The following is a 57,671-nucleotide window of genomic DNA, read 5'->3' as shown; positions in this document are numbered from 1 at the left end:
TCGCAAATTCTCACCAGCAGCCCGGCCAATCCCGAACTTTTTCAGGGCTTGCTGCGTCTGGTACAGCAGCGTGAAGCGCTTTCAGTGCTGCAAATTTCCAGCGATGACATTGAATTTCAGGCGGGCCTGGCAGATGAAGCACAAAGCTGGCAACGCTTGCCGCTGATGCAGGAAGAGCAATTGTTAGGAGAATTGCGCTGGCAAACGCGCCGCGCGCCGCCGGCAGACGAACTGATGCAAAGTCTGGCGAACATGCTGGCACGCGCGTTATGGATTTGGCAGACGCAAAAACAGTACCAGCAGATGCTATTAATAGAAGAGCGCGCCACCATCGCGCGCGAGCTGCACGATTCGCTGGCGCAATCGCTCTCTTTCCTGCGCATTCAGTTGGCGCTGCTGCGGCGCAATGTTGACGATTCGCAGCCGCAAGCGCAGGCGATCATCGCGGATTTTGATCGTGCGCTGGCCGAAGCCTATCAGCAACTGCGCGAGTTGCTTACCACCTTCCGTTTGACCATCGAACAAGCCGATTTGGTGCAAGCGATGCAAGCCATGATTGCGCCGCTGCAAGAGCAATCACAGGCGGCGATTGCATTCGATTACCAGCCTGGCCTGCAAACCTTAGATGCCCAGCAGCAAGTACATGTGTTGCAGATTGCGCGCGAGGCGCTGCTCAACGCGATTCGCCACGCGCAGGCGCAGCGGATTCAGATTCATTATCAGCGTGTCGCTGATGAGGACCATTTGCTGACCATCGAAGATGATGGCTGCGGCATCAGCAGTCTCGAAGAACCACCGGGACATTATGGCCTGACGATTATGGCTGAACGCGCCGCGCGTTTATCCGGCACGCTGTTGATTACCCCACAAGCGCAAGGCACGCGCATCACGTTACGTTTTCCGCCGCGCCCTGCGCATCGGCTGAGTTAAAATTGAACATCAGGTCACCATAAATGGCGACCCTACGAGATGAGAAACAGGAGACATTATGGCAACCCCTTCCCTGACAATTATGATCGTGGACGATCATCCGCTGATGCGCCGTGGTATTCGCCAATTGCTGGCGCTGGAGCCGCGGCTGGAAGTGGTCGCCGAAGCCAATAACGGCACCGAAGCGTTGGCTGAAGCACGTCGCCTGTCGCCCGACGTCATCTTGCTGGATCTGAACATGAAAGGCATGTCTGGCCTTGATACGCTTAAAGCGCTGCGTAATGAAGGCATCGCTTCACGTATTCTGGTGCTAACGGTTTCGGATGCGCGCAATGATATTTACGCGATGGTGGATGCCGGGGCCGATGGCTATTTGTTGAAAGACAGCGAACCTGAATTGCTGCTGGCGCAAGTGATGCGCGGCGCACAGGGTGAAAACGTGTTCAGCGAAGTGGTAGCCGAATATCTTACCACGCGCCAGCCAACCTCGAACCCGTTCAAACAACTGACCGAACGCGAACTGGATGTGTTGCAGGAAGTGGCGCGTGGATTATCGAACAAGGAAATTGCCGCCACCTTGCACATCTCAGAAGAGACGGTAAAAGTGCATATCCGCAATCTGCTGCGCAAACTGGATGTGCGTTCACGCGTTGCCGCCACCGTGTTGTGGCTGGAAAGCCGAAATGTGTAGCACAGCACAGAAAGCCGTCAGCACATTTACACTTTCTCCATAATTTATCCACGATTCTCTAATTTGCGCCGCGTAGAGTAGCAGCAGCAGGAGTTTTCGAGAGAGCAACTTGCACTCCGCCAGCGTGAAGCGTTCTGAGCTTCACGCTCATCATAATAAAAGTAGAAAAATACGCAGCTGAGGAGTGTCGGTTCCATGTCGAATTTTTTTATCGACCGCCCCATTTTTGCCTGGGTTCTGTCTATTTTGCTTTGCCTGTGCGGCACGTTAGCGATCATCTCGTTGCCGATTGAGCAATATCCCGACCTCGCGCCACCGAATGTGCGTATCACCGCGAACTATCCCGGTGCATCCGCAGAAACGCTGGAAAATACCGTCACCCAAGTTATCGAACAGAACATGACCGGCATCGATAATTTGATGTACATGTCCTCTAACAGCAGCAACACCGGTCAGGCACAAATCACCCTCACCTTTACCGCTGGTACCAATCCTGATGAAGCGCGTCAGCAGGTGCAAAACCAGTTGCAAAGTGCGCTGCGCAAACTACCCGCGGCGGTACAGTCACAAGGGGTTACCGTTAATAAAACCGGTGATAGCAATATCTTGATGATTGCGTTTGTCTCTACCGACGGAAGTATGGACAAACAGGATATTTCAGATTATGTCGCCAGTAACATTCAGGATCCGCTGAGCCGCATTGATGGCGTGGGCCAGGTGGATGCTTACGGCTCGCAATATGCGATGCGCATTTGGCTCGATCCCAACAAATTAATTGCTTACGCGCTGACCACAGATGATGTGGTCAAGGCGATTGAATCGCAAAACGCCCAGGTCGCCGTTGGCCAGGTCGGCGGTTTGCCTTCGGTTGATAAGCAAGCGCTCAACGCCACGGTGAATGCGCAGTCGATGCTGCAAACACCGGAGCAGTTTAAAGCGGTAACGCTGAAAACCAATAGCGACGGTTCGGTAGTAACGCTCGGTGATGTCGCTGATGTGGCGATGGGCGCGGAAAAGTATGACTTCCTCAGCCGCTACAACGGCCAGGCAGCATCCGGTCTCGGCATCAAGCTGGCGTCTGGCGCGAACGAGATGAATACCGACAAACTGGTGCGTGCACGCATTGCTGAGCTGTCGCAGTACTTCCCGCACGGGCTGGAAGCAAAAGTCGCCTATGAAACCACGCCGTTCGTCAAAGCCTCGATCAAAGACGTGGTGAAAACCCTGCTGGAAGCCATCCTGCTGGTGTTCCTGGTGATGTATCTGTTCCTGCAAAACTTCCGCGCCACCTTGATTCCGACGATAGCCGTGCCGGTCGTGTTGCTCGGCACTTTTGCGGTGCTCTACGCCTTTGGTTACAGCATCAATACCTTGACGATGTTCGCCATGGTGCTTGCCATCGGGCTATTGGTGGATGACGCCATCGTGGTGGTAGAAAACGTCGAACGTATCATGAGTGAGGAAGGTCTCTCGCCGCGCGCCGCCACCCGTAAATCGATGGGACAAATTCAGGGCGCGTTGGTCGGCATTGCGTTGGTGCTGTCGGCGGTGTTTGTGCCAATGGCGTTCTTTGGCGGCACGGTCGGTGCTATCTATCGTCAGTTCTCGATCACCATCGTTTCGGCGATGGTGCTGTCAGTGTTGGTGGCGATGATTCTGACGCCCGCGCTGTGTTCCACCTTGCTGAAGCCGCTGGAGCAAGGCCAGCATCATGGTCGCAAAGGTTTCTTCGGCTGGTTTAACCGCATGTTCAACGCCAGCGCAGAACGTTATGAGCGCGGCGTGGCAAAGATCTTGCTGAAAGGTGGTCGCTGGCTGCTGCTGTATCTCGGCATTATCGGCGTGATGGCATTCCTATTTATCCGCCTGCCAACCTCGTTCCTGCCACTGGAAGATCGTGGTGTGTTCCTGACGCAGGTGCAGTTACCTGCCGGTTCAACGCTGGAACAAACCTCCAACGTGGTAGCGAAGGTCGAGAATTACTACATGACCGCCGAGAAAGATAACGTGGTGTCGGTGTTCTCCACCATTGGTGCCGGTCCTGGCGGTAACGGTCAGAACGTGGCGCGTTTGTTCGTGCGCCTGAAAGATTGGGAAGAACGTCCGGGCAGCGATCGCACCTCCTTCGCCATCATCGATCGCGCCACCAAAGCCTTCCACAAGATTAAAGAAGGCCGCGTGATTGCCAGCAGTCCGCCTGCGATTACCGGTATGGGCAGTTCATCGGGCTTTGATATGGAGTTGCAGGATCACGCTGGCATCGGCCATACCCAATTAATGGCGATGCGCGACAAATTGCTGGAGCTGGCAGGCAGCAACCCGGCGCTCTCGCGCGTGCGTCACAACGGACTGGATGACAGCCCGCAATTGCAGATCGATGTGGATCAGCGCAAAGCGCAGGCGCTCGGTGTGTCGCTGGATACCATCAATGACACTTTAACCACCGCGTGGGGTTCGACTTATGTTAACGACTTCCTCGATCGCGGACGCGTGAAGAAAGTCTACGTACAGGCCGCGCCAGAGTTCCGCATGCTGCCGGAAGACGTGAATAAATGGTACGTGCGCAACAGCAGCGGCAGCATGGTGCCGTTCTCTGCCTTCGCCACCAGCCATTGGCAAACCGGTTCGCCGCGTCTGGAGCGTTACAACGGTTATTCGTCGCTGGAGATTGTCGGTGAAGCGGCTAATGGCGTGAGTAGCGGTACCGCGATGGATGTGATGGAAAAATTGGTTGGGCAATTACCATTGGGCGTGGGCTTCCAGTGGACCGGCGCATCCTATCAGGAACGTTTGTCCGGTTCACAAGCGCCCGCGCTGTATGCAATTTCGCTATTGGTGGTGTTCTTGTGTCTGGCGGCCTTGTATGAGAGCTGGTCGATTCCATTCTCGGTGATGCTGGTGGTGCCGCTCGGCGTAGTCGGCGCATTGGTGGCGACTTGGATGCGTGGGCTGGAAAATGACGTCTATTTCCAGGTCGGATTGCTCACGGTGATCGGTTTGTCGGCGAAGAACGCCATTTTGATTGTGGAATTCGCTAATGAGATTAACAGTAAAGGCCGCGAACTGCTGGAATCGACGCTGGAAGCATCGCGTCAGCGCTTGCGTCCAATTTTGATGACTTCGCTGGCCTTCATCTTCGGCGTGCTGCCGATGGCGATTAGCAGCGGTGCCGGCTCCGGCAGCCAGCACGCGGTCGGTACCGGCGTGATGGGCGGCATGATTTCAGCCACCATTTTGGCGATTTTCTTCGTGCCGTTGTTCTTCGTGGTGGTGCGCCGCCGCTTCCCGCTGAAGGAAAAGCCGCACGATTGAGTTGGCATTGCGCAATAAATTGCGCCGCTACGATATGTGCGGACATTAGGCTCCGCGCATATCATGCGCACACACTTATAGCGGCGCGATTTATCGCGTTCTTTTGAATAAAAAAAGCCGCCATAACGGATATGGCGGCTTTATTGTTGTGTGTGGTAAGAATCACAGCAAGTTGGGAAGTGCCCTGCTTTTCTCTATGCGTATTACTTATTGCGTAACATCGCTTCGATAAATTCTTTCCAGTTCCCCAGTTCAGTGTCAACCATAATACCCTCTCTTATTGTAGTGCCGATTCTACGTCGTTTTTTTCATCAGGTGAATACGTTTCCACCTGTTATCTCTATCGGCAAAAGCGTACAAAAGCTGCAATTTGTTTAAATTGCGTACTGACGCACATTTCAGCAACTCCATAATGCGACTCAGAAAATGCCTGGCTTAAATGGCGTAGCACAAATTCACCGTTCGGATAATCCTTAGTGCACTGATGATGGCGAAAGCAATTATTCAGCGGGTGAATGAAAGCGTTTTCTGGATCTAAGTAATAAAATTTATGACAGGCTAAACACGATTAAATCAGCTTGCTTTAGTGGTCAGCGCTCACAGCCCTTAGAGCGCTGTGGTAAACTCGCGCATTATTTTTTAACAAGATGGGAATAAGCGATGACGGCGCAGTGGGTGATGTACGGAATTAAAAATTGCGACACGATTAAAAAAGCACGCAACTCGTTAGAGGCTTCCGGCATCGACTATCGTTTTCATGATTATCGCGTGGATGGTATTGATGACGCGCTGCTGCAATCGTTTATTGATCAGCTCGGTTACGAAGTGCTGCTCAACACGCGCGGTACCACGTGGCGCAAACTGCCAGAAGCTGAACGCGAAGCGGTAAACGACGCTGCTAGCGCGAAAGCGGTGATGCTCGCGCAGCCTGCCACCATCAAACGTCCGGTACTGGCCGCGCCAAACGGCGATCTGCTGGTCGGTTTCAAAGATTCCCTTTATCAGGCCTTTATCCAGGAGAAGTCATAACATGTTCTGTCCGGTCATCGAGCTGGCTCAGCAGCTTATCCGTCGCCCGTCTCTTAGCCCGGATGATGCCGGTTGCCAGGCGTTGTTAATTGAACGTTTGCAAGCCATTGGTTTTACCATCGAGCCAATGCACATTGGCGATACGCTGAACTTCTGGGCCACGCGCGGCCAGGGCGAAACCCTGGCGTTTGCCGGTCATACTGATGTGGTGCCGCCAGGCGATGCCAATCGCTGGATTAGCCCACCGTTTGAGCCGAGCATCCGCGACGGCATGCTGTTTGGTCGTGGCGCTGCCGACATGAAAGGTTCGCTGGCGGCGATGGTTGTCGCGGCTGAGCGTTTTGTGGCGGCCAATCCGCAACATAAAGGTCGTCTGGCGTTTCTCATCACCTCAGATGAAGAAGCCAGTGCAGTCAATGGCACGGTCAAAGTAGTTGAGCGCTTGATGGCCCGTAACGAGCGTATGGATTACTGCCTGGTTGGCGAGCCATCGAGCACTGAGATTGTCGGTGACGTGGTGAAAAATGGTCGTCGTGGCTCGATGACCGCCAATCTGACCATTCACGGCGTGCAAGGCCACGTTGCCTACCCGCATCTGGCGGATAATCCGGTGCATCGCGCAATGCCCGCGTTGAATGAATTGGTCGCAACCGTGTGGGATGAAGGTAACGAATTCTTCCCGCCAACCAGCATGCAGATCGCCAACGTGCAAGCTGGCACCGGCAGCAACAACGTGATTCCTGGCGAGTTTTTCGTGCAGTTCAACTTCCGTTTTAGCACTCAGCTCACCGATCAGATGATCAAAGATCGCGTCGCCGAACTGCTGGATCGCCATCAGCTACGTTACACGCTGGAGTGGAATGTTTCCGGCCAGCCGTTCCTGACTTCACGCGGCAAACTGGTTGATGCCGTGGTAAACGCTGTCGCGCACTATAATGAAATTAAGCCGCAGTTGCTGACCACCGGCGGTACCTCCGATGGACGCTTTATCGCGCGCATGGGAGCACAAGTGGTGGAACTGGGTCCGGTGAATGCCACCATTCATAAGATTAATGAGTGCGTAAAAGCGTCAGATTTGCAGATGCTGAGCCGTATGTACCAGCGCATTATGGAACAGTTGATCGCTTAAGCGCGCAATAAGGAGAGTTGGGATGGAATTCTTTAAAGAGTATTGGTGGATCTTAGTGATCCTATTAATGGTCGGTATTTTAATGAACGTTTACAAAGACCTAAAACGTATCGACCACAAAAAATTCATGGATAACAAGCCAACGTTGCCACCGCATCGTGATTTCAACGATAAATGGGACGATGAAGACGACTGGCCGAAGAAGAAATAAGCGCAAAACCGTAGGGTCGCCATTCATGGTGACCTTCTTTTTGGGGCGCAAAAATGCGCCCCCTACGTTTTTTACATCATCATCACCACATCATCATCGCCGGGTTTCGCCCCGCTCAGCGCTTCATCGAAATAACGACGCGGCACGGTATAGCGCAGATGATTCAGCGCCAACTCCATGCTGCGATGGTCAATCGCATGCGGCAAATCCTCAACGATATCCAGCGTGACATCACCGCCTAATAACATCAGTCGCTGCTTCGCTTCTTCCGCATGTTGTAGCGGAATGTGATCGTCATAATCACCGTGAATCAGATGAATGGTATTCCGCGTGCTGGCGCGCTGCGGCAGCGTGGCATAGCGTCCGCTGAACACGATGGCGCGTCCGGCTAAGCCGGGCTGCGCTTTTACCCCTTCCAGCACCATGGTGCCGCCTTGCGAGAACCCCACCAGCGCGGTGGCTTCAGCGCGCACGCCGCTTTGTTGCTGCCAGTGACGCACCGATTCGATGAACTCCGGCATCACCGCATCCACGCCTTGCTGTTCTGAACGATCGTGTGCCGGAATATCGGCATACCACAGGCGACCTTGCGGCACATTGCCGGAAAAAGGGGCACCGACCGAGACCACCAGCGCGTGTGGAAACGCCTTGGCGAACCAACTGCCAATTTGCGCCATCGAATCAGGGTTATCATTGACGCCGTGATACAACAAAAACAGCTGCGCGGCGTTATCGGGTTGCTGAACAATTACGTATTGAAGTGCCATAAGATCCTCCTCAAATCACTATACGCCGCTGCTGGCACAGAGATATCGGGAAAATTTGAACGAGATAATGGATTTATTGCAACAAACGTAGCCGCAGTTGCCACGTATCAGCGGCTGGCGGATTGAGCTGCACAATCGCCGCTGCGACTTCTGCACGCAGCTTAAGCATCAATGCTTTACGCCCGCTCAGTGCGGCCTGCTGAGCAACATCAGCGAACGACTGTTTCTCCAGCAGAATGGCATTCAATAACGGTGAAGGAACGGCGCGAACCAAACGCTGGAGTGCCGCATAACTGGCTTCAAACGGACGCTGTGCCCAGGCAAAACCAGCTAACAGCGGCCAATCATCCGCGTTGAGTTCCTGGCTGGCTGCTGAAGAAAGCGTCAGCGGCAGTTCGATGATGTCGCGCAGCCATGGCCAATCGCGCGCCAGTCGCTGAGCGGCCTGCTGTTGCAAGGTCTTTCCGGCAGGCGTCAGCGCCAACATCGCCATCGCCGCAAAGCATCCGCTGCTGGCTTCACGCTGTGAACCGATGCGCACCAGCGTAAAGCCGCAAGCGCGCCAGAAATGCCACAAGGTTTCGGTGTAGCCAAAACTCACCGACAGATAATCACACTGCGCGTACTGCTGTGCGGTTGCCACTAACGCACGGCCAATGCCACGCTGGCGCTGCGCGGCTTGAACCGCAATGCGGCTAATGCGCTGCGAGCGTAACGTTGCCGCTTCAGCAAAACCACCATGCGCCGCCAGCGATTGCGCCACCAAATTACCGCGCGGTCGGCGATATCCGGCCCACACCGCGTCAGCAAGCGAGGGTTCTAATCCGCCCTCTTCCACCAACCACATCGCGCCAGTGATTTGCTCTGCACTGCCCGCCAGCCAAAATCGCATGCCGGGCGCATCCAGCATGCGCCGCAAATCGAGCGGCGAAGTGCGATAGTGGGCGCTAGCCAGCAAGCGGTAACCGGCTTCAAGGGCAGGCAAATGCCGATCGGGCGAAGCCGGGAAGATGTCGTTGTTTTCGCTGGCGGCACTTTCCGCCGCATCCTCAAATAGCAGCGCCTGGCTTAACCAACCCTCAAGTGGGTCGTTAGGCGACCAGCGCAGCGGTTCATCAAGCTGGAAGTAACGAACATCAGGCAACGTGGCGCAGAAACGCAGCATAAAACCGCGACCGGTGCCTTCGTAGCCCTGCACGGTGGTGGTTAGCAGCACTCGTGGAAAGCGCTGCACCAGTTGTTGCAACAGCGGCGCAGGAATGGCGGCAGCTTCATCGACAATCAACCATTCGGCTTGCGGCGCCTGTTCCAACGCGAGAATCGCGTCTGGCGCCATAAAGCGGAAATGTTCACCGGCAAACGCTGCCAGCACATCGGTGGAGACTTTGGCTGGAGCCGTGACCAAACAGTGCTGATTATGCTGCGCCAACATGCCCGCCAGCGCTGATTTACCGCGACCGCGCGCCGCAGTGATCACCGCGACACCGTTTGGCATCGCCGGCAGTTGTTGCAGGATATGCGCTTGCTGTTGCGGTGCCTGACAATGCCACTCAGCCCAATCAAGCGCAGCGGGGTAGCGTGCAGCCTGATGCTGGCGCAGCAACATCACCTGCGGATCATTTAGCATTAAGGTTTGCAAATGATGGATGAAATGCGGCGTGGCGATGGGTTCTGCAACATCAGCCCAACGTAGACTGTCGGCATCTTGTTGCTGTGGCCACGTTTCCCATTCCGGCGTCAGCAGCAGCAACCAACTGCCAGCACGCAAGGTGCCCGCCAGCGCGGCAAAGGCTTCTGCGTGGAAACCGTCACGCGCATCAAAAATCGCATGCTGGAATTCTCGCCCCAACAAGTTACGCAGCGCGCTGGGTGCCACTGCCTGCGGGAAGTCGTCACTCTCACTCAGCGTCAGCCAATCACCGCTTAACTCTGCTTGCCAACTGGCGGCTTGCTGCGTGGCCCAATCCGCTGCGCCGCTGATCACACACAGGCGGCGAATGCCCGCTCTCTGCATCGCCGCGGTTGCTGCAATTGACGAAATCACTTACTGGCGAAGGTGTTGCATTGGCCCGGATCGCCACTGTCGAAGCCACGTTTCAACCAGGTATAACGCTGCTGCGAAGTACCGTGAGTAAAGCTATCTGGCACCACGCGGCCCTGGCCTTTCTGTTGCAGACGATCGTCACCAATCGCTTCAGCAGCATTGAGCGCTTGCTGCAAATCACCGACTTCCAGCACGTTCTCTTGCTGCATGTAATGGCCCCAAACACCGGCGAAGCAGTCAGCTTGTAGCTCCATCTTCACCGATAACTGATTGGCCTGCACCTGGCTCGCGCCCTGCTGCATCTGACGCACTTTCGGTTCGATGCCCAGCAACTTTTGCACGTGATGACCGACTTCATGCGCGATGACATAACCTTGCGCGAAATCGCCACCGGCACCGAGTTTGGTTTTCATATCATCGTAAAACGATAAATCGATATACACCGTTTGGTCGGCCGGGCAATAAAATGGTCCCATCGCCGATTGTCCGGTGCCGCAATTGGTGCGCGTGGCGCCGCGATACATCACCAATTTTGGCGGCACATATTGCTTGTTCATCTGCTTGAACAATTTGCTCCACGTATCTTCCGTGGTGGCGAGAATGACCGATGTGAACTTGGCATCTTCATTACTTTGTGCCGAATTGACCGGACGCTGCTGCTGTTGCGAGGTCGGCGCCATGCCGCCACCGCCATCAATCAGCGCGGTGAGGTCGTAGCCGTAATAACCGGCCACCGCGACCACCACCAGCAGAATCAAGCCACCTTTGCCGCGTGGAATGCGGATTTGTCGTCCGCCGCCGCTGCCAAATCCAGGGGAATCATTGCGTCGATCTTCTACGTTGTCGCTTTCACGACGCCCTTGCCAGCGCATGGCATGCTCCTGTTAAACCATCATGTTTTGCATGATTTTAGTTGGCGGCAGAGATTATCACCAGCGTTGCGGGCTAAGCGCAGCGAGAATAAGAGAAATGGAATGAAAATCTGTCGGGTCGGCATTGATGCTGACCTGGCTGACGCATATTGCAGGCATAAAAAAAGGTCGTCATAAATGACGACCCTACGAGAAAGGTGTGGAAATTAATCCAGTTTCACGCCCAATCGCTGCGCCACTTCTTCGTACGCTTCAACCAGGCCGCCGAGGCTCTGACGGAAACGGTCTTTATCCATTTTGTCCATGGTGTTTTTGTCCCACAGACGCGCGCCATCTGGCGAGAACTCATCGCCCAGCACCACTTCGCCGTTGAACAGACCGAACTCCAGTTTGAAATCGACCAGAATCAGGCCCGCATCATCAAACAGCTTGCTCAGCACGTCGTTGGCTTTGAAGGTCAGCTCTTGCATACGCGCCAGGTTGGCTTTGCTGACCCAACCGAAGGTTTCGCAATACGATTCGTTGACCATCGGGTCGTGTTTGGCGTCATCTTTCAGGAAGAGATCAAACAGCGGTGGATTGAGCACGATGCCCTCTTCCACGCCCAGACGTTTTACCAGCGATCCTGCCGCACGGTTGCGCACCACGCACTCAACCGGCACCATCTCCAGCTTTTTCACCAGCGCTTCGTTATCCGACAGCAGCGCTTCCATCTGGGTCGGAATGCCCGCTTCCTGCAATTTGGTCATGATGAAATGGTTAAACTTGTTGTTGACCATTCCTTTGCGATCAAACTGCTCGATTCGTGCACCGTCTCCTGCTGACGTATCGTTGCGGAATTCAAGTACCAGCAGATCCGGATTATCGGTGCTGTATACGGTTTTCGCTTTACCGCGATACAACTCAGCTCGCTTTTGCATCTTGTTAACTCCAAACATGAAAGAACCCGTGTTCAGCGGTGTTTCACCGCGCGCCGACTGCGTGACGCAATCGTTTACTTCGCCGGGCGCTATTATGCCAAATCCAAAACAAAAAGGCCGGAGAATCTCCGGCCCTTTGGCAATTTATTTCAGCGCGCCTTGCATCACGCCGACTAACGCATCGTTTTGCGCCTGCGTTAGCACGTGACCTTTCGGATCGATGAACTGCAGACTGCTGCGGTTATCCAGATCGCCAACCTGCAATTTGTAATCGCCGTTAGGTAATTCAGGATCTTTCGCACCAATCGCATCAAACGCGCCGCTGCCCGGCTGTTTGTAAGTGACTTTCAGGCTGCCCTGCGAGCGGTTGTCATCGGTCACTTCCATGCCGATACGCTTCAGTGCAGCTGGCAAACGCTGCCAGGTGACGTTGAACGGTGCACGCAGCACCAGCAACGGTAAACCGGTATCATCCGCGCCGCTCTGGACGTCAATCTGTCCGGTTGCACGGCTCGCCGCCGCATCCTGGCTGGCAGAATCCACTTTATCCAAACCGGTGCTGATGTCGTTCAACATCTGGCCGGTGTAGCGTTGAATCTGCGCCGGTGAAGTGACGGCTTGACCTGACTGTTGCAGTTCAAGCAGACGCACGGTCAACACTTGCTGATAGCTCTGATTCTGAACGCTGATCTGATAACGACCACGATACTGGTTATCTTCGTCAGCACGGTTCCACTGTACCCAATCGGTGGTCAGTTGCTGTGCAGCATCATCACGTTGAGCGATTGGGAACTTGTAGGATTGAATCACGCCAACCACTTGTGACCAGATCGAACCACGGCTGCTTTCTACTGCCAATACGCCGGTGTTGCCGGTGAACTGAGCACGCGTGCCGTTCAGCAGCGCCAGAGGCTGAGCGGGCGGACGAATATCCAGCTCTTTGCCGACTGCGCCTTTCGCCACGTTATGTGGCACATCGTAATCACCGTTTTGCAGCGGCAAAATCATGCCCGCTGGTGCTTTTAAATCATGCAGTTCAGGTGCTTGCAGATAAGATTCATCACCGCTGACCTGGCGCTTATAACGCTGATCGCTAGAACACGCTGTGAGCAGCATCAGGGTGGAAAGGCCCACTACCGTTGCCAGCGTCGAGCGCTTAACTGAATAACTCATTGATTCTCCCTAAATTATCGCAGACCCGCTTTAATCAGCGCTTGCGCCGTTTTCGCCTGACCGGCTTCGGTCAGTGGCGTCATTGGCAAACGCAGCGTGTCATCCGCGATTAATCCTAGCTGTTTTGCTGCCCATTTCACCGGGATTGGATTGGGTTCACAGAAAAGTGTCTGGTGCAGGTGCATCAGACGCTGGTTCAGGCGACGCGCTTCGGCAAATTTGCCTTGCTGCGCTAAGGCACAAAGCTCAACCATTTCGCGGGCGGCAATGTTAGCCGTAACCGAAATGACGCCTTTGCCGCCCAGCTGCATGGAGTCCAGCGCTGTGGCGTCATCGCCGCTAACGATAATGAACTCATCATTAACCAGCTCTTGGATCTGTGAGATGCGTGATAAGTTCCCGGTGGCCTCTTTGATTCCGATAATATTTTTAATTTCGGCCAAACGCGCGACGGTTTCCGGCAGCATGTCGCAACCGGTACGCGAAGGAACGTTATACAGCATCTGTGGCAGATCGGTACTTTCGGCAATGGCTTTAAAGTGCTGGAACAACCCTTCCTGAGTCGGACGGTTGTAATAAGGCGTGACCGTCAAACAACCGACCACACCGCTGCCGGTGAAGCGTTTGGTCAGAGAGATGCCTTCAGCAGTGGCATTGGCGCCGGTGCCCGCGATAACCGGGATACGGCCATCCGCCAGTTCCAGCGTCTGCATTACCACATCACCGTGCTCTTCATGGCTGAGCGTGGCGGATTCGCCGGTGGTGCCAACAGAAACAATCGCCGCGGTGCCGCTGGCAACATGATAATCAATCAGTTTTTTCAAACTTTCGCGGCAGACATTACCTTTTTCATTCAGTGGCGTAATGAGCGCAACAATACTTCCGGTGAACATGGGCTATCCCCTCGACAAACAAGTGCCTCATGTTACGTTTTACATCGAAAGAAAAGCAAGCGAGCCACGCCATTCCTGCCCTTGTCAGCAGTTTTTTTTATGTTTACCTTATGGTTATTAGCGAACGTACAGGAAATGCCATTTTGCCGCAGTCACAGCCCCACCATCTGGTGATCACCGCACTGGGCGTTGATCGTCCGGGAATCGTCAATACCATTACCCGTCACGTGAGTAGCTGCGGCTGCAATATTGAAGACAGCCGTTTGGCGATGTTAGGCGATGAGTTCACCTTTATCATGCTGTTATCCGGCAGTTGGAACGCCATCACGCTGATTGAATCCACGCTGCCAATGAAAGGTGCCGAACTGGAGTTGCTGATTGTGATGAAGCGCACCAACGCGCGCGTCACCCCGCCAATGCCCGCCACCGTGTGGGTACAAGTTGAGGTGCCGGATTCACCGCATATCATTGAACGCTTTACCGATTTGTTCGATAAACATCAAATGAACATCGCCGAACTGGTTTCACGCATTAAACCGGCACAAGACGATGTTGCGCCCACGCTCTATATTCAAATGACAGCGCACAGCCCGGCCAATCCTGTTAGCGCGCCGATTGAGCAGGCTTTCAATCAGCTGTGTGAAGAACTGCATGCACAAGGTTCAATTCGTCTTTATAGTGTGACCGACAGTGCCAACAGCACCGTTTAATCTGGCTCCGGGTTATTTCGCCACACACTCTGCCCCGCGCGGCAAACCGTGTAGTGAAATAACCCTGACGGTAAACACAACCTGGCACTCCCGCTCAGGATGGTGTATTACCCACAGTATGAAGAAAAAAATGGAGAGTTGTGATGAATCCACTGAAAGCCGGTGATACCGCACCGAAATTTAGCTTGCCCGATCAGGACGGCGAACAAGTAAATTTGGCCGACTTCCAGGGACAGCGCGTTCTGGTCTATTTCTACCCGAAAGCCATGACGCCGGGTTGCACCGTGCAGGCTTGCGGGCTGCGCGACAACATGGATGAGTTGAAAAAAATTAGCGTCGAAGTGCTGGGCATCAGCACTGACAAACCTGAGAAGTTGTCACGTTTTGCCGATAAAGAGTTACTGAACTTCACCTTGCTCTCTGATGAAGATCATCAGGTTTGCGAGCAATTTGGCGTGTGGGGTGAGAAGACCTTTATGGGCAAAACCTATGACGGCATCCACCGCACCAGCTTCCTGATTGATGCTCACGGCAAAGTCGAAAAAGTGTTTGATGATTTCAAAACCTCAAACCACCATGACATCGTGTTGGATTATTTGAAATCAGCCTGATAGAAACGGGTGCGCAAGTCGCACCCGTTTTTTTATCTGACGTTGTCATCCAGCGCAGGCGTTTCTGGCCAGGCGCGCACCACCGCTTTAACCAGCGTCGCCAGCGGAATGGCAAAGAACACGCCCCAGAATCCCCACATCCCGCCGAAAATCACCACCGACAGAATGATCACCAAAGGATGCAGATTCACCGCTTCCGAGAACAAAATTGGCACCAGCACGTTGCCATCCAGCGCCTGAATCACTAAATAGATGCCGATCATCGTCCAGAAATCACTGCCCAATCCCCATTGGAACAGGCCCACGCCGATCACCGGAATGGTCACCACCATCGCGCCGATATAGGGAATCAGCACTGAAATGCCCACCAGCACCGCCAGCAGCAGCGAGTAGTTAAGACCTAACATCAGGAAGGCCAACCATGTGACAAAGCCGACTGCCACCATTTCCAGCACTTTGCCGCGAATGTAATTGGTGATTTGCTGATTCATCTCCTGCCACACCACGCCCGCCAACCCGCGATTTCGTGGTAACACGCGGCGCACCGCGTTTAGCATCTGCTCTTTGTCTTTCAGCAGGAAGAACACCATCAGCGGCACCAGCACCAGATAGATCATCAACGTCATCAAACCGACCAATGACGCCAGCGAGTACTTCACCAGCGATTCGCCCAAGCCGGTTAAGCGGCTGCGCAGGTTTTCAACGATGATATCGATGATGCCCGCATCCACCAGCGCCGGATAACGCTTTGGCAGGCCCGCCGCGAATACATACAACTTGTTCAACATGTTCGGTAAATCGCGCGTTAAATTGATGCCTTGCTGCCACGCCACCGGCGCTACGATCAGCACCATCACCAACAAAATACCCGCGAACACCACCAGCACGGCGCTGGTTGCCCAGGTTCGGCTGCAACCGACACGCTGTAAACGCACCGTCGGCCATTCGAGCAAATAGGCCAGCACCAACGCCACTAACAGCGGTGCCAACAGGCCACTTAAGAAGAATAAAATACAAAACGCCGCCAGCAGAATCACCAGCAAGCCAATGGCCTGTGGATCGCTGAAACGGCGTTTGTACCATTGATAAAGCAGAGCGAGCATGTTTACTTCCAGTTGAACGTAGGGCCGCCATTGATGGCGGCCGATTGATGAATGTGGTGGCGGGGATTAATGCGAAATGCTGCTGACTAAGGCATCCTGACCAGAAATCATCACGCAGTTGCGCCCGGCATTTTTCGCCAGATACAGCGCAGCATCGGCTTGCTTGAGACTTTGTTCCTGCGCCCCGTGATCCGGTTGCCAATCAGCGATACCGACAGAAAGCGTGATATTGCCGACTTGATCAATCCAGTTATCGGCAATGCTGACGCGCACGCGCTCAGCAAGAATACGCGCATCTTCCACCGAAGTGGCCGGCAGCAGCATCAGGAACTCTTCCCCGCCGTTGCGGCACACCACATCGGTTTGGCGCGCGCTCTGTCGCAAAGTGCGCGCCACGTGCTTGATCACCTCATCGCCGACATCATGGCCGAAGGTATCGTTGACGCGTTTAAAGTGATCGATGTCCAGCGCCAACACCGAGAACGGTTGGCGCATGGTGGCGAAGTAATCCAGCACCGCACTCAAACCACGCCGATTGAGCAAGTTGGTCATCGGATCGGTTTGCACTTCCGACTTCAAACGGCCAATTTTGTCCTGCACTAAACCGATGCCGGTCAGCAACGCACGCTTGACCTGCGCCGCCTCGAAATACCACGCACGAATGCCGCCAATCTCACCAGACACACCTTGCGAATCCATTTGGCTGGCTTTGCGCGCCAGTTGCCACAGCGGCAATGCGATCAGGCGCGCCAGAATCACCGCCACCAGCAAAGTTAACAGCGCAAACGGCACCGAATTTTTTAGCACTTTCAATAGCAAACCGGAGAGCGGAGCCAGCGTGACATCCGTCGGTTTCAGCGCCACCACCATCCAACCGGTAGTCGGCACAATGGCGTAACCAGCCAGTTTTGGCGCATCTTGCTCGGTAAGCTGCACTTCGCCGTTGGTTTGTTCTTCACGTTGATGATCGCTGATGATGGCTGGCACCACTTTGCCAATCAACTGGCTGTTCTGGTGATACAGCACCTGATTATTGCGATCGGTGACGTAGACTTGCGTACCATCACGATAGAACTGCTCGCCGAGCAACGCATTCAGAATGCTTTTCTTTTTCAGATAGATGGTGCCACCAACATAACCTAGATAGCGACCGTCCTTGCTCCATATCGGCCAGGAGACAAACACAATCAGGTTATTGGCGGCAGAAATGGTCGGTTTGCTGACCATCGGCTGGCGCTGCGCCAGCGCTTCGCGTGAAGCCTGGCTGGTGAGCTGCATGCCTTTCAACATCAAGGATTCCGGCGAAATCGCCTTTACAATGCCATCGCTGTTGACCACGGCAACCGAGTTAAAGCTGTTGGTTTGCTCGCGCAGGCGATTGACTTCCTGCTGCGCCAGATCGCCATTATCGAAATCATTACCCAACTGCGTCGCGCTGTAATGCAGCTGCGACTGAGCCAACTGAAAAAAGACTTCAGTGGTGGCGGCCAGCTTGGTGGCGTAGGCGCGATTAGCTTCGAGGGTGCTTTCGATCAGGACCATGCGTTGCACGCGCCAGGTCGCGTAAAGCGTGTTGGCGAGCGTAATGACGATGCTGGTGATCGCCAGCAGCGCGATCAGCGTGCGCAGGTCAGTTTTTGGCCGCAGGCGCATCAACATGGCGCACCCAGCCTAGCGAGTAGATTCATAAATTCGTGTGCCTGACAGTCTTGTTATTGTTGGATTCACTTGCCCTGGTGAGGGAACGAGCAATTGTACACCCACAAGTCAAATTGAGCACGATGCATCCTGTCAGGCCACGACAATTCTTTTCAACCGCTGGCGCTAATCGATCAATCCATTGGCATCGTAAAACGGCCACGGGCCGGGATAATTACCGATGGCGCACAAATGCGTCGTCATGCCTTGCTGTGGCTGCCAGCGATGCAGCAAAAAACCCGGTGGTTCCAGCACAAAGTTGGCGGGCGCATTTTCGGCCAGATCAAATGCCACCTGATGCGACACGCCTGGCGCGACGCACGCCAGCGTACCGGCAAAACGCGCCTGTACCGAACGATGCAAATGGCCACTGAGCACACGCTCGACCTGCGGATGTTTTTGGATAATTTCCGCCAACGCAGCGGGATTGCGCAGCGGTTGTTGGTCCATGTGTTCGATGCCGCAGATAAACGGCGGATGATGCAGCATCACCAACGTCGGCAACTGCGGTTCGCGCGCCAACTGCTCATCCAACCATTGCAGCTGCGCTTCATCGACATAGCCCCACGGTTTCTGCGGCACACTGGAATCCAGCGCCAGCAGTTGCAACCCATTCACGCGCATCTGCCAGTTCAGCGTCTCGCCGTGTTGCAGATAATGATGTTCTGGAAAAGCGTCGCGTAAAGCTTGGCGATCGTCATGATTGCCCGGCATTAGCAGAAACGGGATGTGCAGACCAGCCAGCGCCTGTTTTAGCGTTTGATACTCTTCCGGCGTACCGAAATCCACCAGATCACCAGTGATCACCACCTTATCCGGGCGCGGCTGCATCGCGTTTAAGGTGGCGATGACACGCAACAGCGCGGCTTGGGTATCGACTTTTTTATACGACAGGCGACCATGCGCCTTGATGTGTAAATCGCTTATTTGCGCGATCAGCGTCATTGCTTCAGACACAACAGAGTTCCTCAGGATGCAGAAAATTGCAGCGCGGCGTCTTGCGCCAGCGTCCAGCTCACCGGTTGCCCGGCATGCCAGGCTTCACGCGCATGGCGATCGACCTGAATCGGCGTTGCTAAGCCAATGTCGATCATCAACCGCTGTGACGCGCCCAAAAAGGTGCTGGCGAGAATAAAGCCCTGGCGCGCATAACGATTATCTTCGGCCAGCAGCACATCTTCCGGGCGGCAGAAACGTTGCGGATTGCCGCGCGCATCCACATCGACGCAGTTAATCGCACCAACAAAATCAGCGACAAATTTCGATGCCGGATGCTGATAGATATTTTGCGGCGTATCGATCTGTACCAAGCGGCCCTGCTCCATCACTGCAATCCGATCACCAAGCGCCATCGCTTCTTGCTGATCGTGCGTCACATACACCGCGGTAATTGCCAGCTTTTTTAGCAGTGAGCCGATTTCCAGACGCAGGCGATCGCGCAGTCGTGCATCCAACGCCGCCAGCGGCTCATCGAACAACAGCACTTTGGGCCGTGCGGCTAGGGCTCGCGCCAGCGCCACACGCTGCTTCTGCCCGCCAGAGAGTTTATCGATGCTGCGCTGCGACAGCGTCGTGAGATCCACCAGCTCCAGCATCTCCTGCACGCGCGCTTCACGTTCGGCACGCGCCACGCCCTGCACTTTCAGTCCGTACGCCACGTTCTCTGCCACATTGAGATTGGGGAACAGCGCGTAATTCTGGAACACCATGCCGACGTTACGTTTTTCAATTGGCAGCGCCGTCACGTTGCGATCGTCGAACCACACTTCGCCGCCGACATCGCAACTTTCCAGCCCGCTGATAATGCGCAACGTGGTGGTTTTGCCGCAGCCGGATGGCCCGAGCAGCACCAGCGTTTCACCGGCATGCACGGTGAGATCCAGCGGTTGCAGCGCCTGATGATGATTAAAATGACGCGAGCAACCGCGCAGCGTCACGGTAACGGCTGAAGGATTCATGCCGCCTCCTTGTTTGAGCGCAAGATCGCGCGGTTGAGCCAGTGATTCACGGCATTGAGCATCAGCAGCAGCGGCAGAATCATCAAAATAAATATCAGCGTGTAGGCGGAACCCACTTCCAGCCGCATTGAGGCGTAGCTGTCAGCAAGGCCAACCGGCAGGGTTTTGGTCAGCGGCGTATGCAGCATCCAGGTGATATTGAATTCACCCACCGACAGCGTGATCACCATAAATGCCCCGGCAAGAATGCCGTTACGGCAGTTCGGCACCACCACGGTAAAGAAGCGCTGCCACATGCTGGCACCCAAGCTGGCCGAGGCTTCTTCGAGGCGCGGCATATCCACCGCCTGCATTACCGCTAAAACCGGGCGCATCAAAAATGGCAAAGTAAACAGCACATGACCAATCAGGATGAACAGCCAGCTATCACGCAGGCCGGAGAATTGGCCGTACAGCAAAATGATGCCGAGCGCAGTCGCCAAACCGGGCAGCGCCACCGGCAACATCAAACACTCTTCGATGCGCGCCGCCCAACGTCCCGGCGCTTTCAGCAAGCCCCACGCGGCTGGCACGCCAATCGCCAGCGTAACTAACAAGCAAAACAGCGCGATCAGCAGCGACAGCCAGAAGGTGTCGGCGTACATCTCCCACACCTGCTCAACCCACTTCAGCGTTAAGCCGCTGCGCAGGCCGATAAAATAGTTGTTGGTGACGCCCGCCAGCATCGACAGCAGCACCGGCACGATCATAAACAGTGCGGTGATGGCCGTGACCAACAGTTGCAGGCTAAACGTACCGCGACGTTTCATGCCGCCTCCTTATACGCCAAACGGCGCGCCAGCATCAGCGCCAGCCAAGCGAATCCGCCCATCACCACCGACAAGGCAGCGGCGGTAGCGAAGTTAGCGTAATTGGTGAACTCGCCATAAATGGTCAGCGGCAATACCGCCAAATCGGTGCCGAGGGTAAATGCAGTACCAAACGCGCCCATACTGGTGGCGAAACACAGCGCGCCGGTTGACAACAACGCCGGTTGCAGGCCGGGCACAATCACGTCCCACGTAATGCGCCACTGGCTAGCACCGAGCGAACGCGCCGCCTCTTCCAGCGAGCGATCAAGTTTTTCACTGGCCGCCACTAATGTGACGATGGCGCGCGGCAGCGAGAAATAGAGATAACCGATAAACAAACCCGCCAGCGAATAGGCCAGCGTCCAACGTTCATGCACCAAACTCATACTGACTTGCGCCAGCAAGCCCTGACGACCGGCCAGCATCACCACTAAAAAACCCACCACCACGCCCGGAAACGCCAGCGGGAAAGTGAGCAGCGCCAGCAAGGTGCCGCGTCCGGTGAAACGTTGACGCGCCAGGAAACAGCCAACAATCGCGGCAATCACTAACGTCACCAGCGTCACCGCCAGTGACAACAACACGGTGTTCAGCAAGCTCACCAGATAATGCGGCTCGGTGATCACCGTCCAGTAACCGCTGTGCTGGGTGCTGCGATCGTCCTGCATCCCGATTTGCAGCAGGCGAGCAAACGGCAACAACCAAAACGCACAGAAGAACAGCAGTGCGGGCAACGTCAGCCATAACCAACGGCTGCCCGGCAAGGCGCGCATCTGGCGGCGCGAGGCCGCCAGCGTGTCAGACATCGACATTAACGAATCTCACTCAGGTATTTGGCCGAGAAGGCTTTCTGTGCATCGGCCATCTGCTGGTAATCAACGGTTTGTGCACGCGCATAATCGCTATCCGGCAGGAAGTATTTCTTGGCATCAGCCGACATCGCCGAAGTACGTACTGGACGCAGGAAGGCATTGGCCCAAATCGCCTGACCTTTATCCGACAGCACATAATCGATGACTTTTTTGCCGTTGGCTTCGTGCGGTGCGTTCTTCACCAGGCTGATGACGTACGGCACGGTTACCGTGCCTTCTTGCGGAATAACGAAAGCAACGTTGGCGTGATCTTTATATTTGGCGCGATAGGCGTTGAAGTCGTAGTCGAGCAAGATTGGGATCTCGCCGGAAATCAGACGCGCATACGCGGTTTGTTTCGGCACGATCGGCTGGTTGGCCTGCAATTTTTTGAACCATTTCAGCGCTGGCGTGAAGTCCTGCATGTTGCCGCCCTTCGCCTGGTTCACCGCCACCGCCGCGACGTAGCCAACAAAGGCGCTGGCCGGATCGAGGTAGCCGACCATGCCTTTATATTCTGGCTTCAACAGATCATCCCAGGATTTAGGTACTGGCGCGCCGCCCAGCGCATCAACGTTAACCATAAAGCCCATGGTGCCGGAGTGCAGCGCCACCCATTTACCGTTAGGATCTTTCATTCCGGCTGGGATTTCGTCCCAATGTGCTGGTTTATAGCTGGTGATGACACCGGCGCTGTCCGCCTGGATGCCAAAACTGACGCCGTAATAAACCACATCTGCCACCGGATTACCCTGCTCCGCCACCATCTGCGCCAGGGCTTGACCGGAGTTTTTATTGTCTTGTGGCACCTGAATGCCGGTGTCTTTGGCAATGGCTTTAAGCTGTGTACCCCAATCTGCCCATTCGGGGGGACAGTTGTAGCAGATCGCCGTATCGGCGGCCTGGGTAAAGGTACTGAACAGCGAACCGGCAGTCAGCGCGAGCGCACCGGTTAAAACTTTTATTTTTTTGTGCAGTTTCATGATGGTTCCCTGGTGTTGGTAAACAAAGAAATGGGTGTTGCGATGCTTTCGCCAATGCGCAGCCGGTGCGCCAGTACGCGGGTGCCGCGGCTGGCTTGTTGTAACAGCATGTCGATAGCGCCCGCGCCGAGCATGTCGGCAGGCTGCGTGACGCTCGCCAGCGACGGCGCCATCTGCTCGCCAATATCAATGCCATCAAAGCCCATTACCGAAAGCTGCTGCGGTACGCGCACACCGGCGCGAGTGGCGGCACCAATCAGGCTGATGGCAAGCAAATCATTGGTGCAGATCACCGCGCTGAGCGGCACATCGCCTTGCAACTGCGACTGCAACAGCGCGAAATCAGATTGGGTATGGCTGTGCATTTCGATGACCGGCAGCGCCTCAAGTCCGGCTTGCTGCATGGCGTCGCAATAGCCTTGATAGCGCAAACGCGCGCGATCCGATTGCAGCATCGGTCCGGCCACCATGCCGATGTAGCGGTGGCCGAGATTGAGCAAATGTTCAGTGGCTTCCTGCATCGCCTGGCGGTTATCAACGCAAATCGCCGGCCAATGGCTTTCCTGTGGCACGTTATGCGTCAACACGAATGGCATGTTGGCTTGATGCAAGGTTTGCAGAATTGCGCTGTTATCGGCGTCGGCAACCGTCAGCACTAAACCGGCCACGCGCTGATTCAGCATATGTTCAACAATGGCCGCTTCACGTTCAGGCTGATAATCGCTGGTTGCTACCAGTAAACCGTAACCAGCCGAGCGCGCCTGACGCTCCATCGCTTGCAGCTGGCGGGCGAAAATCGGATTCAGCAGCGACGGCAGCAACACGCCGAAGGTGGTCGAACTCTGCGTACGCAATTGACGAGCAATATGATTGGGGCGAAAGCCGAGTTGCTCTGACGCGGTTAACACCTTTTGCAAGGTATCCGGTCGCAGCAAATGCGGATCAGAAAATGCGCGCGCCGCCGTGGCGCGTGATACGCCAGCTAACTTCGCCACACTGATTAAATCGGACATGTTCGCCTCGTAAAGTGCTAATGAGATCGATCTCATTGGCGCTTAAAGTAGCGGCGAACTGTGACAGCAACATCGCGGGAAAATGACAAACAGATGACAGCAGCGCGAACTGCTGTCCGGGGGAATTACAGCATCAGGAACGCATAACCTTCGTTTTGCAGCGAGGCCACGGTAGTACCGCTAGAGAGCGTGTGCGTTACGCGGGTATCAATCCAGTCACGTTCGAGTTGATGGAAAGCGACCGACTGATCGCAAATCGTCACTTTGACACCGGCTTTTTTCAGCTCATCAATCAGCTTCAGATTTGGGTTATCGCTGCCGTAGGCTTTGCGGAACTGCTCGTTATTGAGCGCAGCAGGCACGGCATCGCTGTTGATCGACACCACAAACTTCAATTGATCAAGCGGTACGCCCGCCGCGTAATAAAGGTTAGTTACGCGCGCAACACGCTCCAGACCGAGGTTGGCCTGATGAATATCGCCTTCGCTGCGGTTAATCTGGAAGACGATTTTGTTGCTCAAACCCGGCGTGTTGGCGGGGTTGTAATCCGGCACGCTGACGAAATGGATTTTGCCGTAACCGTCGATGGCTGGCGTGCTCCAGAAATCGGCCGGTTCGGTTTTCTTATCTGCAAACTTGTCGCTGACTTTATCCACTAAGTCTGGAAGCTGTAACACATTGCCGCCGACAAAACCTGCCAGTGCAGCGATAACAATATAGGATGCTGGACGCATTTCACTTCTCCTGTGCCTGTGACTTACATCTGTAAGAGTGCATAACCCTGGTTTTCCAGCGTCGACACGGTGGTCGGGCTGGAGAGTGCGTGAATCACTGATTGGTCAATCCACTCTTTGGGGAAGTGATGGAACGCCACTGACTGATCGCACACCGAAACTTTGACGCCCAATTTGTTGAGTGCGCCAATCAGCGCCAGATTGGGATTGTCGGCTTTGTAGAACTGTTGAAAATGCGCGTTATCCAGCATTGCAGGCGTAGCATCGCCGGTCACTGACACCACAAAATGCAGGTCGTCGGCTGGCACGCCAGAAGCGATATACAGATTCACCACGCGCGCCACGCGCTCTAAGCCAAGATTTGGGCGCTTCATATCGCCTTCGCTTTTGGTGATTTGAAACACCACTTTGTTGCTCAGGCCCGCCACCGGTTTAAACGCGGCATCCGGCTCGTAATGAATTTTGCCGTAGCCATCGACGGCGGGCGTGCTCCAGAAGCCATCAGGATCGGTCGGTTCAGCAGAAAAATGGCTGACAACACGCTGATACAGGTCATCACCTTTGCTCACGGTAGCGCCAACAAAGCCACCCACAATCGCAATCAGGGCATAAGAGACAACAGAACGCATAAACACTCTCCGGTATACGCTGCCAATTCACAGTCCGTTTGAATAAAGTGCTTTATCTATACCACAGCGTGCGAGGTGCAAAAGTCCTGTAGTGACGGGCTGTCCGGGCTTTTGCTTGCGGGAAAAATAATTGGATTGGCTAATTAAATAACAGCTTCGATTGATAGGTTGAGCGGAGTGTAAAATACGCTGGCTGTAATTTCTGACGGTTACGCTATTTGGCTTAAGACAATCGTTGCTTATGATGTGACCAATAATAATTACAGTCACCGCGAACGCGGTGTGCGGCACGATTAATATCATTGATGGATAAACGGGGCCAAAACTGCTTAATACCCGGTGCTTTTCAGAGTAAACCTGGAAAAGTTCATGCCAGCTTCAGTAATTTTGAGCAACTTTACGTAACTTTAACTTCAATATGGATTTATCGCCGATTTCTAAGCGGATGACTATTCAATTTTTTGCGGCAATTTTGGCTATTTTTGTAACTGTTTCGTCATTTAATTGTCTGAGCGTGCAACCATTTGCTTGTAGCGTGTCTCTGGCTAAGATAGAGCCGCTGCATAAACGAATAAAAAGTGCAGAACATTTGAACCACTTACCTGTCCAATTTCGGGTGACATTTACAGGATCAAGGCATGTTTAACCGGTTGAAAAAATCAGTACTGGCGGCCCTTATTCCTACGCTGCTGCTAACGCCCGCGTTGAGTGCGCGTGCGGACGTGAGTGACAATTTGCCCGACATGGGCACCACAGCAGGTTCAACGCTGTCGATTAATCAGGAATTGCAGATGGGCGACTTCTACGTGCGCCAACTGCGCGCCAGTGCGCCGCTGATTAACGATCCGCTGTTAAATCAATATATTAACGAGCTGGGCCAGCGTCTAGTGGCGCACGCCAATTCAGTGCGCACGCCGTTCCACTTCTTCCTGATTCAAAATGACGAACTTAACGCTTTCGCCTTCTTCGGCGGCAACGTGGTGCTGCACTCTTCGCTGTTCCGTTACACCGATAATGAAAGCCAATTAGCCTCGGTGATGGCGCACGAAATTTCGCACGTTACTCAGCGCCATTTGGCGCGTGCGATGGAAGAGCAGAAACGTAATGCGCCGCTAACCTGGGTTGGCGCATTGGGGTCAATTCTGCTGGCGATGGCCAGCCCGCAAGCGGGCATGGCGGCATTGACCGGTACGCTGGCAGGCGCGCAGCAAGGCATCATCAGTTTCACCCAAGGCAACGAACAGGAAGCCGATCGCATTGGCCTGCAAGTGTTGCAGCGCGCCGGATTCGATCCGCAAGCGATGCCGACTTTCTTGCAAAAATTAGCCGATCAAAGCCGCTTCTCCTCCAAGCCGCCAGAAATTTTGCTCACGCACCCATTGCCTGATAGTCGTCTGGCCGATGCGCGTAACCGCGCCAATCAGATGCGTCCGGTGGTGGTGCAATCGTCGCAAGATTTCTACATGGCGAAAGTGCGCTCGCTCGGCATGTATGCCACCGGACGCAATCAGCTCACCGATGATTTGCTGAATGAATACGCCAAAGGCAATGTGCGCGAGCAGCAAGCTGCGCAGTACGGTAAAGCGGTGCAATTCCTGCAAGCCAAGAGTTTTGATAGCGCGAAAAAAGCCATTGCGCCGTTACTGGCAAAACAGCCGGATAACGTCTGGTTCCTCGATATCATGACCGACATCGACATCGGGCTGAATCAGCCGCAGCAGGCCATCAGTTTGCTGAGCAGCGCCAAAGACAGCAAAACCAATCCGGTGCTGCAACTGAATTTGGCGAACGCCTACGTTGAGGCGAAACAACCGGCCAATGCCAGCCGCATTCTCAATCGCTACACCTTTGCCCATCCTGATGACATCAACGCCTGGGATTTGCTGGCGCAGGCTTCCGCAGCGCAGGGATTACGTGATGAAGAGCTCTCGGCGCGCGCCGAAGGTTTGGCCCTGAACGGACAGCTCGACCAGGCAATTACCACCTTGAGTAGCGCCAGCGCGCAAGTGCCGCTCGGCAGCCTGAAACAGGCGCGTTACGACGCGCGTATCGATCAGTTCCGCGAATTGCAGAAGCGCTTTAAGGTTTATCAGAAGGGATAAGAAACATGGTCAGCATTTATCACAATCCACGTTGCAGCAAGAGCCGCGAAACGCTGGCGCTGCTTCAGCAAAAAGGCATAGAACCCAATGTGGTTCTTTACCTCGACACGCCGCCAGACGTGCCGACGCTGAAAAAACTGCTTAATCAACTCGGCATGCACAGCGCACGCGAATTGATGCGTCGTAAAGAGGATCTGTACAAAGAGTTGCAACTGGCGGAGGCGGATTTAAGCGAAGATCAGTTGCTGCAAGCAATGGTGGATCATCCGAAGCTCATCGAACGTCCAATTGTGGTGAATGGCGAGCAAGCACGAATTGGCCGCCCGCCGGAAGCAGTGCTGGAGATTGTTTAAAGCCCCAGCGCTTCTTTAACAAACGGAATGGTGAGTTTGCGTTGCGCGGTAATTGATGCGCGATCCAGACGATCCAAGGTATCAAACAGCGTACGCATTTCCCGATCGAGGCGTTTCAACAGGAAGCGCCCAACATCTTCCGGCAACTCAAATCCACGCAAGCCAGCACGCAGCTGCATCGCCTGCAATTTGTCGTCGTCGGATAACGGCTGCAAGCGGTAAATCTGCCCCCAATCGAGGCGTGATGCCAGATCCGGCAAACCCAAATTAAGCTGGCGCGGTGGACGATCGCCGGTAATCAGCAAACGGGTTTTGCCAATTTCCAGAATGCGGTTGTAGAGATCGAAGATCGCCATTTCCCATTCAGGATCGCCCGCGATGCATTCAATATTATCGATGCACACCAGCGCTAGATTCTCCATGCCTTCCAGCACTTCCGGCACAAACCAGGTGCGTTTATCCAGCGGGACATAGCCAACGGCTTCACCGCGCGCCGACAGTTCTGCACACGCCGCGTGCAGCAAATGGCTGCGGCCGCCGCCTTCGCGTGACCAGAAATAGAGATAGCTGCCGTGTTGCTGTGAAAGTGCGCCTTGCAGCGCCGCCAGCAGAGACGGATTTTCCCCCGGCCAGAAACTGGCAAAGGTTTCATCATCGGGTAAATAGAGTGGCAATGAGAGCTGTGCCGGCGTGTTCAGAAGTACCTCAACGGATGAGCGGGCAGAAAACCGCGCAAGTTTATCACGATCTTTGCTGGAGATGAACCGGGCTTCCCTGCCCGGCTGAACGCGTTAAACGTCGCGTTTCTCTTGCGCATCCAGCACCACTTCTTCTGGACGCAATACGTTGATTAAACGGAAGATCAATGCCAGGCACACGCCAACAATGGTTGCCAGCGCCATGCCTTTCAATTCCGCCGCGCCGATGTGCACTTTCGCGCCGCTGACGCCAATGATCAGTATCACTGAGGTGAGGATCAGATTCTGCGCTTTGTTGTAATCCACTTTGGATTCAATCAGCACACGAATACCCGAAGCGCCGATGACGCCGTACAGCAGCAGCGATACGCCGCCCATCACCGGTACAGGAATCGCCTGAATCGCCGCCGCCAGTTTGCCAACACATGAGAGCAGAATGGCAAAGATCGCTGCGCCGCCAATCACCCAGGTGCTGTATACGCGGGTAATCGCCATTACGCCGATGTTTTCGCCGTAAGTGGTGTTCGGCGTCGAACCGAAGAAACCGGAGATCATGGTCGATAAACCGTTGGCAAACATCGAGCGATGCAGGCCAGGATCACGAATCAAATCTTTCTTCACGATATTCGCCGTTACCACCAAGTGGCCGACGTGCTCCGCAATGACCACCAATGCCGCAGGCAGAATGGTCAACATCGCCACCCATTCGAAACGCGGAGTATAGAAGGTTGGCAGCGCAAACCACGGTGCGTTTTCCACGGTGCTCCAGTCAACAATCCCCATCACGGAAGAGAGCGCGTAACCGACCAGCACGCCAATCAAAATCGGGATAATGGCAAGGAAGCCACGGAACAGTACCGAGCCAAATACGGTAACCGCCAGCGTCACCATTGATATGATTACGGTTTTGCTATCAGGTGAGGTGCCATCAGCCGGCAACAGGCCAGCCATATTCGCCGCCACACCGGCCAGTTCCAGACCGATGACCGCCACAATTGCGCCCATCGCCGCAGGCGGGAACATCACGTCGAGCCAACCGGTACCGGCTTTCTTAACGATCAGCGCCACGATGCAGAACAGCAAACCACACAGAATAAAACCGCCCAGCGCCACTTCGTATCCCAGCGGCAGCAGCAGTAAAACCGGTGAAATAAAGGCAAAGCTCGAACCGAGATAAGCGGGGATTTTGCCTTTACAGATGAACAGATAGAGCAACGTACCAACGCCGTTGAACAGCAACACCGTGGCCGGGTTGATGTGGAACAGAATCGGCACCAGCACCGTTGCGCCAAACATAGCAAACAGATGTTGCAGGCTGAGTGGAATGGTTTGCAATAACGGTGGGCGTTCGCTAACGCCTATCGCACGACGAGTCATTATTTCTTTATCCCCTTGAGTCTTGATGTTTTTTTGCCAAAAAAAAGCCGACTCTCTGGCCGGCTGGTTTCTTTATTTGGTTCCGAAAATCTTATCCCCGGCATCGCCGAGTCCTGGAATGATGTAGCCCTTCTCGTTCAATCCCTGATCGATTGACGCGGTGTACAGCTCAACATCCGGATGCGCTTTCTCCAGCGCGGCAATGCCTTCTGGTGCGGCCACCAATACCAGCACTTTAATACTGGTGCAGCCGGCTTTCTTCAGCAGATCGATAGTGGCGATCATCGAACCGCCGGTTGCCAGCATTGGATCAACCACCAGCGCCAGGCGCTCTTCGATGTTCGACACCAGCTTCTGGAAATACGGCACTGGCTCCAATGTCTCTTCATCACGGTACACGCCTACCACGCTGATACGCGCGCTCGGTACGTGCTCCAACACACCTTCCATCATGCCGAGGCCGGCACGCAGGATTGGCACCACGGTGATTTTTTTACCTTTGATTTGATCGATTTCTACCGGACCGTTCCAGCCTTCGATCGTCACACGTTCGGTTTCCAGATCGGCGGTGGCTTCATAGGTCAGCAAGCTGCCCACTTCCGAGGCCAGCTCGCGGAAACGCTTGGTGCTGATATCATGCTCACGCATCAGGCCCAGTTTATGTTTGACCAGCGGGTGTTTGACTTCCACGATCTTCATGATTGTTCTCCCGGAATTGAGTTGAGCTAAAAAAAAATCGCCGGATTATACCGCCTTTTCGTCGCCGCGCCACATGTCATCGGTCAAAGGCCCGATGGATTATGCGTAGAATAAGGATTGGCGAAAATTCAGTGCCGTGCAAAGGCAGCGTGAGATGGGACTCGCAAACGTTTGCCTGCGCTGTTAGAATTGCGGCGCTTAATTTTTGCCACCAACCGCAATCGCGTGGGGATTCCGCAGTGACCGACAAAACCTCTCTCAGCTACAAAGACGCCGGTGTTGATATCGATGCTGGTAACGATCTGGTTGACCGTATTAAAGGCGTAGTGAAAAAAACCCGCCGCCCGGAAGTGATGGGTGGACTGGGCGGCTTTGGCGCGCTGTGTGCGCTGCCGCAGAAATACCGCGAGCCTGTGCTGGTCTCCGGAACCGATGGCGTCGGCACCAAGCTGCGTCTGGCGATGGATCTCAAACGCCACGATAGTATCGGCATCGATTTAGTGGCGATGTGCGTGAACGACCTGATCGTCCAAGGCGCTGAACCGCTGTTCTTCCTCGATTACTACGCGACCGGCAAACTGGATGTGGATACCGCATCGTCAGTGATCACCGGCATCGCCGAAGGTTGCTTGCAGTCGGGTTGTGCGCTGGTCGGCGGTGAAACCGCAGAGATGCCAGGCATGTACCACGGCGAAGATTATGACGTGGCCGGTTTCTGCGTTGGCGTGGTGGAAAAATCAGAGATCATTGACGGTTCGAAAGTGCAGGACGGCGACGTGCTGATTGCGCTGGGTTCCAGCGGCCCGCACTCGAACGGTTATTCTCTGGTGCGTAAGATTCTGGAAGTTAGCCAGACCGATCCTGCGACCAAACAGCTGGATGGCAAATCTCTTGCCGATCACCTGCTGGCACCAACCCGCATCTATGTGAAAAACATCCTTAGCCTGATTGAACAGGTTGATGTGCATGCGATTTCACATCTGACCGGCGGCGGTTTCTGGGAAAACATTCCACGCGTGCTGCCAGATAACACCCAAGCGGTGCTGGAAGAGAGCAGCTGGCAGTGGCCTTCCGTGTTCAGCTGGTTGCAGCAAGCAGGCAACGTCAGCCGTCACGAAATGTATCGCACCTTTAACTGCGGCGTGGGCATGGTGATTGCGCTGAGCCCAGCAGAAGCCGATAAAGCGGTACAGTTGATGACTGATGCAGGCGAAAAAGCCTGGAAAATCGGTGTGATTAAAGCGTCTGATTCCGAAGAGCGTGTGGTCATCAATCCATGAAAAAACTGGTTGTACTGATCTCCGGCAACGGAAGCAATCTTCAGTCCATCCTCGACGCCTGCGCAAGCGGGCGTATCAACGGCAGCGTCGCTGCCGTTTTCAGTAATAAAGCCAGCGCTTATGGATTGACGCGGGCGCAAGAAGCCAATATCCCGCAACATGCGTTAGCTGCCAGTGATTTCGCTGATCGTGATGATTTTGATCGCCAACTGATGCAAGAGATCGATACCTATGCGCCGGATTTGGTGGTGTTGGCCGGTTATATGCGCATTCTGAGCAGCGCGTTTGTCGCGCATTACCACGATCGTCTGGTGAATATCCATCCTTCGCTACTGCCGAAATATCCGGGTTTACATACCCATCGTCAGGCGCTGGAAAACGGCGACGAAGAGCATGGCACCTCAGTGCATTTTGTTACCGACGAACTGGATGGCGGACCGATCATTTTGCAGGCGCGCGTGCCGGTGTTTGCTGGCGACAGCGAAGACGAGATCAGCGCGCGCGTGCAGCATCAGGAACACGCGATTTATCCGCTGGTGATCAGTTGGTTTGTCGATGGGCGTTTGCAGATGCGTGATGGAAAAGCCTGGTTGGACGGGCAGCAACTGCCGTCTGAAGGTTACGCGCACGATTAATGATATGCACATTCCGTAGCGGCGCGATTTATCGCGCATTTTTAACGCGATGAAAAGGTCAAAAGAGCGCGATAAATCGCACCGCTACGCATCGCAGATCCATTAACCAAACCGTCCGGTAATATAATCCTCCGTGCGCCGCGCTTTTGGCGAGGTGAAAATCCGATCGGTTTCATCAAACTCCACCAGCTGACCGTTATGCATAAACGCAGTGTAATCTGACACGCGCGCAGCTTGCTGCATGTTGTGCGTCACCAGCACCAGAGTGAAATGCTGCTTGAGCGTGGTCATCAACTCTTCGATCACCAGCGTTGAAATCGGATCGAGCGCCGACGTCGGTTCATCCAGCAACAACACTTCTGGTTCGATGGCAATGGCGCGCGCAATGACCAAACGCTGCTGCTGACCGGTGGAAAGCGTTAGCGCGTTCTGCCCCAACTGATCTTTCACTTCGCTCCATAACGCCGCCGCACGCAGCGCGCGTTCACAGGCTTCATTAAGCACGCGACGATCGCGCACGCCCTGCAAGCGCAAGCCATATACCACGTTTTCGTAGATCGATTTCGGGAACGGATTCGGCCGCTGGAACACCATGCCAATGCGCCGACGCAGCGCCGGAAGATCCTGATTTGCCTGCATCACCGCGTAGTGATCGAGCATGATTTGGCCTTCAATGCGGCAGCGATCAATCACATCATTCATACGATTAAAGCAGCGCAACAGCGTCGATTTGCCACAGCCGGACGGCCCAATCAACGCGGTGATGCGATTTTTCGGGATCTGCAAATCAATATTATTTAGCGCCTGGCGTTCGCCGTACCACAGCGACAGCTGATTCACGGTAAGCGCGATGTCGTAATCGGGCGTCATCAAAAAACCTTTTTAGTGCGTCATAAGCCGGTAACGCTCACGCAGCCGATGGCGCAGCGCCATCGCCAGCAGATTGAGCGACAGGATGATCGCCACCAGCAGCAAGGCAGTGGCGTAAACCAACGGGCGATCAGCATCGATGTTGGGGCTTTGGAAAGCCAAATCGTAGATCTGAAAACCGAGGTGCATGAATTTACGATCGAGATGCAGATATGGGAACACCGCATCCACCGGCAGTTCCGGCACCATTTTCACCACGCCCACCAGCATCAGCGGCGCGGTTTCACCAGCAGCACGCGCTACCGCCAGAATCAATCCCGTGAGCATGGCAGGCACCGCCAGCGGCAACACCACGCGCCACAGCGTTTCCGCCTGCGTTGCGCCCAGCGCCAGCGATCCCTGCCGCAGATTATCGGGAATACGTGACAATCCTTCTTCGGTGGCGACAATCACCACCGGCAAGGTCAGCAATGCCAGCGTCAGCGCTGCCCATAGTAAACCCGGCGTGCCAAAGGTGGGATTGGGCAAGGCGCTGGAGAAGAACAATTGGTCGATGGTGCCGCCAATCAGCCAGACAAAGAAACCCAGACCAAATACGCCATACACAATCGATGGCACACCCGCGAGGTTAACCACCGCGATGCGCACCAGCCGCGTGAGCGCATTGCGCCCGGCATATTCATGCAGCCACACGGCGGCGATCACGCCGAGCGGCATAACGATAATCGACATCAGCAGCACCATCAGCACGGTACCAAAAATCGCCGGGAACGCCCCACTTTCGCCGCCGCCTGACGTCGGTGAATCGCTGACAAATTGCCAAAGCTGACTAAAGAAGTGTTGGATTTTGTCGCCCACGGTCATGGCATTCGGATACCAGGCATCAACAACCTGCGCCAGCGGAATACTGTGATCGACGCCCTGCACATCACGCAGTACCAAGGTGTCACGCTGACTTTCGCGTTGTAAGTGGGTAAGTTGCTGCGCCAACGCATTAAAGCGGCGCTGCAATGCGCTGCGATTGGCGGCAAACTCGGATTGTACTTCGAGGCTAAATGTCCCTTTGCGCTGTTGCTTATCGGCTTTCTGTTGCAGATCTTCCAGCTGCGCATTGAGGCGCGCCATCTCAATACGGCGGATTTTGCTCGCCTGGCGCAGAAGCTCATGCACCTGCTGCAAGCGCTGATCCAGCAACGCATTGCGATTGCGCGCGGTCATCACTTCATTATCCTGACGCAATTCCACCAGCCAGCCGTAGGCATTGCCGCCATTGCGCCGCTGTAAAACCAACGCATCCACCGGACGACGCGTTTTCGCCGCGTTCTGGCTGTACAGCACGCGGAAATCTGGCGCAGCAAAGTCACGGTTGCCGGTTTTCACCACGTAGCGCCAATGTGCGCCCTGCTGTTGCCGTTGCAGCGTTTCACCCAGCACCATCACTGCGCTGCCTTCTGGCGGCTGGAATTGATATTGATCGACCGGTTGCGGCCAGAAGGCGCGCACGCCTTGCCATCCCAGTAAACCAATCAGCAAAGTAAATGCCAGCAAACACACCGCAACCGCACCGGCGGTGAGCCAGCGCCAGCGATCGTTTTGTTGCATCGCACTCATCCCTGGCCCTCATGCTGGCTGTAACGTTGGCGCAAGCGCTGGCGGATTAATTCGGCAATGGTATTGATCACTAAGGTAAAGATCAGCAGCAGCAATGCGCTAAGGAATAAAATGCGGTAATGCGCGCTGCCCGCTGCCGCTTCCGGCATCTCAATGGCAATATTGGCCGACAGCGCACGCAAACCGGCAAACAAACCGCCTTCACTGACCGGCGTATTACCGGTCGCCATCAGCACGATCATGGTTTCACCGACCGCGCGGCCAAAACCAATCATCAAGGCGGCGAAAATACCCGCTGACGCACCCGGCAGCACCACGCGCGTTAAGGTTTGCCACGGCGTTGCGCCTAGCGCCAGCGAACCTTGTCCCAGCGCGCCCGGCACGCTGAACAACGCATCTTCCGATAAGGTGAAAATCAGTGGCACCAGCGCGAATCCCATCGCCAGCGCCGCCACTAATAAATTGCGCTGTTCGTAATGTGCCAGGCGCGCGCCAATGTCCGGCCACAGCAAAGTTGGCAACCACAGCGTTAACAGTGTCACTACCAGCAACACCGGTAGTAGCAGGATCACTTCAAAACCGGGACGTCGCCAACGCGCCGGAAGACGCGGGCTGAGCACGCCGCACAGCAACAACGTGGCGGCCAGTACCGGCGGCAACAGCAACACGCCAACCAGCGAGGTGCTGATATGCGGTGCCAGCCACACACCCGCAATCAAACCAATCACCACACTGGGCAACGCGCCCATCATTTCAATGCCGGGTTTCACCCAACGACGTAAACCCGGCGACATAAACCACGCGGTATACATAGCAGCAGCTAAGGCCAGCGGCGTAGCAAACAGCAGCGCCAGGCTTGCAGCTTTCAGCGTGCCGAGCACCAACGGCATCAAACTAAATTTGGCTTGATAGCTATCGCCTGCGGCGGTGGATTGCCACACCCAATCTTCATGCGGATAGTTTTCGTACCAGATTTTCTGCCACAGATTGCGCCAGGTGAAATCCGGCCACGGATTATCCAGCGCGAACTGTTGCCAAACACCTGCGCGCTCAACAATCAGCGCATCACCGCGCGGCGAGAAGGCCAGCGCCTGAATGCCCGACGCCAATTGACGGGTTAAAATCGGCCCCGGCTGCTTGCTGGCGAATAATTGCACCTTGCCCTGTGCATCCCAGGTAGCAAACACGCGACGTTGCGGCTCAGTTGTGATGCCGGAAACATCCTTACTGCCGCTAAACGTATGAATCTTTTGCAGTCGCGGCCCTGTGTCACTGGCGATGGCAAACCATTGATGAACGCCATTGGCGTCCTGAACCAACAACGTGCGACCGCCCGCCAGCATATGCAGACTTTGCGCCGGTAAATCGAGGGTTTGCGTCTCGCGCAATTGCGCGCCTTGTGGCGTAATCTGCCAAACGCGCAGTAAGCGCCCGCTGCTGGTGTAAAGCAAGGTTCCATCGGGTGACAGCAATAAATGATCGGCCTGCTGCTGCGGCAGCAGAATCTGATTAACCTGCTGCTGATTTTGCAGCGTCAGCACGCTGATGCCCGCCGCCGTTTGTGCCGCAACCAACCATTGCGTGTCATTTAGCGACGCCAGCGCCATAGCGGTTACCGCGCCTTGCGGCAAACGCAGTGGGCGATCGCCCAGCGGAAAACGCCATTCGCCGCTGCCGTGATGGATAACCGGTTGCATTAACAGCAGTTCGCCCTGCATATTGAGCAGCACGCTGCGGTTATCACTGCTAATTGTTGCCGCATCAGGTTGGCCATTAAGCGCTAATGCCGGCGCGGCGGGTTGACCATCGAGTGGGATAAAACGCGCTTCATGGCGACTGATGCGCCAGCCAAGCTGGCCGTCGCTGCCCATCGCCAGCATTGGGGCTTTGTCCCACAGTTGTTGCGTGGTGGAGGCGTGCATGCCGGGCGCGCTGAACAGCGGTAAAACCACCCAGATCAACCAGAAGAACAGCAGCAACATCAGCAGTAAAATTCCCACGCCACAGGCGGTGACCATGCGGCGCACGAACGTATCGGTGGCGCGTCGGCGACGATCGCTAAAGTGGACGGGAATACGGTTTATGCTCATGCAGGCCAGGTAAGAGGTGAAAATAAGTCGCTATGTTGCCCGTAGCTGATTGATAAGACAACCTTTGGCGTTGGACAAGCTTGCCATACTCTCGCCATAATGATGACGGACACTGAACGGTAACGCATTTTTGCGAATTTTCCGTCGGACGTTCCGTCCAGTAACAGCATCACGGAGTCAGAATGGGTCAGGATAAGCTGTACATCGAAAAAGAATTAAGCTGGTTAAGCTTCAATGAACGCGTGTTACAGGAAGCATCGGACAAAAGTAATCCGCTGATTGAGCGCATGCGCTTCCTCGGAATCTATTCCAACAACCTTGAAGAGTTCTACAAAGTTCGTTTTGCCGATTTAAAACGGCGCATTTTGATCAGTGAGGAGCAAGGGAAGCCGACTTCACTGCGTCATTTATTAAAGAAAATTCAACTGCGCGTACAGAAATCCGATCAGGAATTTGATGCGCTGTATAACGATTTGCTGTTGGAAATGGCGCGTAATCAGATCTTCCTGATCAACGAACGCCAACTCTCCCCGAATCAGCAAGATTGGCTGCGCTATTACTTCAAACATCAATTACGCCAGCACGTTACGCCGATTCTGATCAATCACGACACCGATTTGATCGAGTTCCTCAAAGACGATTACACCTATCTGGCGGTGGAAATCATTCGCGGCGACGATATTCGTTACGCGCTGCTGGAGATCCCGTCCGACAAAGTGCCGCGCTTCATCAACTTGCCAGCGGAATCGCCGCGTCGTCGCAAGCCAATGATTCTGCTCGATAACATCCTGCGTTATTGCCTTGATGATATTTTTAAAGGCTTCTTCGATTACGACGCGCTGAATGCTTACTCGATGAAGATGACGCGTGATGCCGAATACGACTTAGTCACGGAGATGGAATCGAGCCTGCTGGAGCTGATGTCATCCAGCCTCAAACAGCGTCTGAACGCCGAACCGGTGCGCTTTGTTTATCAGCGCGATATGCCGGATGCAATGGTGGAAATGCTGCGTCATAAGCTGTCGATCGACAACTACGACTCGATTGTGCCGGGCGGCCGCTATCATAACTTCAAAGACTTTATCGGCTTCCCGAACGTCGGTAAAAGCAATCTGGAAAACCGTCCGCTACCGCAGATTCGCCACATTGGCTTTGACGGCTTCCGCAACGGTTTCGATGCTATCCGCAACCGCGATGTGCTGCTCTACTATCCGTATCACACCTTTGAGCATGTGCTGGAATTGCTGCGTCAGGCGTCGTTCGACCCGAACGTGCTGGCCATCAAGATCAACATTTACCGCGTGGCAAAAAACTCGCGCATCATGGATGCGATGATTCATGCCGCCTATAACGGCAAGAAAGTTACCGTGGTGGTGGAGTTGCAGGCACGCTTCGATGAAGAAGCCAACATTCGCTGGGCGAAACGCCTGACCGAAGCCGGCGTGCATGTGATTTTCTCCGCGCCGGGTCTGAAAATTCACGCCAAACTGTTCCTGATTTCCCGTCTTGAAGGCGAAGAAATCGTGCGCTATGCGCATATCGGCACCGGAAACTTCAACGAAAAAACCGCGCGCATTTATACTGACTATTCATTGCTGACCGCCGATGCGCGCATCACCAATGAAGTGCGTCGCGTGTTCAACTTCATTGAAAATCCGTATCGTCCAGTGACCTTCGAGCATCTGCTGGTTTCGCCACAGAACTCGCGTGATGTGCTGTACAAGCTGATTGATGCGGAGATCGCCAATCAGCAGCAAGGTAAGCCGTCCGGTATTACGCTGAAGATTAACAACCTGGTCGATAATGGCTTGGTTGATCGTCTGTATGCGGCTTCATCTGCGGGCGTGAAAATAAATCTGCTGGTACGCGGCATGTGTTCTCTGATCCCTGATTTGCCGGGCATCAGCGAAAATATTCGCATCACCAGCATCGTTGACCGTTATCTTGAGCACGACCGCGTCTATATTTTTGAGAACGGCGGCGAGAAGAAGGTGTTCCTCTCTTCTGCGGACTGGATGACACGTAACATCGACCATCGAATTGAAGTTGCCGTGGCGATCCTCGATCCAGGCGTGAAGCAGCGCATTCTGGACATTATCGCCATTCTGTTGAGTGATACGGTGAAAGCCCGCATCGTCGATAAAGAGCTGAGTAACCGTTATGTTCCGCGCGGCAACCGTAAAAAAGTGCGTTCGCAGCTGGCCATTTACGACTACATCAAGAAACTGGAACAACCCGAATAACGCCTATGCCAATTTCTCATAAAAGTACGCCGAAACCTCAGGAGTTCGCGGCCATTGACCTCGGCTCCAACAGCTTCCACATGGTGATTGCCCGTGTGGTTGATGGCGCCATGCAAGTGCTGGGACGACTGAAGCAGCGCGTACATCTGGCCGACGGCCTCGATGCGCAGAACCGCCTGAGCGAAGAAGCGATGGAGCGCGGGCTGAATTGTCTGGCGTTGTTCGCTGAGCGTTTGCAGGGCTTTAGCCCGACTAACGTGACGATTGTCGGCACGCACACGCTGCGTATTGCCTCGAACGCCGAAGAGTTTTTGCAGCGCGCGGCGGAAGTGATTCCTTATCCAATCGAAGTGATCTCGGGCAATGAAGAAGCGCGTCTGATCTTCATGGGTGTGGAACACACTCAGCCGGAAAAAGGCCGCAAGCTGGTAATCGACATCGGCGGCGGTTCTACCGAGCTGGTGATTGGTGAAGACTTTGAGCCGCAACTGGTGGAAAGCCGCCGCATGGGCTGCGTCAGTTTCGCCAATCTGTTCTTCCCGAAAGGAGAAATCTCGCCAGAAAACTTCCGTCGCGCGCGTCTTTCGGCGGCGCAAAAACTGGAAACCATGGCGTGGCAATATCGTCTGCACGGCTGGCAATATGCGTTAGGCGCATCGGGTTCGATCAAAGCCGCCTGCGAAGTGCTGCTGGCGATGGGCGAGAAAGAAAAGCTGATCACCCCAGAAACGCTGGAATTACTGGTCACCGAAGCGTTAAAACATAAATCGTTTAACGCGCTGAGCCTGCCGGGTTTGTCCGAAGAGCGTAAAGCGGTGTTTGTGCCAGGATTAGCGATTTTGTGTGGCGTGTTTGATGCGCTCGCGATTCGCGAACTGCGCCTTTCCGATGGTGCATTGCGCGAAGGCGTGCTGTACGAAATGGAAGGTCGTTTTCGTCATCAGGATATTCGCAGCCGCACCGCACAAAGCCTGGCCAATCATTATGCGATTGATAGCGATCAGGCACGTCGTGTGCTGGAAACCACCGAGCAACTCTATCTGCAATGGGTGGATCAGAATCCCAAGCAAGCCAATCCACAGTTATCAGCCTTGCTGAAATGGGCGGCCTTACTGCATGAAGTCGGTTTGACCATCAACCACAGCGGCATGCAGCGTCATTCGTCCTACATCCTGCAAAACTCCAATATGCCGGGCTTTAATCAGGATCAACAGATGCTGTTGGCAACGTTGGTACGCTATCACCGAAAAGCGGTGAAGCAGGATGAGATGCCACGTTTCACCTTGTTTAAAAAGAAACAGTTTCTGCCGATGGTGTTCCTGCTGCGTCTTGGCACCTTGCTGAACAATCAGCGCCAGGCGACCACCAAACCTGATTCGCTTAAATTGAGCACCGATGACGGTCATTGGACGCTGACTTTCCCGGCTGGCTACCTGAGCCAGAATACACTGGTTCAGCTGGATCTGGAGCGCGAGCAAGCTTACTGGAATGATGTCACCGGCTGGAAACTGATGCTGGAAGAGGAGTAAAACGGGCTGCTGGCCCGTTGTTTGGTTATGACAACACGCCCCGATAACTATTTCGCTGAAAAATACGGCCTGACGCCAACCCATTCCGAAGTGCTTGCCGCCCTGCCTCATCTTGAGGTGGGGAAAGCGCTGGATTTAGGTTGCGGCCAAGGCCGTAATAGCCTGTTCCTTAATCAGCACGGCTTCGACGTAACGGCTTGGGACAGCAATCCCGTGAGCCTTGAGCGTTTGAACAGCATCATTGCTGAAGAGCAGTTGCAGAACATCCGCACTGAATTGTGCGACCTCAATAGCGTACGCTTCAACGGTGACTATCAATTTGTGCTGTCGACTGTAGTGATGATGTTCTTGCAACCGGAGACCATTCCGCAACTGATTGCCGACATGCAAGCCAGCACGCGCAAGTACGGCTATAACCTGATTGTGGCGGCGATGAACACCGACGATTATCCCAACACGCAGAACTTCCCGTTCGCATTTAAATCCGGTGAATTGAGCCATTACTACCGCAACTGGCATATCGTGAAGTACAACGAAGATGTCGGTGAACTGCATCGTCGTGATGAAAACGGTAACCGCATCAAGTACCGCTTCGCCACGCTGCTGGCACAGAAAGCCAGTATTAAGTGAAAATGGCCGCCTTGTGCGGCCGTTTTATTGTCTGATGTCGATCAATTGTTTTAGCGTTTTTTGCTCATTTTTCACACAGCAATTGATTTGATGATCTAACTATGCCTAAATACCGCTTCCGCCCAGTTGGGTAATGATAGGAACCACCCCGCGTGAACAGCGCTATATCTGCACGAAGACGTCCGAAAACCGGCACCATGACCCGCGTGGTGTTGCTGGTCAGTTTCTTAATCTTGTTTGGCCGCCTGCTTTTCATCATTCCCGGTGCTATCGAGCATCATCAGCAAAAGAATGCCACTCCTCAGCCAGTTTCACAGAGCAGCAGCGATTCGCGTTAAATAACGCGCGATTTCTCGTCGCTTACGCACATTACTCCTTGAGATAATGCTGCTTTTTACGCCCTGTTACCCGCAACGCGCTACACTGTGTGCTGACTTTACAGACACAAGGAACGCGTTATGTCTGCTTCGCATGCACAAAAACTCGCTGATACCCGTCATCACATCCTGACTTTACTGCTCAATGAGCATGATTTAGTCGATGTCCTGCTGGATAAATCGGTCGATCTCAACGCGGCTGAGTTGCGTGACATCACCGATTGGCGTCATCAGCTGGAGAATGAACTTCAGCAACTGCACGCCGCGGATTTGGCCGATATTCTGGAAGCCTTGCCGGAAGAGGAGCGTCAGGCGCTGTGGCGTTTGGTGCCGACTGAACAGCGCGGCCGCGTGCTGGTTGAGGCCTCGGAAACCGTTTGGGCCAGCCTGACGGAAGAAATGTCTGATCGCGATATTCTGCAAGCCATTGAGCCGCTGGATATCGACGATCAGGTATATCTGGCGCGCTATTTGCCGCGTGATTTAACCGGTCGTCTGCTCACCACGCTGGAACCGAATCTGCGCGCGCGTTTGCTTAGCGTGATTGAACTGGATCGCGATCGCGTTGGGCAAATCATGGATTTCAACATCCTGACGGTGCGCTCGGACGTTACCTTAGCCACGGTGCAGCGCTATTTGCGCAAAGGCAAAAAGATGCCGGATGGCACCGACAAAATCTTTATTACCGATGAGCAGAATCAGCTGGTTGGCGAGTTAACGTTGACCGATATCTTGCTCAACAAGCCGAAAACCCTGGTTGTCGACGTGATGAACTCGCATCCCACCACCTTCCAACTCAACGATAAAGCCGAAGACGCCGCCAGCGCCTTCGAACGTTATAACCTGATTTCCGCCGCTGTGACCGATGCGCAAGGCAAGCTGATTGGCCGTATCACCATTGAAGATGTGGTCGATTTGGTCAACGAAGAGAACGAAAGCAACATCCGTAAAATGGGCGGTATTAGCCAGGGCGAAGACGTATTTGCACCGGTACGTAAAGCGGTTGGCAAGCGCTGGGCGTGGTTGGCGGTGAATCTGTGCACCGCTTTTGTCGCTTCGCGCGTGATCGGCCTGTTCGAAGCCACTATTTCCCAGTTGGTCGCGCTTGCCGCCTTGATGCCGATTGTGGCGGGCATCGGCGGGAACACCGGCAATCAAACCATCACCATGATTGTGCGCGCGCTAGCGCTGCATCAGGTCGAACCGGGAAACTTCTCGTTCCTGATCATGCGTGAACTGGGTGTAGCGTTAATCAACGGCCTGTTCTGGGGCGGCATTATGGGCGGCGTCACCTGGCTGATGTACGACAACCTGCAATTGGGCGGCGTAATGATGCTGGCGATGGTGCTCAACCTGTTGCTAGCAGCGATGATGGGCGTGCTGATCCCGTTAATCATGACCAAAATGAAACGCGATCCGGCGGTAGGTTCCAGCGTGTTGATCACCGCCATCACCGACACCGGCGGATTCTTTATCTTCCTGGGTTTAGCGACAGTGTTTTTGTTGCATCACTAACCTTTCAGGCATTCGGCGTAACGTTGCAGCATCTGCTGCAAATTGAGCTGCAACGTTGCGCGCGCCAATTCACTTAACTCCGGATTTACCCGCGTCGAACCTCGCTGATTTAACCACTCCAATACATCGCTCAAATGCCATAGCGAGGTTTTTCCATCGTGAATTGGACGAGGAAATTGCGGGCTATGGCTCAGCATCAGCTTGCGCATATTCTGCCGCGAGACACCGATTAAATCGGCGATATCAGTCAGCCCAACTAAATCCGGCGCCGCTTCGATCAACTCTGCACCCTGTAACGCCTGGAAAACATCATTCAATGCGCTACGCACCGCTTCCTGTGCTGTGATGGCCTCGCGGTTGAATGTCATGCTTAATTTTCCTGCGACCCCCGCACCAATTAACGCATCCGTGCAACCCGCAGCACCAAGTCGTTCAATTGCATCATCGATTTGATCTGTGAGTTGGAAACGCAGCGTAAACTCAAATTCCATGTTTAGTTCCTCGTCATTTAACGCGTTAAGAACGCTGGCTACAGTTATCCACCACGCGCCTCAGCATCCTGGCATGCGTTTCGGGATTCTTCGCAGTGCTCCAAACGCAGGTAATACAGAAATCCCCGCATCGACACTCCGCAGAATTATCAGGGCAGTACATTTTTCCCCATGCATGATGCCCACCAATGACTATTTTCCAATCATGCGCTTCTGCATAACGCAGAGCCTCTTCCACCGCTTTATGCGGATGCCGCTTCCGGTTTGACATCGCTGAACACCTTATCCCTACCCATCAAGGGTGTCAACTGACAACCCATTAAAAGTAACAGCTTCATTCCAGCGTTGTTTGGCTACATAGATAACCAGAACGGTCTTAACGCACTTTTGGTAATAGGATGTTGGAAGCCATCGCACAAAATCAGGCGCGCGTAGTGCAGAGCGCATATACACTTTGGCAACAACCTTGACCTGATGGAGAAGATGCATGTTTAAAGTGGATGATTTTGTGCAGTCAAAAACCGGTGGACCGAAGATGTTAGTGCAGCGTGTGGAAGGCGATACGTTGTGGTGCGCGCGCATTGATGATCCGATCAAACGCGAAATTGAAGTGAAAGCCGATACAGTGAATCTATATCACGAAGACGGCGATTTTGGCGTGTGCTAAAAATCCGGCCCCATTGCGGGGCCGCTTTTATGGATTGTCGCGCTGCACATTATCCTGACCAATACCGCCGATAAACGGCAGACGCAGCCGGAAAGGCGTGAAGTCCAACCCCATATTTAAGCCAAGCAAGTTCACTTCCAGGCCCTCCTCCGCTCCAACCGTCACGCCCAGAACCCCGAGCAATGAAAGCTGCACGCCGCGTCCCGATGGCGGCAATCCCACTGGATTCAGTAGCGAGCGATAATCCTTGCCGAGTGCATTAGCGGGCAGATCGAGTTTCAGCGCCGGTACTTCGCGGCCAATGTGCGCCATAAAGGTATTGCTGTTTGGCCCCGGCCAAGCGTGATAAGTGGTGGGCCACGGATAGGATTTAATCGCTGCTTCGATCTGCGGAATCATCGCTTGAGCACTCGCACCGCGATGATCAACCAACAAGCGCGGCTTGGCGCCATACCAATAGCCATCAGGTAGATTGCTGTTGCGACGCACCTTATCGCCGCTGCCCCAGCTGATCACTTCATAACGGTTGTAGTGGGTTTCACCGGCGCGTTTAAAAATAATCCACGGATGCACCGCCACTGCGCCCTTCCAGCCATACGTCGGCGCGGCGTAAACCTGCACAATGGCTTCGTTGGCGTAACGTTGTGGATCGGGCGCGATGCCCGCCGAATCACGGCGCGCAGATGCCCAACCGCCGCGTTCCGAGGTTAACTCACCGCTGCGCGTTGCCTGCGCCAAGCTGGCACCTAACGAGAGCAAAATGATGCAAAGAAAAGTGATCAGCACAGCTTTGAAAGGCAGCATCGACAGCATCCTGATGAATAAAAAATCATCGGCTATCTTGCTACGAAACGGGGAAGTTTGTATTCACTAACTATGCGATTGCTGGTTTTAGACTTATGAAAGAAAAAAAGCCCGCATTAAGCGGGCTTCGTAGCGAACAATCAGAGCAAAATCACTCCCACTCAATCGTCGCCGGTGGTTTGCCCGAAATATCATAAACCACACGGGAAATGCCGTTAACTTCGTTGATGATGCGATTAGAAACGCGGCCGAGGAAATCGTACGGCAGGTGCGCCCAATGCGCGGTCATGAAGTCGATGGTTTCTACTGCGCGCAGTGAAACTACCCAATCGTATTTACGACCGTCGCCCATGACGCCAACAGAACGTACCGGCAGGAACACGGTGAAGGCCTGGCTAACTTTGTTGTACAGGTCAGCTTTATGCAGCTCTTCGATGAAGATCGCATCGGCACGGCGCAGCAGGTCGCAGTACTCTTTCTTCACTTCGCCCAGCACGCGCACGCCCAAACCTGGACCTGGGAACGGGTGACGGTACAGCATGTCGTATGGCAGGCCGAGTTCCAGACCGATTTTGCGCACTTCGTCTTTGAACAGCTCTTTCAGCGGCTCAACCAGGCCCATCTTCATCTCTTTCGGCAGACCGCCCACGTTGTGGTGCGATTTGATCACGTGTGCTTTGCCGGTCGCTGAAGCCGCCGATTCAATCACGTCAGGATAGATGGTGCCTTGCGCCAGCCACTTAACCTCTTCCAGACGCAGCGCTTGTTCATCGAACACTTCAACGAATACGCGACCAATGATCTTACGCTTAGCTTCTGGATCGTTCTCACCAGCCAGCGCATCAAGGAAACGCGCTTCAGCGGCAACGTGCACAATGTTCAGACCGAAGTGGTCACCGAACATCTCCAGCACTTGCTCCGCTTCGTTAAGACGCAGCAAACCGTTATCCACGAACACGCAGGTCAGACGATCGCCAATGGCGCGGTGCAGCAGCATCGCGGTGACAGAAGAGTCCACGCCGCCAGACAGGCCGAGAATCACTTTGTCTTCACCAACTTGCTCACGAATGCGCTCAACCGCGTCTTCGATGATTTTGGCTGGCGTCCACAACGCTTCACAGCCGCAGATGTCACGAATGAAACGCTCCAGCATGCGCAGACCTTGACGCGTGTGCGTCACTTCCGGGTGGAACTGCACGCCGTAGAATTTCTTCTCTTCGTTAGCCATGATGGCGAACGGACAGGTTTCGGTGCTGGCAACGGTTTCGAAGCCGGCTGGGATAGCGGTGACTTTGTCGCCGTGGCTCATCCACACATCCAGCAGCGGTTTGCCGGCTGCGCTGATGGCATCTTCGATGTCACGCACTAGAGCGCTCTGCGTCAGAACTTCCACCTGCGCATAACCGAATTCACGCTCGTTCGAACCTTCAACCTTGCCGCCCAACTGCATCGCCATGGTCTGCATGCCGTAGCATACGCCCAGCACTGGCACGCCAGCGTTGAAGACATATTCCGGCGCACGCGGGCTGTTCAGCTCGGTGGTGCTTTCTGGACCGCCAGAGAGAATGATGCCGTTTGGATTGAACTGGCGAATTTGCTCTTCGGTGACATCCCACGCCCAGAGCTCACAGTAAACGCCGAGTTCGCGCACGCGGCGCGCAACCAGTTGCGTGTACTGAGAACCAAAATCGAGGATCAAAATGCGATGTTTATGAATATTTTCAGTCGTCATTGAGGCGTTTCCATTGGGATGGACTTAATAATAAAAGCGCCCGGCGGGTGCCGGGCGCTAAATTTTACGGGATTATGAACCCATGCGGTAGTTTGGTGACTCTTTGGTGATGGTCACGTCGTGCACGTGGCTTTCGGTGATGCCCGCGCCGCTGATGCGTACGAACTCCGCTTTCGTACGCAGATCGTCAATGGTGGCGCAGCCGGTCAAGCCCATGCAAGAGCGCAAGCCACCCATCTGCTGGTGCACGATCTCTTTCAGGCGACCTTTGTAAGCTACGCGGCCTTCGATACCTTCTGGCACCAATTTATCCGCAGCGTTATCGGTCTGGAAGTAACGGTCTGAAGAGCCTTTCGACATCGCGCCCAAAGAACCCATGCCGCGATAAGATTTGAACGAACGACCCTGATACAACTCGATTTCGCCCGGAGATTCTTCAGTACCCGCAAACATGGAGCCAACCATTACGGCAGCAGCACCCGCAGCGATCGCTTTGGCAATGTCGCCAGAGAAGCGAATACCGCCATCAGCGATAACCGGAATGCCAGTGCCTTCCAGCGCAGCAACCGCATCTGAAACCGCAGTGATCTGTGGCACGCCAACGCCAGTGACGATACGCGTGGTACAGATTGAACCCGGACCGATACCGACTTTCACCGCGCTCACGCCAGCTTCAGCCAGCGCCAATGCGCCTGCGCCCGTTGCCACGTTACCGCCGATGATTTCGAGATTTGGATATTTAGCGCGGGTTTCACGAATGCGTTGTAATACGCCTTCTGAATGGCCATGTGAGGAGTCAATCAGCAACACGTCAACACCCGCAGCCACCAGCGCATCAACACGCTCTTCGTTGCCCGCACCTGCACCCACCGCAGCACCGACACGCAGACGGCCTTCAGCATCTTTACAAGCGTTAGGTTTACGCTCAGCTTTCTGGAAGTCTTTAACGGTGATCATGCCCAGCAGATGGAAGCTGTCATCCACCACCAGCGCTTTCTCAACGCGTTTTTCGTGCATTTTGTGCAGCACAACTTCGCGTGCTTCACCCTCTTTCACCGTTACAAGGCGCTCTTTCGGTGTCATAACCGCAGAAACCGGCAGGCTCAAATCGGTAACGAAACGCACGTCGCGGCCAGTAATGATGCCGACTAATTCGTTATCGGTATTCACCACCGGATAGCCAGCAAAGCCATTACGCTCGGTCAGTTCTTTCACCGCAGACAAAGCGGTAGTTGGCAGCACGGTTTGCGGGTCGGTGACTACGCCGCTTTCGTGTTTCTTAACTTTACGCACTTCGTCAGCCTGGCGCTCAATCGACATATTTTTGTGAATGAAGCCCAAACCACCTTCCTGCGCCAATGCGATTGCCAGACCCGCTTCGGTCACGGTATCCATTGCAGCGGACAACATTGGGATGTTCAGACGGATGTTTTTCGTCAGTTGAGTGCTGAGATCAGCCGTGTTGGGTAATACAGTGGAGTGAGCGGGAACGAGCAGAACGTCGTCAAATGTGAGGGCTTCTTTAGCGATTCTTAACATTGCAATATCTCCACCTGGGGGCGATTAAAACAGATAAAATATTGCCGCGGCATTATACAGGCCGAAACCGATTGCCTCCAGTGTTTTTTCAGAAAAAGTCTTGATCCTGCGAGCCAGAAAGGTAGTATCGGTTGATTAACCCTCTGATTTAAAATTTGATCTACATCACATGTCGCTACCGCCAACCGCCAATATTTTTACTGTTAGCCGCCTGAATACCACGGTGCGTCAACTGCTGGAAAATGAGATGGGCCTGGTGTGGCTCAGCGCTGAGATCTCAAATTTTACCCAGCCCTCTTCCGGTCATTGGTACTTCACGTTAAAGGATGATGGCGCACAAGTGCGTTGCGCGATGTTCCGCAACAGCAATCGTCGCGTTACCTTCCGTCCGCAACATGGTCAGCAGGTTTTAGTGCGCGCCAGCATCACGCTGTATGAACCACGCGGTGATTATCAGCTGATTATCGAAAGCATGCATCCGGCTGGCGAAGGCTTACTGCAACAACAATTTGAGCAGCTTAAAGCGCGCCTGGCGGCGGAAGGTTTGTTCGATCAGCAATACAAACAGCCGTTGCCGGATCCGGCACGTCAGGTTGGCGTGATCACGTCCGCGACCGGCGCAGCGCTGCATGATGTGCTGCGCGTGCTGCATCGCCGCGATCCCTCATTGCCGGTCATCATCTACCCCACCGCCGTGCAAGGCGTGGACGCGCCGACCGGAATTGTGCGCGCCATCGAACTGGCTAACCAACGTGATGAGTGCGACGTGTTAATTGTTGGCCGTGGCGGCGGTTCGCTGGAGGATTTATGGAGTTTCAATGACGAACGCGTGGCACGGGCGATTTTCGCCAGCCGCTTGCCGATCGTCAGCGCAGTGGGACACGAAACCGATGTCACCATTGCCGATTTCGTTGCCGACCTGCGCGCGCCAACGCCTTCTGCGGCGGCCGAGCTGGTGAGCCGCAATCAGCTAGAGCTATTGCGCCGCTTGCAGTCACAACAGCAGCGCATGGAAATGGCGATGGATTACTATCTGGCGCAGCAGCAACGGCGCTTTACCCGCATTCAACATCGCTTGCAGCAGCAACATCCACAACTGCGTCTGGCGCGCCAGCAAACCGCGCTGTTCCAGTTACAACGTCGTCTCGGCGAAGCGATGGATCAGCACATGCGCCTCGCCAATCGTCAGCAAGATCGCTTGCTACAACGCCTCAATGCGCAGCAGCCGCAGGGCCGGATTCTGCGCGCCCAGCAACAATTGCAGCAATGGCATTATCGTTTGCAGCAAGGCATGGAAAAGCAACTCAGTCATAATCGCCAACGTTTTGGCAATTTGGCGGCGCAATTGGAAGGTGTGAGTCCTTTGGCGACGCTGGCGCGTGGTTTTAGCGTCACCACCGACAATCAGGGCCAGGTGGTGAAGAAAACTCGGCAATTACATAAAGGTGATTTGCTGCGTACCCGATTGGATGATGGTTGGGTGGAAAGTCAGGTAACGGCGCTGGAGCCACAAAAAGCGCCACGACGTAAAAAGCCCTTAACCGACGGTTAAACCGGCGGCCGATGGCCAGCCCCGACATGATCACGCGGGTCTATACTTTCTGGTACACACATCAGCCAGGGAGTTTGGTATGACTTACAGCGTTATTCCTCCGTACATCCTGCGTAATATCATTGCTAACTGCTCTGGCGCGCAACAAGACTACGCGCGCCGCACCCTCACCCACGTGCAACAACTGATGGGCGAACATAATCGCCAAGTCGCCAGCACCGCCACCGCCAAGCCTAGCACCGTGCTGCGCGCTATCTATGATGCTGAAGGCACGCAGAATCTACCCGGCACCTTGATTCGCGACGAAGGTCAACCGAGCAACGGTGATATCGCCGCCGAAGAAGCGTGGAATTATCTCGGCATCACCTACGATTTCTACTGGCAAACCTTTCAACGTAATTCACTGGATAACAAAGGGCTGAAGCTTGATGGCACCGTGCATTACGGCAAGGAGTATCAGAACGCCTTTTGGAACGGCCAGCAGATGGTGTTCGGCGATGGCGACGGTGAGATTTTCAATCGCTTCACCATCGCGCTGGACGTGGTGGCGCATGAACTCACGCACGGCGTGACGGAAACCGAAGCCGGATTAATTTATTTCCAGCAGGCGGGCGCCTTGAACGAATCAATGTCTGACGTATTTGGTTCGTTGGTGAAGCAGTTCTACCTTAAACAAAGCGCCGATCAAGCCGACTGGATTATCGGTGAAGGTTTGCTGGCAAAAGGCATCAATGGCAAAGGATTGCGATCGATGTCGGCTCCTGGCACCGCTTATGACGATCCGCTGCTGGGCAAAGATCCGCAGCCTGCCGATATGGCGCACTACATCGAGACGCGCGATGACAACGGCGGCGTGCATCTCAATTCCGGCATTCCCAATCGGGCATTTTATCTGGCGGCTAAAGCGTTGGGTGGCTTTGCCTGGGAATTGGCGGGACGAGCCTGGTACGACACGTTGTGCGACAAAACGCTGCCACAGGATGCCGACTTCAGCACCTTTGCCAGCTTTACGGTTAAGCACGCCAATACGCGCTTTAATCAATCAGTGGCGGACGCCATCCAATCCGCCTGGCAGCAGGTAGGCGTAAAGTGAACATTCAACTCACCGATGACGCGATCATCGAACTGGCACGTGAAGGCGGTATCGCTTTTATCCCCAAACTACGCGGCGAACGGCGCTTTGCGCTGGCGCAATTGCCGGAGCCGCAAAAACAGCGCGTTTGCGAGGTGCTCGAACAAGCGTTGCCGCTTGGCGAACCGGAAGATCAGGCGGCCAACATCGGCCGAGGCGATCAACGTTATTACCGCATTCAGATTACCTATGCCACCCATCATGAAGCCGGTGCGCTGGTGATTTTGATTCCTGAACAGTCTGCCCCCGCCGAACTGCAAGCGTTGTGGCGCGATGGTGAATAGCTTCTCAGAGATCTCTCAAGGCAGGGCCTAACTTACTGACTATACTCAGTAAGTGGCTAGCTAGTCCACGTCGAAGAAAACACCCTTAGATGAGGTCTCTGCTATGACACAAAAATCGCAACGAGGTGGTGCCGGGAACTTTGCAGAAGACCCGGAGCGCGCCAGGGAAGCAGGTAGTGCTGGCGGCAAAGTCAGCGGGGGTAATTTCAGAAACGATCCTGAAAGAGCCAGGGAAGCTGGAAGAAAAGGAGGTCAAAAAAGCCGTCGTCCCTCCAAGCAGCAGTAAATAAGGTACCTTAATGGAAGGTGTCTGCCACGGATGGTTATAAAAAAGGCCGACATCATGATGTCGGCCTTTCTCCTGCTTCGAACTTACTTGCTGTCTGGCAGCGCGTAAGCAATCACGTAATCACCACGATCTGGCGACTGACGCGCGCCACCCGCTGAGATCAGGATGTACTGCTTGCCATTTTCAGGCGAAACATAACTGATTGGACCGCCCTGGCTGCCCACTGGCAGACGTGCTTTCCACACTTCTTTACCGGTTGAGCTATCGAAGGCGCGCAGATAGTAATCCTGCGTACCGGCGATGAACACCAGGCCGCCCTGTGTGGCCAGCGTGCCGCCCAAGGTTGGCATACCGATTGGCATCTGCGCATGCATTTTGATACCAAACGGACCGGTATCCTGCACGGTTCCCACTGGCACCTGCCACACGATCTGACGGGTTTTCATATCAATCGCTGACAAAGTACCGAACGGCGGAGCCTGGCATGGAATGCCCAGCGGCGACATGAAGCGGTTTTTGTTAACCGCATACGGTGTGCCTTTCAGCGGAACCGCGCCCATGCCGGTGTTGATCGCTTCGCCACCGTTGCTTGCCGCAGATTTGCTGGTGTCTTGTGGGATCATCTGTACCCAGAGGCCCAAACGCATGTCGTTAACGAACATGTATTGGTTGTTTGGATCGAAGGAGATACCGCCCCAGTTCATACCACCCAGTGAACCTGGGAAGCTGAGCGACATATCGGTATCCGGCACCGTGAACAGACCATCGTAACGCATACCTTTGAAGGCGATGCGACACGCCAATTGATCGAACGGCGTTGCACCCCACATGTCTGCTTCGGTCAATTTCTGATTACCGATGCTTGGCATCTCAACCGAATGCGGCTGAGTTTTAGTGTACTGCTCGTTCGGGATATGGCCCTGCGGCATTGGCAGCTCTTCAACTTTGGTCAAAGGCTTGCCGGTCAGGCGATCCAGCACCCAGATCATGCCGGTTTTGGCCCCGATAACCACGGCCGGCTTGTTGGTGCCGTCCTTCATCGGGAAGTCTACCAGGCTCGGCTGCATTGGCAGGTCGAAGTCCCACAGATCGTTATGTACGGTCTGATAAACCCACTTCTGCTTACCGGTAGTAGCATCCAGCGCCAGGATGGACGCGCCGTAAGTGTGATCCAGTTTGGTACGGTTCGCACCCCACAGATCCACTGATGAGCTACCCATCGGCAGGAACACGGTGTTCATTGCCGGATCGTAAGACATTGGCGCCCACGAGTTCGGCGTGCTGCGGGTGTAATCTTTACCCGGCATCAGTACCGCATTCGGGTCATCATTGCCTGGGTCAAACGCCCAACGCATTTGGCCGGTGATCACGTCAAAGCCACGCAATACGCCGCCAGGCATGTCGGTTTGTACGTTATCAGCAACACGACCGCCGACAACAACGGTGGTTCCGGCCATCGCTGGCGGTGAAGTCAGCTGATATTGCGGGTCTGGCGCTTTGCCTAAACCAACTTTCAGATCCACCACACCATGCGTACCAAAGGTGTCACACAGTTCACCGTTATCGGCGTTGATAGCAATCAGGCGCGCATCGATGGTGTTCATCAGGATACGGCGCTGGCAGGTATCACCCGCAGGCAATACTGCCGCGGTAACCGGCGTTGAACCCGGCTGTGTTGGCTGCTGCAACGGTTTGGTAGCATCGAAATAGGCTAAACCACGGCAGCGGTTCCACACTTCGGCCTGCGCGTTGATTTCACGTTTCCAGATTTGCTTGCCGCTGTCTGCTGCCACCGCAATCACGTTGTTGTGCGGGGTGCACAGGTACAGCGTGTTGCCAATCTGCAATGGCGTTTGCTGATCTTCCGCACCGTTACCGGTTGGGCTGATTGGCGTATCGCCGGTGTGGAAGGTCCAGGCAACCTGCAAATCTTTAACATTGTCGCGCGTAATCTGATCGATGGCGGCGAAACGGTCGCCACCCGGCGTACGGCCGTAGTTGCTCCAGTCTTGCTGCGGTTTAGATTTATCGACAGGAATCAGCGGCAACTCTTTACCAGTGAACGCCACGGTAGGATGCGGCTGGAACATCTGTACAAAGGTCGCCACCATGCCTACGACGATGACTGCCGACAGCGCATAAGAGACTTTTGCCAGAGAGCTTTTGCCTTCGCTTTTACGCAGTGCTGGCCAGGTGATGAAGGCCAGCAGCATCAAACCAGCCGGTACCATCAAGCGTGAAACCAGCTGCCAGAAATGCCAGCCCGCATCAAACAGCGACCAAATCAACGTGCCGGCGAACACCAGGATAAACAGGGTGACCGCAGATGATTTGCGACGGAAGAATTGGATCGCCGACAGCAACATCACGATACCGGCGATGAGGAAGTACCAGCTGCCGCCCAGCGCGACCAGCTTGCCACCGCCAATGGCGAAGAACAAGCCGACTGCCAGCAGGACCAGGCCCAACAGTACAGACCAGATGCTCAACCCTTTACCGGGACGAGCGGAATTTTCTGCCATAACAAAAACTCTCCTGAAAAAATAATGCGCTGGCGCCGGTAAGCCTTAAGCAGCCGGTGGTAATGCTCCAACAGACGCTGGAGACATGAACAAATCCGTTACGCTTTATTTTATATCTATTGGTACGGGTGCAATGCCCGTGATTCGGCGCTTGTGAGCGAGGACACAACGCAGGTGAGAGTGATTCTCGCTACAAGGCGGCAGGATTGTACCACCTGGTACATTAAAAAGTGAATATCCATAACTAAGGAGTTACTGCTCAATAGCATTTTTGCTACAAATCCAGCCGTAACTTGTTAATAAATATAGCCGGGCATAACGTAAATTCTCAAACCACTTGGGTATCAGGAACAAATTCGATGCGTTTTTTCGAGATCAAACCGTCGCCATGCTGACAAAAGTAATCTACCGCACCGCAGGCTTTCAGCACTTGCAGCGGGCGATGGCAATCAGGGCATAAGGCGATGGGATTGAAATGGCGGTTACAGTGAAGACAGTCAAAACCGTTTTCAGCGTGAGTAAGGGGTTGTTGACAGATTGGGCATGAAGAACTCATAAATCATCCTCTACGTTATGAACATCGGTCACCCTGCATGGCGACCTTACGATTGTAGATATGATTATCAGCCAATAAAAAAGGGCCCGCTTGGGCCCTTATCATGTTAACGCTTGTTCTTTTTCAGATGTGACATCAAACGTTGACGTTTACGCTGCTGGGTTGGCGTCAGCAGGTTACGTTTACCCGCATACGGGTTGTCGCCTTCTTTGAATTGAATGCGAATCGGCGTCCCCATCACGTTGAGTGAACGACGGAAGTAGTTCATCAGGTAACGCTTATAGGAATCCGGCAGATCCTTCACCTGGTTGCCGTGAATTACCACGATTGGCGGGTTATAACCGCCGGCGTGCGCATATTTCAGCTTCACGCGGCGACCGCGCACCAATGGCGGCTGATGATCGTCAGCAGCCATTGTCATGATGCGCGTCAGCATTGCCGTGCCTACACGCTTGGTGGAGCAGTCGTAAGCTTCGGTTACCGATTCAAACAGGTTGCCGACGCCGCTACCGTGCAGAGCAGAAATAAAGTGGATACGCGCGAAATCGATAAAGCCCAGGCGGAAGTCCAACATCTCTTTAACTTCATCTCTGGCTTCCTGCGTCATGCCATCCCACTTGTTGACCACGATGACCAGTGAGCGCCCACTATTCAGGATAAAGCCGAGCAGCGACAGATCCTGATCGGAAATCCCGGTACGCGCATCAATCACCAGCATCACCACGTTGGCATCTTCAATCGCTTGCAACGTTTTGATTACTGAAAACTTCTCTACGGTTTCCGTTATCTTTCCGCGCTTACGCACGCCAGCAGTATCAATCAGAACATACTCGCGCTCATCGCGCTCCATCGGGATATAGATGCTATCGCGCGTGGTGCCCGGCATGTCGAAAACCACAACACGGTCTTCGCCAAGAATACGGTTGGTGAGCGTTGACTTACCCACGTTCGGACGACCCACAATCGCCAGTTTGATCGGCAAGGTTGTCGGGTCAAAATCCTCTTCTTCCTCTTCCGCCAGCGCCTTTTCAGTCTCTTCTTCTTCTAAAGCGGCCCAATAGGCGGCGTTCTCTTCTTCTTCCGTGAGCTCGACTTCAGGAACAATTTCATCCATCCACGGTAACAGCGCGGTTTCCAGCAAGCTGTTGACCCCACGACCGTGCGAAGCGGCAATAGGGTGAATTTCACCTAAGCCCAGCGCATAGAAATCCAGCACCGCAGCTTCAGGATCGATGCCGTCAGTTTTGTTAGCGACAACAAAAGTGGCTTTTTCACGAGCACGCAGGTGATTGGCGATTTGCTGATCCGCCGGCATCACGCCCGCGCGCGCATCCACCATAAACAGCACCACATCGGCTTCTTCAATCGCCAACAGCGATTGTTCCGCCATGCGGTTTTCGACGCCTTCTTCGGTGCCATCGATACCGCCGGTATCAATAACAATGAATTCGCGCCCTTCCACTTCGGCGCGACCATATTTGCGATCGCGAGTCAGCCCAGGAAAATCCGCCACCAGCGCATCACGAGTGCGTGTTAAACGGTTAAAAAGCGTAGATTTTCCCACATTGGGACGCCCAACCAGCGCGACCACAGGTACCATAAGACTTGCCTCAGTTTTAAAAATAAATCGCCCGAATGGCGTGATTATAACGACATTTGCCGTCAGGCGTCAGGCGGAAGGCGCAAAGAATACCATGCCTGACTAAAAACGAAACGGCCCCTGACGAATCAGGAGCCGTATAAGCGAGCGGGAAATTGATTCCCGCAAAGCCAAAACCTTAACGCGTGATGGCGTAAACCTCACCACCTTTCGCCTGGATCAGCAGCTTGTCACCGGCAACAACCGGTTCAGTCTGGAAGCCGTCGCTATCCAGTTTCTGCTGCGCCACGAAGCGACCATCAAGGGTATTAATCCAGTGCACGTAGCCTTCGCTATCGCCAACCACCAGATAACCGTTGAACAGCACCGGTGAAGTCAGGTTGCGATGCAGCAGATCGCTTTGACGCCAGATGGCCACGCCACCGTCAGCATTCAGGGCAATCACGCGGTCATCTTGATCAACCAGATAGATGCGACCGGCATCCACCACCATGTCTTTCACGCCGCCGATTTCACGTTTCCACAACACCTGACCAGAACGCAGTTCCAGTGCGGTAAGATCACCGTTATATGCCAATGCATACACCACGCCGTTAACTACCACAGGCGTGGTATCAACGTCGCTCAGGCGATCGATTTCAGTGGCGCCGCTTGGCTGCGAAATACGCTGCTGCCAAATCAGCTGGCCTTGATTGACGATAACTGCGCTCACGCGACCATTGTCACCGCCAACAATTGCACCACCAAAGGCGACAGTCGGTGCGGATTCGCCACGCAGCGACAATGCAGGCATATCCAGGTTGACGCTCCATTTGATAGCGCCAGTACTCTGGTCCAGACCTTGCAACATACCGTTGCTGGTGTGAATCAGTACTAAACCATCACTGACCACAGGACGCGACAACGCTTCACCGGCGACTTTAGTCTGCCAGGCAATGCCGCCATCGCTGGTATTCAGTGCAAACACCTGACCACGCTCGCTACCGATGTAGATGCGGTCGCCATTAGCGGTTACGCCACCAGACAGCAATGCGGAGATGTTTTTAGAGAAGAAACCGGTTTTCTCAGAGAGATTAACTTTCCATTTCTCTTTTCCGTTGCTGGCATCCAGCGCTTTCACCACGCCAAAACGATCGGCTGCGTAGACGGTGCCGTCCAGCCAGGCTGGGTGCAGGTTGGAATAAAAATCACCAACGCCATCACCTACGGAAGTGCTCCACGCAGTCTGCGGCGTAAACTGGTTTTCCACCTTTGGCAGCGGGGCCATTTTCACTACATCTTCTTCGCCGCTGAACAGCGAGCAACCGCTGAGCAGAGTGACTGAAATCAGCCCTGGCAGCAGGTATTTACGTAATTCCATGTGCGCTCTCTTGACTGGCTTA

53 protein-coding genes (1 of these 53 running past the window's edge) are annotated in these 57,671 nt (G+C 54.4%); 22 read left to right on the top strand and 31 right to left on the bottom strand.

Annotated elements, in window-relative coordinates; genetic code table 11:
- The 6 genes from narQ to ABDW13_RS10335 form a co-directional block, all read left to right on the top strand.
- Positions 1-930, top strand: the 3' portion of a protein-coding gene (gene narQ, locus ABDW13_RS10360; protein ID WP_343552476.1) for a nitrate/nitrite two-component system sensor histidine kinase NarQ. The gene continues 759 nt to the left of window position 1, outside the view; 930 of the gene's 1,689 nt are visible here — the last part of the coding sequence; its start codon lies beyond the left edge, outside the window; it ends in the stop codon at positions 928-930.
- 58 nt (positions 931-988) lie between these two features.
- Positions 989-1,621, top strand: a complete 633-nt coding sequence (locus tag ABDW13_RS10355; protein WP_343552475.1) for a response regulator — start codon at positions 989-991, stop codon at positions 1,619-1,621.
- 195 nt (positions 1,622-1,816) lie between these two features.
- Positions 1,817-4,933, top strand: coding sequence for a multidrug efflux RND transporter permease AcrD (gene acrD, locus ABDW13_RS10350; RefSeq protein WP_343552474.1), 3,117 nt, complete (start codon positions 1,817-1,819; stop codon positions 4,931-4,933).
- Positions 4,934-5,593: 660 nt separating this feature from the next.
- Positions 5,594-5,962 carry an ArsC family reductase gene (locus tag ABDW13_RS10345; protein ID WP_343552473.1) on the top strand — a complete coding sequence of 123 codons (369 nt, stop codon included), beginning with the start codon at positions 5,594-5,596 and terminating at the stop codon, positions 5,960-5,962.
- 1 nt (position 5,963) lies between these two features.
- Positions 5,964-7,091, top strand: a complete 1,128-nt coding sequence (gene dapE / locus ABDW13_RS10340) for a succinyl-diaminopimelate desuccinylase (protein ID WP_343552472.1) — start codon at positions 5,964-5,966, stop codon at positions 7,089-7,091.
- 22 nt (positions 7,092-7,113) lie between these two features.
- The gene (locus ABDW13_RS10335) at positions 7,114-7,302 is read left to right on the top strand and encodes a YpfN family protein (RefSeq protein WP_008108368.1); all 189 of its coding nucleotides are present in this window, start codon (positions 7,114-7,116) and stop codon (positions 7,300-7,302) included.
- Between the two features lie 71 nt (positions 7,303-7,373).
- Here ABDW13_RS10335 and ypfH read toward each other — a convergent pair whose 3' ends face one another.
- From ypfH to dapA, 6 genes are all read right to left on the bottom strand, one after another.
- A complete protein-coding gene (gene ypfH, locus ABDW13_RS10330; protein ID WP_343552471.1) occupies positions 7,374-8,069 on the bottom strand; it encodes an esterase in 696 nt (231 codons plus the stop codon).
- A gap of 73 nt (positions 8,070-8,142) precedes the next feature.
- Positions 8,143-10,083 carry a GNAT family N-acetyltransferase gene (locus ABDW13_RS10325; protein WP_343552470.1) on the bottom strand — a complete coding sequence of 647 codons (1,941 nt, stop codon included), beginning with the start codon at positions 10,081-10,083 and terminating at the stop codon, positions 8,143-8,145.
- A gap of 26 nt (positions 10,084-10,109) precedes the next feature.
- Positions 10,110-10,985: a neutral zinc metallopeptidase gene (locus tag ABDW13_RS10320; protein ID WP_343552469.1), complete on the bottom strand. Its 876-nt coding sequence runs from the start codon at positions 10,983-10,985 to the stop codon at positions 10,110-10,112.
- 206 nt (positions 10,986-11,191) lie between these two features.
- A complete protein-coding gene (purC, locus tag ABDW13_RS10315; protein WP_007884822.1) occupies positions 11,192-11,905 on the bottom strand; it encodes a phosphoribosylaminoimidazolesuccinocarboxamide synthase in 714 nt (237 codons plus the stop codon).
- A 144-nt stretch (positions 11,906-12,049) separates the two neighbouring features.
- Positions 12,050-13,078 carry an outer membrane protein assembly factor BamC gene (gene bamC, locus ABDW13_RS10310; RefSeq protein WP_343552468.1) on the bottom strand — a complete coding sequence of 343 codons (1,029 nt, stop codon included), beginning with the start codon at positions 13,076-13,078 and terminating at the stop codon, positions 12,050-12,052.
- A 14-nt stretch (positions 13,079-13,092) separates the two neighbouring features.
- A complete protein-coding gene (dapA, locus tag ABDW13_RS10305; protein WP_343552467.1) occupies positions 13,093-13,971 on the bottom strand; it encodes a 4-hydroxy-tetrahydrodipicolinate synthase in 879 nt (292 codons plus the stop codon).
- Between the two features lie 143 nt (positions 13,972-14,114).
- On the opposite strand from dapA, the gene ABDW13_RS10300 reads away from it, so the two are divergent.
- Positions 14,115-14,681 carry a glycine cleavage system transcriptional repressor gene (locus ABDW13_RS10300; RefSeq protein WP_343552466.1) on the top strand — a complete coding sequence of 189 codons (567 nt, stop codon included), beginning with the start codon at positions 14,115-14,117 and terminating at the stop codon, positions 14,679-14,681.
- Positions 14,682-14,824: 143 nt separating this feature from the next.
- Entirely contained in the window at positions 14,825-15,292 is a 468-nt protein-coding gene (gene bcp, locus ABDW13_RS10295) for a thioredoxin-dependent thiol peroxidase (protein WP_343552465.1), read from the top strand.
- A gap of 32 nt (positions 15,293-15,324) precedes the next feature.
- Here bcp and ABDW13_RS10290 read toward each other — a convergent pair whose 3' ends face one another.
- The 10 genes from ABDW13_RS10290 to ABDW13_RS10245 all read right to left on the bottom strand — a co-directional run bounded on the left by ABDW13_RS10290 (position 15,325) and on the right by ABDW13_RS10245 (position 25,112).
- Positions 15,325-16,395, bottom strand: a complete 1,071-nt coding sequence (locus tag ABDW13_RS10290; RefSeq protein ID WP_343552464.1) for an AI-2E family transporter — start codon at positions 16,393-16,395, stop codon at positions 15,325-15,327.
- A 66-nt stretch (positions 16,396-16,461) separates the two neighbouring features.
- Positions 16,462-18,054: a sensor domain-containing diguanylate cyclase gene (locus tag ABDW13_RS10285; RefSeq protein ID WP_343552463.1), complete on the bottom strand. Its 1,593-nt coding sequence runs from the start codon at positions 18,052-18,054 to the stop codon at positions 16,462-16,464.
- A 165-nt stretch (positions 18,055-18,219) separates the two neighbouring features.
- On the bottom strand, positions 18,220-19,050 hold the full coding sequence (locus tag ABDW13_RS10280) for a phosphodiesterase (protein WP_343552462.1): 831 nt from the start codon (positions 19,048-19,050) through the stop codon (positions 18,220-18,222).
- A gap of 11 nt (positions 19,051-19,061) precedes the next feature.
- Complete coding sequence (locus tag ABDW13_RS10275; RefSeq protein ID WP_343552461.1) at positions 19,062-20,051, bottom strand: ABC transporter ATP-binding protein; 990 nt, start codon at positions 20,049-20,051, stop codon at positions 19,062-19,064.
- Positions 20,048-20,860: an ABC transporter permease subunit gene (locus tag ABDW13_RS10270; RefSeq protein ID WP_343552460.1), complete on the bottom strand. Its 813-nt coding sequence runs from the start codon at positions 20,858-20,860 to the stop codon at positions 20,048-20,050. The genes ABDW13_RS10275 and ABDW13_RS10270 overlap by 4 nt, the downstream gene beginning before the upstream one ends.
- Positions 20,857-21,714: an ABC transporter permease gene (locus ABDW13_RS10265; RefSeq protein ID WP_343552459.1), complete on the bottom strand. Its 858-nt coding sequence runs from the start codon at positions 21,712-21,714 to the stop codon at positions 20,857-20,859. The genes ABDW13_RS10270 and ABDW13_RS10265 overlap by 4 nt, the downstream gene beginning before the upstream one ends.
- On the bottom strand, positions 21,714-22,736 hold the full coding sequence (locus tag ABDW13_RS10260; RefSeq protein WP_343552458.1) for an ABC transporter substrate-binding protein: 1,023 nt from the start codon (positions 22,734-22,736) through the stop codon (positions 21,714-21,716). The genes ABDW13_RS10265 and ABDW13_RS10260 overlap by 1 nt, the downstream gene beginning before the upstream one ends.
- The gene (locus ABDW13_RS10255) at positions 22,733-23,749 is read right to left on the bottom strand and encodes a substrate-binding domain-containing protein (protein ID WP_343552457.1); all 1,017 of its coding nucleotides are present in this window, start codon (positions 23,747-23,749) and stop codon (positions 22,733-22,735) included. Before ABDW13_RS10255 ends, ABDW13_RS10260 begins: the two co-directional genes overlap by 4 nt.
- A gap of 125 nt (positions 23,750-23,874) precedes the next feature.
- On the bottom strand, positions 23,875-24,483 hold the full coding sequence (locus ABDW13_RS10250) for a DsrE family protein (protein ID WP_343552456.1): 609 nt from the start codon (positions 24,481-24,483) through the stop codon (positions 23,875-23,877).
- Positions 24,484-24,506: 23 nt separating this feature from the next.
- Positions 24,507-25,112: a DsrE family protein gene (locus ABDW13_RS10245; protein WP_343552455.1), complete on the bottom strand. Its 606-nt coding sequence runs from the start codon at positions 25,110-25,112 to the stop codon at positions 24,507-24,509.
- Between the two features lie 638 nt (positions 25,113-25,750).
- Here ABDW13_RS10245 and ABDW13_RS10240 point away from each other — a divergent pair.
- Together ABDW13_RS10240 and arsC are read left to right on the top strand one after the other, a co-directional pair.
- Positions 25,751-27,214, top strand: a complete 1,464-nt coding sequence (locus ABDW13_RS10240) for a M48 family metallopeptidase (RefSeq protein ID WP_343552454.1) — start codon at positions 25,751-25,753, stop codon at positions 27,212-27,214.
- Positions 27,211-27,567 carry an arsenate reductase (glutaredoxin) gene (gene arsC / locus ABDW13_RS10235; protein ID WP_343552514.1) on the top strand — a complete coding sequence of 119 codons (357 nt, stop codon included), beginning with the start codon at positions 27,211-27,213 and terminating at the stop codon, positions 27,565-27,567. Before ABDW13_RS10240 ends, arsC begins: the two co-directional genes overlap by 4 nt.
- On the opposite strand, the gene hda is transcribed toward arsC, so the two are convergent.
- From hda to upp, 3 genes are all read right to left on the bottom strand, one after another.
- Complete coding sequence (gene hda / locus ABDW13_RS10230; protein ID WP_343552513.1) at positions 27,564-28,265, bottom strand: DnaA inactivator Hda; 702 nt, start codon at positions 28,263-28,265, stop codon at positions 27,564-27,566. The two genes, arsC and hda, sit on opposite strands and share 4 nt — an antisense overlap.
- 93 nt (positions 28,266-28,358) lie before the next feature.
- Positions 28,359-29,642, bottom strand: a complete 1,284-nt coding sequence (gene uraA / locus ABDW13_RS10225) for a uracil permease (RefSeq protein WP_343552453.1) — start codon at positions 29,640-29,642, stop codon at positions 28,359-28,361.
- A 72-nt stretch (positions 29,643-29,714) separates the two neighbouring features.
- Positions 29,715-30,341, bottom strand: a complete 627-nt coding sequence (gene upp / locus ABDW13_RS10220; protein ID WP_008108331.1) for a uracil phosphoribosyltransferase — start codon at positions 30,339-30,341, stop codon at positions 29,715-29,717.
- Positions 30,342-30,580: 239 nt separating this feature from the next.
- Between upp and purM the strand changes: the two genes are divergently transcribed.
- Both purM and purN read left to right on the top strand, forming a co-directional pair.
- Positions 30,581-31,621 carry a phosphoribosylformylglycinamidine cyclo-ligase gene (gene purM, locus ABDW13_RS10215; protein WP_008108330.1) on the top strand — a complete coding sequence of 347 codons (1,041 nt, stop codon included), beginning with the start codon at positions 30,581-30,583 and terminating at the stop codon, positions 31,619-31,621.
- On the top strand, positions 31,618-32,256 hold the full coding sequence (purN, locus tag ABDW13_RS10210) for a phosphoribosylglycinamide formyltransferase (protein ID WP_343552452.1): 639 nt from the start codon (positions 31,618-31,620) through the stop codon (positions 32,254-32,256). The genes purM and purN overlap by 4 nt, the downstream gene beginning before the upstream one ends.
- Positions 32,257-32,358: 102 nt before the next feature.
- Here the strand turns inward: purN and pstB are convergent, their stop codons facing one another.
- From pstB to ABDW13_RS10195, 3 genes are read right to left on the bottom strand one after another with little or no spacing between them, the layout of a single operon-like run.
- Positions 32,359-33,126 carry a phosphate ABC transporter ATP-binding protein PstB gene (pstB, locus tag ABDW13_RS10205; protein ID WP_343552451.1) on the bottom strand — a complete coding sequence of 256 codons (768 nt, stop codon included), beginning with the start codon at positions 33,124-33,126 and terminating at the stop codon, positions 32,359-32,361.
- 12 nt (positions 33,127-33,138) lie between these two features.
- Positions 33,139-34,737: a phosphate ABC transporter permease PstA gene (gene pstA, locus ABDW13_RS10200; RefSeq protein ID WP_343552450.1), complete on the bottom strand. Its 1,599-nt coding sequence runs from the start codon at positions 34,735-34,737 to the stop codon at positions 33,139-33,141.
- Positions 34,734-36,827: an ABC transporter permease subunit gene (locus tag ABDW13_RS10195; RefSeq protein ID WP_343552449.1), complete on the bottom strand. Its 2,094-nt coding sequence runs from the start codon at positions 36,825-36,827 to the stop codon at positions 34,734-34,736. Before ABDW13_RS10195 ends, pstA begins: the two co-directional genes overlap by 4 nt.
- A gap of 182 nt (positions 36,828-37,009) precedes the next feature.
- Between ABDW13_RS10195 and ppk1 the strand changes: the two genes are divergently transcribed.
- The 5 genes from ppk1 to mgtE all read left to right on the top strand — a co-directional run bounded on the left by ppk1 (position 37,010) and on the right by mgtE (position 43,121).
- A complete protein-coding gene (gene ppk1, locus ABDW13_RS10190) occupies positions 37,010-39,070 on the top strand; it encodes a polyphosphate kinase 1 (RefSeq protein ID WP_343552448.1) in 2,061 nt (686 codons plus the stop codon).
- Positions 39,071-39,075: 5 nt separating this feature from the next.
- Entirely contained in the window at positions 39,076-40,599 is a 1,524-nt protein-coding gene (gene ppx, locus ABDW13_RS10185) for an exopolyphosphatase (RefSeq protein ID WP_343552447.1), read from the top strand.
- A gap of 27 nt (positions 40,600-40,626) precedes the next feature.
- Positions 40,627-41,229: a tellurite resistance methyltransferase TehB gene (tehB, locus tag ABDW13_RS10180; RefSeq protein WP_343552446.1), complete on the top strand. Its 603-nt coding sequence runs from the start codon at positions 40,627-40,629 to the stop codon at positions 41,227-41,229.
- Between the two features lie 152 nt (positions 41,230-41,381).
- A complete protein-coding gene (locus tag ABDW13_RS10175) occupies positions 41,382-41,567 on the top strand; it encodes a YfgG family protein (RefSeq protein ID WP_343552445.1) in 186 nt (61 codons plus the stop codon).
- Positions 41,568-41,687: 120 nt separating this feature from the next.
- Entirely contained in the window at positions 41,688-43,121 is a 1,434-nt protein-coding gene (mgtE, locus tag ABDW13_RS10170) for a magnesium transporter (protein ID WP_343552444.1), read from the top strand.
- On the opposite strand, the gene ABDW13_RS10165 is transcribed toward mgtE, so the two are convergent.
- Together ABDW13_RS10165 and ABDW13_RS10160 are read right to left on the bottom strand one after the other, a co-directional pair.
- The gene (locus tag ABDW13_RS10165) at positions 43,118-43,612 is read right to left on the bottom strand and encodes a DNA-binding protein (RefSeq protein WP_343552443.1); all 495 of its coding nucleotides are present in this window, start codon (positions 43,610-43,612) and stop codon (positions 43,118-43,120) included. The two genes, mgtE and ABDW13_RS10165, sit on opposite strands and share 4 nt — an antisense overlap.
- 25 nt (positions 43,613-43,637) lie before the next feature.
- Positions 43,638-43,883 carry a hypothetical protein gene (locus ABDW13_RS10160; RefSeq protein ID WP_343552442.1) on the bottom strand — a complete coding sequence of 82 codons (246 nt, stop codon included), beginning with the start codon at positions 43,881-43,883 and terminating at the stop codon, positions 43,638-43,640.
- A gap of 216 nt (positions 43,884-44,099) precedes the next feature.
- Between ABDW13_RS10160 and ABDW13_RS10155 the strand changes: the two genes are divergently transcribed.
- Positions 44,100-44,279 (top strand): DUF2158 domain-containing protein, encoded by a 180-nt coding sequence (locus ABDW13_RS10155; protein WP_343552441.1) that lies wholly within the window; start codon positions 44,100-44,102, stop codon positions 44,277-44,279.
- Positions 44,280-44,306: 27 nt separating this feature from the next.
- On the opposite strand, the gene ABDW13_RS10150 is transcribed toward ABDW13_RS10155, so the two are convergent.
- The 3 genes from ABDW13_RS10150 to guaB form a co-directional block, all read right to left on the bottom strand.
- On the bottom strand, positions 44,307-45,083 hold the full coding sequence (locus ABDW13_RS10150; RefSeq protein ID WP_343552440.1) for a DUF3750 domain-containing protein: 777 nt from the start codon (positions 45,081-45,083) through the stop codon (positions 44,307-44,309).
- Positions 45,084-45,234: 151 nt separating this feature from the next.
- A complete protein-coding gene (guaA, locus tag ABDW13_RS10145; protein ID WP_343552439.1) occupies positions 45,235-46,815 on the bottom strand; it encodes a glutamine-hydrolyzing GMP synthase in 1,581 nt (526 codons plus the stop codon).
- Between the two features lie 72 nt (positions 46,816-46,887).
- The gene (guaB, locus tag ABDW13_RS10140) at positions 46,888-48,354 is read right to left on the bottom strand and encodes an IMP dehydrogenase (protein ID WP_343552438.1); all 1,467 of its coding nucleotides are present in this window, start codon (positions 48,352-48,354) and stop codon (positions 46,888-46,890) included.
- 169 nt (positions 48,355-48,523) lie between these two features.
- Between guaB and xseA the strand changes: the two genes are divergently transcribed.
- From xseA to ABDW13_RS10120, 4 genes are all read left to right on the top strand, one after another.
- The gene (gene xseA, locus ABDW13_RS10135) at positions 48,524-49,906 is read left to right on the top strand and encodes an exodeoxyribonuclease VII large subunit (protein WP_343552437.1); all 1,383 of its coding nucleotides are present in this window, start codon (positions 48,524-48,526) and stop codon (positions 49,904-49,906) included.
- A gap of 79 nt (positions 49,907-49,985) precedes the next feature.
- Complete coding sequence (locus tag ABDW13_RS10130; RefSeq protein ID WP_343552436.1) at positions 49,986-50,999, top strand: M4 family metallopeptidase; 1,014 nt, start codon at positions 49,986-49,988, stop codon at positions 50,997-50,999.
- Complete coding sequence (locus ABDW13_RS10125) at positions 50,996-51,322, top strand: protealysin inhibitor emfourin (protein WP_343552435.1); 327 nt, start codon at positions 50,996-50,998, stop codon at positions 51,320-51,322. The genes ABDW13_RS10130 and ABDW13_RS10125 overlap by 4 nt, the downstream gene beginning before the upstream one ends.
- 103 nt (positions 51,323-51,425) lie before the next feature.
- Positions 51,426-51,608: a general stress protein gene (locus ABDW13_RS10120; protein ID WP_343552434.1), complete on the top strand. Its 183-nt coding sequence runs from the start codon at positions 51,426-51,428 to the stop codon at positions 51,606-51,608.
- Positions 51,609-51,694: 86 nt separating this feature from the next.
- Here the strand turns inward: ABDW13_RS10120 and ABDW13_RS10115 are convergent, their stop codons facing one another.
- From ABDW13_RS10115 to bamB, 4 genes are all read right to left on the bottom strand, one after another.
- Positions 51,695-54,133, bottom strand: coding sequence for a glucose/quinate/shikimate family membrane-bound PQQ-dependent dehydrogenase (locus tag ABDW13_RS10115; protein ID WP_343552433.1), 2,439 nt, complete (start codon positions 54,131-54,133; stop codon positions 51,695-51,697).
- 328 nt (positions 54,134-54,461) lie between these two features.
- Positions 54,462-54,689: a zinc ribbon domain-containing protein gene (locus ABDW13_RS10110; protein WP_343552432.1), complete on the bottom strand. Its 228-nt coding sequence runs from the start codon at positions 54,687-54,689 to the stop codon at positions 54,462-54,464.
- A 106-nt stretch (positions 54,690-54,795) separates the two neighbouring features.
- Entirely contained in the window at positions 54,796-56,289 is a 1,494-nt protein-coding gene (gene der / locus ABDW13_RS10105; RefSeq protein WP_343552431.1) for a ribosome biogenesis GTPase Der, read from the bottom strand.
- A gap of 178 nt (positions 56,290-56,467) precedes the next feature.
- Positions 56,468-57,649 carry an outer membrane protein assembly factor BamB gene (bamB, locus tag ABDW13_RS10100; protein ID WP_343552430.1) on the bottom strand — a complete coding sequence of 394 codons (1,182 nt, stop codon included), beginning with the start codon at positions 57,647-57,649 and terminating at the stop codon, positions 56,468-56,470.
- Positions 57,650-57,671 lie beyond the last annotated feature (22 nt).

The organism is Pantoea sp., from assembly GCF_039594315.1.
GTDB lineage: Bacteria > Pseudomonadota > Gammaproteobacteria > Enterobacterales > Enterobacteriaceae > Pantoea.
The sequence above is the reverse complement of the archived record's forward strand: the minus strand, read 5'-3'. Positions and strand labels throughout refer to the sequence as shown.

What these genes read in the sequence shown, in the direction of transcription:
- ABDW13_RS10355 (WP_343552475.1), top strand. Translation starts at nt 989, where the DNA reads ATGGCAACCCCTTCCCTGACAATTATGATCGTGGACGATCATCCGCTG.
- acrD (WP_343552474.1), top strand. Translation starts at nt 1,817, where the DNA reads ATGTCGAATTTTTTTATCGACCGCCCCATTTTTGCCTGGGTTCTGTCT.
- ABDW13_RS10345 (WP_343552473.1), top strand. Translation starts at nt 5,594, where the DNA reads ATGACGGCGCAGTGGGTGATGTACGGAATTAAAAATTGCGACACGATT.
- dapE (WP_343552472.1), top strand. Translation starts at nt 5,964, where the DNA reads ATGTTCTGTCCGGTCATCGAGCTGGCTCAGCAGCTTATCCGTCGCCCG.
- ABDW13_RS10335 (WP_008108368.1), top strand. Translation starts at nt 7,114, where the DNA reads ATGGAATTCTTTAAAGAGTATTGGTGGATCTTAGTGATCCTATTAATG.
- ypfH (WP_343552471.1), bottom strand. Translation starts at nt 8,069, where the DNA reads ATGGCACTTCAATACGTAATTGTTCAGCAACCCGATAACGCCGCGCAG.
- ABDW13_RS10325 (WP_343552470.1), bottom strand. Translation starts at nt 10,083, where the DNA reads ATGCAGAGAGCGGGCATTCGCCGCCTGTGTGTGATCAGCGGCGCAGCG.
- ABDW13_RS10320 (WP_343552469.1), bottom strand. Translation starts at nt 10,985, where the DNA reads ATGCGCTGGCAAGGGCGTCGTGAAAGCGACAACGTAGAAGATCGACGC.
- purC (WP_007884822.1), bottom strand. Translation starts at nt 11,905, where the DNA reads ATGCAAAAGCGAGCTGAGTTGTATCGCGGTAAAGCGAAAACCGTATAC.
- bamC (WP_343552468.1), bottom strand. Translation starts at nt 13,078, where the DNA reads ATGAGTTATTCAGTTAAGCGCTCGACGCTGGCAACGGTAGTGGGCCTT.
- dapA (WP_343552467.1), bottom strand. Translation starts at nt 13,971, where the DNA reads ATGTTCACCGGAAGTATTGTTGCGCTCATTACGCCACTGAATGAAAAA.
- bcp (WP_343552465.1), top strand. Translation starts at nt 14,825, where the DNA reads ATGAATCCACTGAAAGCCGGTGATACCGCACCGAAATTTAGCTTGCCC.
- ABDW13_RS10290 (WP_343552464.1), bottom strand. Translation starts at nt 16,395, where the DNA reads ATGCTCGCTCTGCTTTATCAATGGTACAAACGCCGTTTCAGCGATCCA.
- ABDW13_RS10285 (WP_343552463.1), bottom strand. Translation starts at nt 18,054, where the DNA reads ATGTTGATGCGCCTGCGGCCAAAAACTGACCTGCGCACGCTGATCGCG.
- ABDW13_RS10275 (WP_343552461.1), bottom strand. Translation starts at nt 20,051, where the DNA reads ATGAATCCTTCAGCCGTTACCGTGACGCTGCGCGGTTGCTCGCGTCAT.
- ABDW13_RS10270 (WP_343552460.1), bottom strand. Translation starts at nt 20,860, where the DNA reads ATGAAACGTCGCGGTACGTTTAGCCTGCAACTGTTGGTCACGGCCATC.
- ABDW13_RS10265 (WP_343552459.1), bottom strand. Translation starts at nt 21,714, where the DNA reads ATGTCGATGTCTGACACGCTGGCGGCCTCGCGCCGCCAGATGCGCGCC.
- ABDW13_RS10260 (WP_343552458.1), bottom strand. Translation starts at nt 22,736, where the DNA reads ATGAAACTGCACAAAAAAATAAAAGTTTTAACCGGTGCGCTCGCGCTG.
- ABDW13_RS10255 (WP_343552457.1), bottom strand. Translation starts at nt 23,749, where the DNA reads ATGTCCGATTTAATCAGTGTGGCGAAGTTAGCTGGCGTATCACGCGCC.
- ABDW13_RS10250 (WP_343552456.1), bottom strand. Translation starts at nt 24,483, where the DNA reads ATGCGTCCAGCATCCTATATTGTTATCGCTGCACTGGCAGGTTTTGTC.
- ABDW13_RS10245 (WP_343552455.1), bottom strand. Translation starts at nt 25,112, where the DNA reads ATGCGTTCTGTTGTCTCTTATGCCCTGATTGCGATTGTGGGTGGCTTT.
- ABDW13_RS10240 (WP_343552454.1), top strand. Translation starts at nt 25,751, where the DNA reads ATGTTTAACCGGTTGAAAAAATCAGTACTGGCGGCCCTTATTCCTACG.
- uraA (WP_343552453.1), bottom strand. Translation starts at nt 29,642, where the DNA reads ATGACTCGTCGTGCGATAGGCGTTAGCGAACGCCCACCGTTATTGCAA.
- upp (WP_008108331.1), bottom strand. Translation starts at nt 30,341, where the DNA reads ATGAAGATCGTGGAAGTCAAACACCCGCTGGTCAAACATAAACTGGGC.
- purN (WP_343552452.1), top strand. Translation starts at nt 31,618, where the DNA reads ATGAAAAAACTGGTTGTACTGATCTCCGGCAACGGAAGCAATCTTCAG.
- pstB (WP_343552451.1), bottom strand. Translation starts at nt 33,126, where the DNA reads ATGACGCCCGATTACGACATCGCGCTTACCGTGAATCAGCTGTCGCTG.
- pstA (WP_343552450.1), bottom strand. Translation starts at nt 34,737, where the DNA reads ATGAGTGCGATGCAACAAAACGATCGCTGGCGCTGGCTCACCGCCGGT.
- ABDW13_RS10195 (WP_343552449.1), bottom strand. Translation starts at nt 36,827, where the DNA reads ATGAGCATAAACCGTATTCCCGTCCACTTTAGCGATCGTCGCCGACGC.
- ppk1 (WP_343552448.1), top strand. Translation starts at nt 37,010, where the DNA reads ATGGGTCAGGATAAGCTGTACATCGAAAAAGAATTAAGCTGGTTAAGC.
- ppx (WP_343552447.1), top strand. Translation starts at nt 39,076, where the DNA reads ATGCCAATTTCTCATAAAAGTACGCCGAAACCTCAGGAGTTCGCGGCC.
- tehB (WP_343552446.1), top strand. Translation starts at nt 40,627, where the DNA reads ATGACAACACGCCCCGATAACTATTTCGCTGAAAAATACGGCCTGACG.
- mgtE (WP_343552444.1), top strand. Translation starts at nt 41,688, where the DNA reads ATGTCTGCTTCGCATGCACAAAAACTCGCTGATACCCGTCATCACATC.
- ABDW13_RS10165 (WP_343552443.1), bottom strand. Translation starts at nt 43,612, where the DNA reads ATGGAATTTGAGTTTACGCTGCGTTTCCAACTCACAGATCAAATCGAT.
- ABDW13_RS10160 (WP_343552442.1), bottom strand. Translation starts at nt 43,883, where the DNA reads ATGTCAAACCGGAAGCGGCATCCGCATAAAGCGGTGGAAGAGGCTCTG.
- ABDW13_RS10155 (WP_343552441.1), top strand. Translation starts at nt 44,100, where the DNA reads ATGTTTAAAGTGGATGATTTTGTGCAGTCAAAAACCGGTGGACCGAAG.
- ABDW13_RS10150 (WP_343552440.1), bottom strand. Translation starts at nt 45,083, where the DNA reads ATGCTGCCTTTCAAAGCTGTGCTGATCACTTTTCTTTGCATCATTTTG.
- guaA (WP_343552439.1), bottom strand. Translation starts at nt 46,815, where the DNA reads ATGACGACTGAAAATATTCATAAACATCGCATTTTGATCCTCGATTTT.
- guaB (WP_343552438.1), bottom strand. Translation starts at nt 48,354, where the DNA reads ATGTTAAGAATCGCTAAAGAAGCCCTCACATTTGACGACGTTCTGCTC.
- xseA (WP_343552437.1), top strand. Translation starts at nt 48,524, where the DNA reads ATGTCGCTACCGCCAACCGCCAATATTTTTACTGTTAGCCGCCTGAAT.
- ABDW13_RS10130 (WP_343552436.1), top strand. Translation starts at nt 49,986, where the DNA reads ATGACTTACAGCGTTATTCCTCCGTACATCCTGCGTAATATCATTGCT.
- ABDW13_RS10120 (WP_343552434.1), top strand. Translation starts at nt 51,426, where the DNA reads ATGACACAAAAATCGCAACGAGGTGGTGCCGGGAACTTTGCAGAAGAC.
- ABDW13_RS10115 (WP_343552433.1), bottom strand. Translation starts at nt 54,133, where the DNA reads ATGGCAGAAAATTCCGCTCGTCCCGGTAAAGGGTTGAGCATCTGGTCT.
- ABDW13_RS10110 (WP_343552432.1), bottom strand. Translation starts at nt 54,689, where the DNA reads ATGAGTTCTTCATGCCCAATCTGTCAACAACCCCTTACTCACGCTGAA.
- der (WP_343552431.1), bottom strand. Translation starts at nt 56,289, where the DNA reads ATGGTACCTGTGGTCGCGCTGGTTGGGCGTCCCAATGTGGGAAAATCT.
- bamB (WP_343552430.1), bottom strand. Translation starts at nt 57,649, where the DNA reads ATGGAATTACGTAAATACCTGCTGCCAGGGCTGATTTCAGTCACTCTG.